The 43,894-nt window shown below is 38.7% G+C and carries 33 protein-coding genes and 1 other RNA gene (1 of these 34 cut by a window edge); 17 read left to right on the forward strand and 17 right to left on the reverse strand.

The window, feature by feature from the left end; genetic code table 11:
* The 3 genes in view from ABH942_RS09715 to ABH942_RS09725 are tightly spaced (at most 48 nt apart) and all read left to right on the forward strand, a layout consistent with a single transcriptional unit that may run on beyond the window.
* Nucleotides 1–6,699, forward strand: partial view of a choice-of-anchor L domain-containing protein gene (locus ABH942_RS09715; protein ID WP_370031465.1) — the 3' portion only. Its footprint begins 4,458 nt before the window's first position; 6,699 of the gene's 11,157 nt are visible here — the last part of the coding sequence; the start codon falls outside the window, past its left edge; it ends in the stop codon at nt 6,697–6,699.
* Between the two features lie 48 nt (nt 6,700–6,747).
* Nucleotides 6,748–7,659 carry a type IX secretion system membrane protein PorP/SprF gene (locus tag ABH942_RS09720; protein WP_370031467.1) on the forward strand — a complete coding sequence of 304 codons (912 nt, stop codon included), beginning with the start codon at nt 6,748–6,750 and terminating at the stop codon, nt 7,657–7,659.
* Nucleotides 7,660–7,671: 12 nt separating this feature from the next.
* Entirely contained in the window at nt 7,672–9,615 is a 1,944-nt protein-coding gene (locus ABH942_RS09725) for an OmpA family protein (RefSeq protein ID WP_370031469.1), read from the forward strand.
* 351 nt (nt 9,616–9,966) lie between these two features.
* Here the strand turns inward: ABH942_RS09725 and ABH942_RS09730 are convergent, their stop codons facing one another.
* From ABH942_RS09730 to pyrR, 6 genes are all read right to left on the reverse strand, one after another.
* Nucleotides 9,967–10,473 (reverse strand): CAP domain-containing protein, encoded by a 507-nt coding sequence (locus ABH942_RS09730; RefSeq protein WP_370031471.1) that lies wholly within the window; start codon nt 10,471–10,473, stop codon nt 9,967–9,969.
* Between the two features lie 185 nt (nt 10,474–10,658).
* Entirely contained in the window at nt 10,659–11,300 is a 642-nt protein-coding gene (gene pdxH / locus ABH942_RS09735) for a pyridoxamine 5'-phosphate oxidase (protein WP_370031473.1), read from the reverse strand.
* 478 nt (nt 11,301–11,778) lie between these two features.
* Nucleotides 11,779–12,684 carry a ribonuclease Z gene (locus ABH942_RS09740; RefSeq protein WP_370031475.1) on the reverse strand — a complete coding sequence of 302 codons (906 nt, stop codon included), beginning with the start codon at nt 12,682–12,684 and terminating at the stop codon, nt 11,779–11,781.
* Between the two features lie 99 nt (nt 12,685–12,783).
* Nucleotides 12,784–13,116, reverse strand: a complete 333-nt coding sequence (locus tag ABH942_RS09745) for a ribonuclease Z (RefSeq protein ID WP_370031477.1) — start codon at nt 13,114–13,116, stop codon at nt 12,784–12,786.
* 67 nt (nt 13,117–13,183) lie between these two features.
* Nucleotides 13,184–14,113: an aspartate carbamoyltransferase catalytic subunit gene (locus ABH942_RS09750; RefSeq protein ID WP_370031479.1), complete on the reverse strand. Its 930-nt coding sequence runs from the start codon at nt 14,111–14,113 to the stop codon at nt 13,184–13,186.
* A 37-nt stretch (nt 14,114–14,150) separates the two neighbouring features.
* Nucleotides 14,151–14,690 carry a bifunctional pyr operon transcriptional regulator/uracil phosphoribosyltransferase PyrR gene (gene pyrR, locus ABH942_RS09755; protein ID WP_056066660.1) on the reverse strand — a complete coding sequence of 180 codons (540 nt, stop codon included), beginning with the start codon at nt 14,688–14,690 and terminating at the stop codon, nt 14,151–14,153.
* Nucleotides 14,691–15,010: 320 nt separating this feature from the next.
* On the opposite strand from pyrR, the gene ABH942_RS09760 reads away from it, so the two are divergent.
* Nucleotides 15,011–15,175, forward strand: a complete 165-nt coding sequence (locus ABH942_RS09760; RefSeq protein ID WP_370031481.1) for a hypothetical protein — start codon at nt 15,011–15,013, stop codon at nt 15,173–15,175.
* Between the two features lie 87 nt (nt 15,176–15,262).
* Here ABH942_RS09760 and ABH942_RS09765 read toward each other — a convergent pair whose 3' ends face one another.
* Entirely contained in the window at nt 15,263–16,879 is a 1,617-nt protein-coding gene (locus ABH942_RS09765) for an ABC-F family ATP-binding cassette domain-containing protein (protein WP_370031483.1), read from the reverse strand.
* A gap of 216 nt (nt 16,880–17,095) precedes the next feature.
* Between ABH942_RS09765 and ABH942_RS09770 the strand changes: the two genes are divergently transcribed.
* A complete protein-coding gene (locus ABH942_RS09770; protein WP_370031485.1) occupies nt 17,096–18,505 on the forward strand; it encodes a TlpA family protein disulfide reductase in 1,410 nt (469 codons plus the stop codon).
* 152 nt (nt 18,506–18,657) lie between these two features.
* Here the strand turns inward: ABH942_RS09770 and fsa are convergent, their stop codons facing one another.
* The 3 genes from fsa to ffs form a co-directional block, all read right to left on the reverse strand.
* Nucleotides 18,658–19,314 carry a fructose-6-phosphate aldolase gene (gene fsa / locus ABH942_RS09775; RefSeq protein WP_370031486.1) on the reverse strand — a complete coding sequence of 219 codons (657 nt, stop codon included), beginning with the start codon at nt 19,312–19,314 and terminating at the stop codon, nt 18,658–18,660.
* A 69-nt stretch (nt 19,315–19,383) separates the two neighbouring features.
* Nucleotides 19,384–20,187 (reverse strand): SDR family oxidoreductase, encoded by an 804-nt coding sequence (locus ABH942_RS09780; protein WP_370031488.1) that lies wholly within the window; start codon nt 20,185–20,187, stop codon nt 19,384–19,386.
* Between the two features lie 121 nt (nt 20,188–20,308).
* An RNA gene (ffs, locus tag ABH942_RS09785) (signal recognition particle sRNA small type) lies at nt 20,309–20,407 on the reverse strand.
* Between the two features lie 89 nt (nt 20,408–20,496).
* Between ffs and ABH942_RS09790 the strand changes: the two genes are divergently transcribed.
* Both ABH942_RS09790 and ABH942_RS09795 read left to right on the forward strand, forming a co-directional pair.
* Complete coding sequence (locus ABH942_RS09790) at nt 20,497–21,558, forward strand: glutaminyl-peptide cyclotransferase (protein WP_370031490.1); 1,062 nt, start codon at nt 20,497–20,499, stop codon at nt 21,556–21,558.
* 7 nt (nt 21,559–21,565) lie between these two features.
* Complete coding sequence (locus ABH942_RS09795) at nt 21,566–22,264, forward strand: carboxypeptidase-like regulatory domain-containing protein (protein WP_370031492.1); 699 nt, start codon at nt 21,566–21,568, stop codon at nt 22,262–22,264.
* Nucleotides 22,265–22,310: 46 nt separating this feature from the next.
* On the opposite strand, the gene ABH942_RS09800 is transcribed toward ABH942_RS09795, so the two are convergent.
* The 5 genes from ABH942_RS09800 to ABH942_RS09820 form a co-directional block, all read right to left on the reverse strand.
* Nucleotides 22,311–22,949 (reverse strand): hypothetical protein, encoded by a 639-nt coding sequence (locus ABH942_RS09800; protein WP_370031494.1) that lies wholly within the window; start codon nt 22,947–22,949, stop codon nt 22,311–22,313.
* A gap of 346 nt (nt 22,950–23,295) precedes the next feature.
* Nucleotides 23,296–24,093 (reverse strand): hypothetical protein, encoded by a 798-nt coding sequence (locus ABH942_RS09805; RefSeq protein ID WP_370031496.1) that lies wholly within the window; start codon nt 24,091–24,093, stop codon nt 23,296–23,298.
* Nucleotides 24,094–24,331: 238 nt separating this feature from the next.
* On the reverse strand, nt 24,332–26,224 hold the full coding sequence (dnaK, locus tag ABH942_RS09810; RefSeq protein WP_370031498.1) for a molecular chaperone DnaK: 1,893 nt from the start codon (nt 26,222–26,224) through the stop codon (nt 24,332–24,334).
* Nucleotides 26,225–26,366: 142 nt separating this feature from the next.
* Nucleotides 26,367–27,341, reverse strand: coding sequence for an endo alpha-1,4 polygalactosaminidase (locus ABH942_RS09815; RefSeq protein WP_370031500.1), 975 nt, complete (start codon nt 27,339–27,341; stop codon nt 26,367–26,369).
* A gap of 40 nt (nt 27,342–27,381) precedes the next feature.
* A complete protein-coding gene (locus ABH942_RS09820) occupies nt 27,382–29,880 on the reverse strand; it encodes a M14 family zinc carboxypeptidase (RefSeq protein WP_370031502.1) in 2,499 nt (832 codons plus the stop codon).
* Nucleotides 29,881–30,119: 239 nt separating this feature from the next.
* Between ABH942_RS09820 and ABH942_RS09825 the strand changes: the two genes are divergently transcribed.
* Complete coding sequence (locus ABH942_RS09825) at nt 30,120–31,544, forward strand: L-serine ammonia-lyase (protein ID WP_370031504.1); 1,425 nt, start codon at nt 30,120–30,122, stop codon at nt 31,542–31,544.
* 10 nt (nt 31,545–31,554) lie between these two features.
* On the opposite strand, the gene ABH942_RS09830 is transcribed toward ABH942_RS09825, so the two are convergent.
* Nucleotides 31,555–33,246 (reverse strand): S41 family peptidase, encoded by a 1,692-nt coding sequence (locus ABH942_RS09830; protein WP_370031506.1) that lies wholly within the window; start codon nt 33,244–33,246, stop codon nt 31,555–31,557.
* Between the two features lie 219 nt (nt 33,247–33,465).
* On the opposite strand from ABH942_RS09830, the gene ABH942_RS09835 reads away from it, so the two are divergent.
* Nucleotides 33,466–34,818 carry a sigma-54-dependent transcriptional regulator gene (locus ABH942_RS09835; protein WP_370031508.1) on the forward strand — a complete coding sequence of 451 codons (1,353 nt, stop codon included), beginning with the start codon at nt 33,466–33,468 and terminating at the stop codon, nt 34,816–34,818.
* A gap of 58 nt (nt 34,819–34,876) precedes the next feature.
* Here ABH942_RS09835 and ABH942_RS09840 read toward each other — a convergent pair whose 3' ends face one another.
* Nucleotides 34,877–35,401, reverse strand: coding sequence for a hypothetical protein (locus tag ABH942_RS09840; protein WP_370031510.1), 525 nt, complete (start codon nt 35,399–35,401; stop codon nt 34,877–34,879).
* Nucleotides 35,402–35,589: 188 nt separating this feature from the next.
* Between ABH942_RS09840 and ABH942_RS09845 the strand changes: the two genes are divergently transcribed.
* The 8 genes from ABH942_RS09845 to ABH942_RS09880 all read left to right on the forward strand — a co-directional run bounded on the left by ABH942_RS09845 (nt 35,590) and on the right by ABH942_RS09880 (nt 43,667).
* A complete protein-coding gene (locus ABH942_RS09845) occupies nt 35,590–36,486 on the forward strand; it encodes a winged helix-turn-helix domain-containing protein (protein ID WP_370031512.1) in 897 nt (298 codons plus the stop codon).
* Between the two features lie 171 nt (nt 36,487–36,657).
* Complete coding sequence (locus ABH942_RS09850; RefSeq protein ID WP_370031513.1) at nt 36,658–36,939, forward strand: hypothetical protein; 282 nt, start codon at nt 36,658–36,660, stop codon at nt 36,937–36,939.
* A gap of 84 nt (nt 36,940–37,023) precedes the next feature.
* On the forward strand, nt 37,024–37,101 hold the full coding sequence (kdpF, locus tag ABH942_RS09855) for a K(+)-transporting ATPase subunit F (protein WP_101472456.1): 78 nt from the start codon (nt 37,024–37,026) through the stop codon (nt 37,099–37,101).
* A 3-nt stretch (nt 37,102–37,104) separates the two neighbouring features.
* Nucleotides 37,105–38,793 (forward strand): potassium-transporting ATPase subunit KdpA, encoded by a 1,689-nt coding sequence (gene kdpA, locus ABH942_RS09860; RefSeq protein ID WP_370031515.1) that lies wholly within the window; start codon nt 37,105–37,107, stop codon nt 38,791–38,793.
* Nucleotides 38,794–38,810: 17 nt separating this feature from the next.
* A complete protein-coding gene (gene kdpB / locus ABH942_RS09865) occupies nt 38,811–40,856 on the forward strand; it encodes a potassium-transporting ATPase subunit KdpB (protein ID WP_370031517.1) in 2,046 nt (681 codons plus the stop codon).
* Between the two features lie 12 nt (nt 40,857–40,868).
* Complete coding sequence (locus ABH942_RS09870) at nt 40,869–41,429, forward strand: K(+)-transporting ATPase subunit C (RefSeq protein ID WP_370031519.1); 561 nt, start codon at nt 40,869–40,871, stop codon at nt 41,427–41,429.
* Between the two features lie 2 nt (nt 41,430–41,431).
* Nucleotides 41,432–42,517, forward strand: coding sequence for a porin (locus ABH942_RS09875; RefSeq protein ID WP_370031521.1), 1,086 nt, complete (start codon nt 41,432–41,434; stop codon nt 42,515–42,517).
* Nucleotides 42,518–42,536: 19 nt separating this feature from the next.
* Nucleotides 42,537–43,667, forward strand: a complete 1,131-nt coding sequence (locus ABH942_RS09880) for a sensor protein KdpD (RefSeq protein WP_370031523.1) — start codon at nt 42,537–42,539, stop codon at nt 43,665–43,667.
* Nucleotides 43,668–43,894: the final 227 nt, after the last annotated feature.

The following is a 43,894-nucleotide window of genomic DNA, read 5'->3' on the forward strand; positions in this document are numbered from 1 at the left end:
AGCGCAACGGTAACATTCGCCGAGACAAGGACTAATGGTTCTTGTGCCGGAAACTATACCCTGACAAGAAAATGGACGGCTACCGACCTATGCGGTAATACTGCTGAGTACACTCAGACTGTAACCGTTACTGATACGCAGGCTCCTGTATTTGCAGGAACATTGCCTGCTGCCAGCATAACTGCTTCATGTGGAAACATTCCAGCTGCGGCTACGCTTACTGCAACCGATGCCTGTGGAAGCGCAACGGTAACTTTTGCCGAGACAAGGACTAATGGTGCATGTGCCGGAAGCTACACGCTTACAAGAAAATGGACGGCTACCGACCTATGCGGTAATACTGCTGAACACACTCAGATTGTAACCGTTACTGATACCCAGGCTCCTGTATTCGCAGGAACATTGCCTGCTGCCAGCATAACTGCTTCATGTGGAAACATTCCAGCTGCGGCTACGCTTACTGCAACCGATGCCTGTGGAAGCGCAACTGTAACTTTCGCCGAAACAAGGACTAATGGTGCTTGCGCCGGAAGCTACACACTCACAAGAAAATGGACGGCTACTGACCTTTGCGGTAACACTGCCGTACACACGCAAGTAGTAACTGTAACCGATACACAGGCTCCTACTTTTGTAGGAACATTGCCTGCTGCCGAAGTGGCTGCGGCTTGCGACAACATACCTGCTGCGGCTACGCTTACTGCAACCGATGCCTGTGGAACTGCAACGGTAACTTTCGCCGAAACTAGAACCGATGGTGCTTGTGCCGGAAGCTACACGCTTACAAGAAAATGGACGGCTACCGACCTTTGCGGTAATACTGCCGAACACACACAGGTAGTAACCGTAACCGATACCCAGGCTCCTGCATTCGATGGAACATTGCCTGCTGCCGAAGTGGCTGCGGCTTGCGACAACATACCTGCTGCGGCTACACTTACTGCAACCGATGCCTGTGGAACTGCAACGGTAACTTTTGCTGAAACTAGAACCGATGGTGCTTGTGCCGGAAGCTACACGCTTACAAGAAAATGGACGGCTACTGATCTATGCGGTAACACTGCCGAACACACTCAGGTAGTGAACGTAACCGATACACAGGCTCCTGCATTCGATGGAACATTGCCTGCTGCCGAAGTGGCTGCGTCTTGTGACAACATACCGGCTGCGGCTACGCTTACTGCAACCGATGCCTGTGGAACTGCAACGGTAACTTTCGCCGAAACTAGAACCGATGGTGCTTGCGCCGGAAGCTATACGCTTACTAGAAAATGGACGGCTACCGACCTATGCGGTAATACTGCCGAACACACTCAGGTAGTGACCGTAACCGATACACAGGCTCCTGCATTCGATGGAACATTGCCTGCTGCCGAAGTGGCTGCGGCTTGCGACAACATACCTGCTGCGGCTACACTTACTGCAACCGATGCCTGTGGAACTGCAACGGTAACTTTTGCTGAAACTAGAACCGATGGTGCTTGTGCCGGAAGCTACACGCTTACAAGAAAATGGACGGCTACTGATCTATGCGGTAACACTGCCGAACACACTCAGGTAGTGAACGTAACCGATACCCAGGCTCCAACATTTACTGGAACATTGCCTGCTGCCGAAGTGGCTGCGGCTTGCGACAATATCCCGGCTGCGGCTACGCTTACTGCAACCGATGCCTGTGGAACTGCAACGGTAACTTTTGCTGAAACTAGAACCGATGGTGCTTGCGCCGGAAGCTACACGCTTACAAGAAAATGGACGGCTACCGACCTTTGCGGTAACACTGCCGAACACACACAGGTAGTGACCGTAACCGATACCCAGGCTCCTGTATTTGCAGGAACATTGCCTGCTGCCGAAGTGGCTGCGGCTTGCGACAACATACCTGCTGCGGCTACGCTTACTGCAACCGATGCCTGTGGAACTGCAACGGTAACTTTCGCCGAAACTAGAACCGATGGTGCTTGTGCCGGAAGCTACACGCTTACAAGAAAATGGACGGCTACCGACCTTTGCGGTAATACTGCCGAACACACACAGGTAGTAACCGTAACCGATACCCAGGCTCCTGCATTCGATGGAACATTGCCTGCTGCCGAAGTGGCTGCGGCTTGCGACAACATACCTGCTGCGGCTACACTTACTGCAACCGATGCCTGTGGAACTGCAACGGTAACTTTTGCTGAAACTAGAACCGATGGTGCTTGTGCCGGAAGCTATACGCTTACAAGAAAATGGACGGCTACCGACCTTTGCGGTAACACTGCCGAACACACACAGGTAGTGAACGTAACCGATACCCAGGCTCCTGTATTTGTAGGAACTTTGCCTGCGGCTAGTATCAATGCGTCTTGCGACAACATACCTGCTGCGGCTACGCTTACTGCAACTGATGCTTGCGGAACTGCAACGGTAACTTTTGCTGAAACAAGAACCGATGGTGCTTGCGCCGGAAGCTACACGCTTACAAGAAAATGGACGGCTACCGACCTTTGCGGTAATACTGCCGAACACACACAGGTAGTGACCGTAACCGATATCCAGGCTCCTGCATTCGATGGAACATTGCCTGCTGCTGAACTGGCTGCGTCTTGTGACAACATACCGGCTGCGGCTACGCTTACTGCAACCGATGCCTGTGGAACTGCAACGGTAACTTTCGCCGAAACTAGAACCGATGGTGCTTGCGCCGGAAGCTATACGCTTACTAGAAAATGGACGGCTACCGACCTATGCGGTAATACTGCCGAACACACACAGGTAGTGACCGTAACCGATACCCAGGCTCCTGTATTTGCAGGAACATTGCCTGCTGCCGAAGTGGCTGCGTCTTGCGACAATATCCCGGCTGCGGCTACGCTTACTGCAACCGATGCCTGTGGAAGTGCTACGGTAACTTTTGCTGAAACTAGGACTGACGGTGCTTGCGCCGGAAGCTACACGCTTACAAGAAAATGGACGGCTACCGACCTTTGCGGTAATACTGCCGAACACACACAGGTAGTGAACGTAACCGATACCCAGGCTCCTGTATTTGCAGGAACATTGCCTGCTGCCGAAGTGGCTGCGTCTTGCGACAATATCCCGGCTGCGGCTACGCTTACTGCAACCGATGCTTGCGGAAGTGCAACGGTAACTTTTGCTGAAACTAGGACTGACGGTGCTTGCGCCGGAAGCTATACGCTTACAAGAAAATGGACGGCTACCGACCTTTGCGGTAACACTGCCGAACACACACAGGTAGTGAACGTAACCGATACCCAGGCTCCTGTATTTGTAGGAACTTTGCCTGCGGCTAGTATCAATGCGTCTTGCGACAACATACCTGCTGCGGCTACGCTTACTGCAACTGATGCTTGCGGAACTGCAACGGTAACTTTTGCTGAAACAAGAACCGATGGTGCTTGCGCCGGAAGCTACACGCTTACAAGAAAATGGACGGCTACCGACCTTTGCGGTAATACTGCCGAACACACACAGGTAGTGACCGTAACCGATATCCAGGCTCCTGCATTCGATGGAACATTGCCTGCTGCTGAACTGGCTGCGTCTTGCGACAACATACCTGCTGCGGCTACGCTTACTGCAACTGATGCTTGTGGAAGTGCAACTGTAACATTCGCCGAAACTAGGACTGACGGTGCATGTGCTGGAAGCTATACGCTTACAAGAAAATGGACGGCTACCGACCTATGCGGTAATACTGCCGAACACACTCAGGTAGTGAACGTAACCGATACACAGGCTCCTGTATTTGCAGGAACATTGCCTGCTGCCGAAGTGGCTGCGTCTTGCGACAATATCCCGGCTGCGGCTACGCTTACTGCAACTGATGCCTGTGGAACTGCAACGGTAACTTTTGCTGAAACTAGGACTGACGGTGCTTGCGCCGGAAGCTACACGCTTACAAGAAAATGGACGGCTACTGACCTATGCGGTAACACTGCCGAACACACTCAGGTAGTGACCATAACCGATACCCAGGCTCCTGCATTCGATGGAACATTGCCTGCGGCTGAACTGGCTGCGTCTTGCGACAATATCCCGGCTGCGGCTACGCTTACTGCAACTGATGCTTGCGGAACTGCAACGGTAACTTTTGCTGAAACTAGAACCGATGGTGCTTGCGCCGGAAGCTATACGCTTACTAGAAAATGGACGGCTGCTGACCTTTGCGGTAACACTGCCGAACACACTCAGGTAGTGACCGTAACCGATATCCAGGCTCCTGCATTCGATGGAACATTGCCTGCGGCTGAACTGGCTGCGGCTTGTGATAATATCCCGGCTGCGGCTACGCTTACTGCAACTGATGCTTGCGGAACTGCAACGGTAACATTCGCCGAAACTAGGACTGACGGTGCTTGTGCTGGAAGCTATACGCTTACAAGAAAATGGACGGCTGCCGACCTATGCGGAAATACTGCCGAACACACACAGGTAGTGAACGTAACCGATACCCAGGCTCCTGCATTCGATGGAACATTGCCTGCGGCTGAACTGGCTGCGTCTTGTGATAATATCCCGGCTGCGGCTACGCTTACTGCAACTGATGCTTGCGGAACTGCAACGGTAACATTCGCCGAAACAAGAACCGATGGTGCTTGTGCCGGAAGCTACACGCTTACTAGAAAATGGACGGCTACCGACCTTTGCGGTAATACTGCCGAACACACTCAGGTAGTGAACGTAACCGATACTCAGGCTCCTGCATTCGATGGAACATTGCCTGCGGTTGAACTGGCTGCGTCTTGCGACAATATCCCGGCTGCGGCTACGCTTACTGCAACTGATGCTTGCGGAACTGCAACGGTAACTTTTGCTGAAACAAGAACCGATGGTGCATGTGCTGGAAGCTATACGCTTACAAGAAAATGGACGGCTACTGACCTATGCGGTAACACTGCCGAACACACACAGGTAGTGAACGTAACCGATACCCAGGCTCCTGCATTCGATGGAACATTGCCTGCGCCTGAACTGGCTGCGTCTTGTGATAATATCCCGGCTGCGGCTACGCTTACTGCAACTGATGCTTGCGGAACTGCAACGGTAACATTCGCCGAAACAAGAACCGATGGTGCTTGTGCCGGAAGCTACACGCTTACTAGAAAATGGACGGCTACCGACCTTTGCGGTAATACTGCCGAACACACTCAGGTAGTGAACGTAACCGATACTCAGGCTCCTGCATTCGATGGAACATTGCCTGCGGTTGAACTGGCTGCGTCTTGCGACAATATCCCGGCTGCGGCTACGCTTACTGCAACTGATGCTTGCGGAACTGCAACGGTAACTTTTGCTGAAACAAGAACCGATGGTGCATGTGCTGGAAGCTATACGCTTACAAGAAAATGGACGGCTACTGACCTATGCGGTAACACTGCCGAACACACTCAAGTAGTGAACGTAACCGATACCCAGGCTCCTGCATTCGATGGAACATTGCCTGCTGCCGAAGTGGCTGCGTCTTGCGACAATATCCCGGCTGCGGCTACGCTTACTGCAACTGATGCTTGCGGAACTGCAACGGTAACTTTCGCCGAAACTAGAACCGATGGTGCTTGCGCTGGAAGCTACACGCTTACTAGAAAATGGACGGCTACTGACCTATGTGGTAATACTGCCGAACATACTCAAATAGTGACCGTAACCGATACTCAGGCTCCAACATTCGTAGAAACTGTACCGGCAGACGTTACCGTAGCTTGTGGAGCAATTCCAGCAGCAGTAACATTAACGGCTACTGATAACTGTAGTTTGGCAACCGTTACAATGCTTGAAACTATTGAAAATGGTGCATGTGCTGGAGATAAGATTATCACAAGAACTTGGACAGCTGTTGACTTATGTAATAACATCGCTTCTGTAACTCAAGTAATAACTGTAGAAGATAATACAGCTCCAACTTTAATTACTCCATTACAAACAACTATAAATGTTGTATGTAGTGAGGTACCTGAAGCACCGGCTTTAGAATTTACAGACTCTTGTTCTTCGGTAGAAAATGTTATATTTGATGAACAGATTGAAAATCAGACAGCAACAGGTTATACTATCACCAGATCTTGGTCTGCGACCGACAGCTGTGGAAATTCAAATGTAGTTACGCAAACAATAAATGTTACGATAGCAAACCCTACGCAAACAATTAACAGCGAACTATGTATCCGAGATCTTTCAATCGATTTGTTTACATTACTTAACAATTCTATAGAAAGAACAGGAACATGGATTGATACTAATAACTCTCAAGGATTACTAGGAAGTATATTTAGTCCTACTAATGTTCCTCTTGGAAATTATATATTAAGTTATGTGATCGCAGACGGCGATTGTCCTAGAACAATTCAAGTCAACATGAATGTAAATGACGACTGTATCGTTTTAGCGCCATGTGAAATCATTGTTCACAACGCCATAACACCAAACGGTGATGGTTTGAATGAGTTCTTTAAAATTGAAGGTCTTGATTGTTATCCAAACAATACTGTAGAGATTTATAATCGTTGGGGAGTTTTAGTATTTGACGCTCAAGGCTACGACAACAATACTAAAGTATTTAGAGGTGTATCTGAAGGTCGTGCCACAGTAAAAAAATCAGAAGAATTACCTGATGGAACTTACTACTACGTACTGAAATATGTCGATGCTGAAGGAAAAACTAGAGAAAAAGCAAGTTATCTATATATTAATAGATAGAGTCAAACTTCCAGGGATTTGCATCCCTGGAACTAAACAAACAAATAAATGAAAACAAAATTTTTATTTTTCGCTTTACTGTTGACAAGTTTTGCAGGTTTTGCGCAACAAGACGCTCAATACACGCAATATATGTACAACACTATTAATATAAACCCGGCCTATGCTGGTTCCAGAGGCGTTATGAGTATTTTCGGCCTTCATAGAACCCAATGGGTTGGTTTGGATGGAGCTCCTGTAACCAATGCAGTTTCTTTAAATACGCCTATCAATAATAGTAAAATAGGTATCGGACTTTCTTTTGTCAACGACAGAATTGGCCCTACAGACGAAAATGCTATTTCAGCTGATATATCTTATACTGTTCAGACATCGGAAACCTATAACCTTTCATTTGGTATTAAAGGAACAGCAAATCTTTTTAGCCTGGACGTAAACAAGCTAAATCCTGTTGATGCCGGTGATCCGCATCTACAAAATTTCAATAACAATTTTACACCTAATGTTGGAGCCGGTGTTTATTTCCACTCCGATAAATTATATGTAGGTCTTTCGGTTCCTAACTTCTTTCAGACTACCCGTTACGAAGACAACTCTGTTTCTGTTTATAAAGAAAGGATGAATTTTTATTTCATCGGAGGTTATGTATTTGACTTAAGTCCTACTATCAAATTTAAGCCTGCTTTCCTTATGAAAACTATTGAAGGTGCTCCCCTACAGCTTGATGTGTCTGGTAATTTCCTATTCAACGATAAATTTACCATTGGCGCAGCCTGGAGATGGGATGCTGCGGTAAGTGTTATGGCTGGCTTCCAGGTTACAGATGGATTATTTGTAGGCTATGGATATGACTTAGAAACTACAAAATTATCCAATTACAACTCTGGCTCGCACGAAATATTCCTTCGATTTGAGCTTTTCAACAAATTCAACAAAGTAACTTCACCAAGGTTCTTCTAATACTGTGTAATCATGAAAATCAAATTTATATACCTCGCATTTTTAAGCATTATCTGTATCAACGGATATTCGCAAAAATCGGCTGTAGCATCAGCAGATAAGAAGTATGAGAAATATGCTTACATTGATGCTATAAAAACCTATGAGCGTGTTGCTGAAAAAGGATACAAGTCACAAGACATGCTTGAAAAACTTGGAAATTCCTATTATTTTAATGCTGATTTGGAAAATGCTGCCAAATGGTATGGTGAGCTTTTTGCAATGACGCAGGATGTAGAACCTGAGTATTTTTACCGCTATTCCCAATCTCTAAAAGGAATTGGAGAATATGATAAGGCCAATGACATGCTTCAGAAATTTAACCAGAAGTCAAGTGGTGATTCTCGTGGAAAACTCTATGAGGAGAAAAAGAATTATCTGGAAGAAATCAAGAAAAATTCTGGTCGATATAAAATAGAAAACGCTGGGATAAATTCTGAATATTCTGATTATGGAAGTGCTTTTTTTGGAGATAAAGTCGTTTTTGCATCAGCGCGAGATACCGGAAACTTTTCAAAAAGACAGCATTCCTGGACAAATATGTATTTTACTAATATGTATGTTTCTGACCTGAGTGCAGACGGTGCTCTTTCAGCTCCTAAAAAATTTGCAAAAAGCCTGAATACCAAATTTCATGAAGCTACTCCTGCTTTTTCCAAAGATGGAAAGACTATGTTTTTTACCCGAAACAATTACAACGACGGAAAAAAGGGCAAAAGCAGCAATAAGGTAACTTTATTAAAAATTTACAAAGCTACCTTAGAAGGTGACAAATGGACAAACGTCACTGAGCTTCCTTTTAACAATAACAATTATAGTGTGGCCCACCCTGCTTTGAGTCCGGATGGAAAAACATTATATTTTGCTTCGGATATGCCGGGAACTTTGGGACAATCTGATATCTTTAAAGTAAGTATCAATGCCGATGGAAGTTTCGGTACTCCTGAAAATCTGGGACCTCAAATAAATACGCCTGGAAGAGAATCTTTCCCTTTCGTATCTGACGAAAATGAATTGTATTTTGCTTCTGACGGACAGCTTGGACTTGGTGGTTTTGATATTTTCGTTTCAAAAATGGGAAACGACGGTAGCTTCAAAGAAGTTAAAAATGTTGGAGAACCTGCTAACAGTAAAAAAGATGATTTTGGATATATTATTAACTCCAAAACAAGAATAGGCTTTCTAAGCTCCAACAGAGATGGTGGAAACGGTAATGATGATATCTACAAATTTGTCGAAACCAAAAGGCTTGAATTTGCCTGCGAACAGCTTTTAGCGGGAACTATAACCGACATGGAAACCGGAGTTATCCTTCCAAATACTAAAGTGACTTTATTTGATGAAAAGTTCAACAAATTAAAAGAAACTACATCAGATGCTTCAGGAAAATATTCTTTTGAGGATGTGCAATGTGGCAAATCGTATTATGTAAGAGCTGAAAAACAAGAATACGTAACTAAAGAGTCTCGTATAACTTTACCAAAAGAAAGCGGAGAAACCGATCTTCCTATTGCTTTAGAAAAAGCAGTCAAGAAAGTTAAAGTTGGTGATGACCTGGCAAAAGCATTTGGTATCAAGATAATTTATTTTGACTTGGATAAATGGAATATCCGTCCGGATGCAGCTACAGACTTAGCAAAAATCGTTGACGTAATGAAAGAATATCCGACTATGAAAGTTGATGTAAGATCACATACAGATAGCCGTCAGACGCACAAGTATAATGAAAGACTATCAGATCGCAGAGCAAAATCAACTATTGCATGGATGATTGGCGACGGAATACAAGCATCAAGATTAACCGGAAAAGGTTATGGCGAAACACAATTGGTAAACAAATGTTCTGATGGAGTTCCGTGTTCTGAAGAAGAACATCAATTAAACAGACGAAGCGAATTTATAATAACTGAATTATAAAATATATTAATGCCATAAAAAGCAAAAGCATCCTGGACTAGCAGGATGCTTTTTTTGTTATTCGACCCATTGTAATATATTTTTAAAATATATCCCCATACAATAGTTTTCACGCAGACCTTTATGAAAGAATAATCAGAACAAAAGAACAATCTTAAATGAATATATTTTAAAAAAATAATCCACGAAAATTAAACCCCATCTAATATTAATTATCTAAAAAATAATTCCTGTCATATTATTGCAGTCAGTAAGAATGGAAAGGTGAACGTTAAATAACAATTTTTTGGACAGTCTCAAAAAAAAGACTGCAATACAAACTGCAGTCTTATAATACTGAGTCTTACCTGCTTATTTTTTTATAAACATATTTGTATAATATTTTCGTCCTGATTCCGGGCTGGTACGAACTGAGATTCCAAAATGAGTAAAATCTCCTTCAATATTAGCTTTGTGACTAGGACTTTCAAGCCAGGCTTGTAACGCGGCCTGAGGCGTATTGTAGCTATAAGCCACATTTTCATTGACTTTTACCGCTCCAAGCACCTGCATCAGGTTTTGTGATCTTTCTTCAAAGTAGGCATGATTAACAACATTGTTTTCGATCATGTACTCGTTGTGTTCTTCAGATTTGTAAGAAATGTGATTGATTGGTTGTAAAACCGGTAAATTGATCGATTGTCTGTGTTCGTTGATAATTCGCATCAATTCTAATTCTGTGGGATTGTAGTCGTAATTCTCGACTAAGGCCGAATTTCCACTAGGAAGTTTATCCTCATCAGATGAATCTGAAGAACAGGATAACATTGTGAACAATAATGCCACTGGCATTAATGTTCTTAGCATTATTGCTTTCATAGGTTAAGTGTTTTGGTTCATAATTCAAAAAAGCCTTGGGTAAACTTTTTTAAATTGTTCCGTAAGATTTATGATGGGGCATGTCTCTTACTTAACGATTCAATATTACAAAAACATCGTTGAACTGCAAAATAAAATCGATGAAATGCATCTTTTTATATTTTTCATGCTATTATTCCTATAAATCATGAAGAAAGCCTATCCTTTTTCCATGTGTTTTCGCGGTATTGGAAGCGAATCCTATCATGAAGCCTGTTGGGCCTTCCCTGCCAAAATTCTATCTCATAAGGCTTGACCAAATAGCCTCCCCAATAGTCAGGACGATCAATTACTTTTCCTACAAATTCTTCTTCGAGATTTTTTACTTTGTTTTCCAATATTTCCCTATTTGATATAATTTCACTTTGGTGTGAGGCAAGCGCACCTAATTGGCTACCAAATGGCCTGGATTGGAAATAGGCATCAGAAATGGCATCCGATGTTTTTTCGGCCTTTCCTTTAATAATTACCTGTCTTTCGGCATAAGGCCAAAAGAAAGATAGACAGACATTTGGATTATCAGCAATAGCTTTTCCTTTTTCGGATTCGTAATTGGTAAAGAAAATAAATCCCTCGGAAGTCAGCTGTTTTAAGAGAACGATTCTTGATTTTGGAAAACCATCTTTTCCAATAGTAGCAATAGTCATTGCATTAACTTCTTCGGTTCCGCCTATAGCTTCGGCTTCCTGAAACCACAAACCAAATAATTCAAAAGGATTATCGGGTATGGCTGTTTCAATCAATTCGCTTTTTTCGTATGATTTTCTGTAATCGCTTAAATCTTTCATAGCTTGGTCAATTGGAGATTTTGAAGTACAAAGTTACAAACTTTGTGAAGTGAAGATATGATATTTGTCAGTTGTTTTTTGAGGTGCTAAGTGGCTAAGGCTTTAAGGCACTAAGGTTCTGAGGCACTAAGGCTCTGAGGAAATAAGTTTGAATGGCTATCGGGAAGTTTATACCAAATAGTTAAAGTTTATTATTTCTATTGTTAGGAATTTTGCGGCTCTGCGCCTTTGAGTGAAATAGTTGCTCGCAAAGGCACAAAGCCGCAAAGCAAGAAAGGAATTTGTTTTTGGTATAAAGTTTCAGGTAATCAATTAAGTTTTTTTGAAGTTCAAAATTTAATCCTAACCAATAAACAAACCTTAGCTACTTAGCCGCTTAGAGCCTTAAAATCTTTTTAAAAAGAAAACACATTATCTTAGTTACTTAGCAACTTCAAAAAAAAGCCTTAGCACCTTAGCCGCTTAGAACCTCAGTACCTCAAAAAGAAAAACTCTCCCCATCATCTCCCAAAAAGACATTTGGAAAAATAGTTTCGGCTTCTTCCTTAAATTTCTGAATGGATTCGTATCGTGTAGAATAATGGCCTAATACCAGATTTTTGGCATTGGCTTTAAGCGCAATCCTGGCAGCTTCTTTAGCCGTTGAATGCATGGTTTTTTCAGCTAATGAAACTTCTGATTCTAAAAAAGTAGATTCATGGTAAAGGACATCTACATTTTCAATTAGTGGCAGTATATCTTCATTATACACCGTGTCTGAACAAAACGCATAACTCTTTGGAGTATCTGGATCAAAAGTTAGTTCAGCATTTGAAATAACGCGGCCATCTTCTAAAGTGATATCGCCGCCATATTTAATTTTCTTATAATACACCTGATCGATTTCATATTGCTGTACAGCATCGATATTGAGTTTTCTTTCGTTGAATTTTTCCAGGAATAAATAGCCATTCGTATATATCCTGTGTTTTAGAGGAATGGTCTTTACGATAACCTTTTCATCTTCAAAAACAGTTTCAGATTCGGTTGATTCCAGTTCATGGAAATAAAGATTGTAGTTAGTCCATGAATTAGAGAGCTTCAATTGCAGTGTAATAATCTCTTTTATTCCTTTTGGCCCATAAATATGAAGATCATTCACCCTATTTAAAAGCATATAAGTAGAAACCAGACCAACAAGTCCGTAGACATGGTCACCATGAAGGTGGGAAATAAAAATATGGTTTATTTTAGAAAATTTGATCTTGTTTTTTCGTAACTGAACCTGTGTTCCTTCGCCACAGTCAATCAGAAACATCCGGTCTCTTATTTCCAAAACCTGCGATGTAGGATTTGTAATAGTTCTGGGTGTGGCGGCATAACAGCCAAGAATGGTCAGCTTCATTTTTTACTCTTAAATCAAAAAAACTAAATCTTAAATCAAAAATTCCAAATCTTAAATCAAAAATTCCAAATCTTAAATCTTAAATCTTAAATCTTAAATCTAAAACCCTAAATCCCTTTCAATTTCTTCCATCTCAATAATATCATGAGCTTCAAGAATAGTAGGAACAACGATCATTTCGTCCGGAACTTCGTTAAAGTCAAAATCATTGACAACAATTACGAATGATTTTTTTGCTTTTCGGTGTTTGTTTGACAACGACAGGAAAGAAAGTACCTGGTCTAAGCTCACATCTTTATCTGATGAGATGTCCAAAATAAGATTGTGGTTTTTGAAGCTCCCATATTCATTTGTTACTTTTTCCAGAAAAGAACCTACATTACCTTGAGTATCTTTTATTACTGTTGTATGTCCTTTTTGATCAACTTTCATATTGTCTTGTTTTTTAGAAGTAAAGTTTGTTAAGCCCAAAGTTACAAAGGTTTTTGGCTTTTTATTCCTATTGCTTAATTTTTGATGCCAGAAGATAAATTACCGCCATACGTATTGCTACACCATTTTCAACCTGATTGAGGATAACCGACTGCTGAGAATCGGCTACATCAGAGGAGATTTCAACACCACGATTGATTGGTCCCGGATGCATAATTACGATTTCCTTATTTAGCGAATCTAAAAAAGCCTTATCTACTCCGTATTGTTGTGTATATTCTCTTGTTGAAGGAAAGTAATTCACATCCATTCTTTCATTCTGAACCCTAAGCATGTTTGCCACATCGCACCATTCAAGGGCTTTTCTAAGGTTTGGTTCAACATCAACTCCTAAAGATTCGATATATTTTGGAATTAAGGTCTTAGGTCCGCAAACCTTAACTTCCGCTCCCTGCATTTTAAGTGCATAGATATTGGAAAGTGCCACTCTCGAATGCAGAATATCACCTACAATCACGACTTTCTTTCCGGCAACTTCTCCAAGTTTTTCTCTTATCGTAAAGGAATCCAACAAACCTTGCGTTGGATGTTCGTGTGCTCCATCACCGGCATTTACAATACTCGCATTTACATTTTGTGAAAGAAAATAAGCTGCTCCGGGATTAGAATGCCTCATGACTACCATGTCAACTTTCATTGAAAGGATATTATTAACAGTATCAATCAGTGTTTCTCCTTTTTTTACAGAAGACTGTGCTGCAGAAAAGCTGATAACGTCAGCCGAAAGACGTTTTTGTGCCAATTCAAAGGACAGTTTAGTCCTGGTACTGTTTTCGAAAAATATGTTGGCTATGGTAATGTCTCGAAGCGAAGGAACTTTTTTAATTGGTCGGTTAATGACTTCCTTAAAATGATCGGCTGTTTCAAAAATAAGGTCAATATCTTGTTTGGTGATATATTTTATTCCTAATAAATGATTTACGCTTAATTCGCTCATTTTTATATGTGTTGTTGTGTTGTTATTTATAAGAACTTTAATTAGTTACAAGATATACTACATCTTCTCCCTCCTGCTCTTTCCAGCATACTTTTACCTTTTCATTATTTATAGAATCGACCTGTCTGCCTCTGTAATCTGGCTGGATTGGCAGATGGCGGCTAAAACGCCTGTCAATCAAAACCAACAGCTCAATTTCCGAAGGCCTTCCAAAAGATTGAATTGCTGTCAAAGCAGAACGAATACTTCTTCCGGTATATAATACATCATCAATAAAAATGACCTTCTTATTTTCTACCAAAAAGTTAATCTGCGTTTTATTGGCCTCCAGAGGTTTTTCTGTCCTACGGAAATCATCTCTGAAAAAAGTAATGTCCAGATACCCTAAAGCTACATCCTGTACTTTGTATTCCTTTAAAAGCAATTCCTTCAGGCGTTCTGCCAAAAAGGTTCCGCGAGGCTGGATTCCTACAAGAATCGTATCTGAAAAATCAAGATGCTTTTCAATTAACTGACAGGCCAAACGATGCAGAATGATATTGACTTCTTTTGAAGTAAGCAATATTTTTTGACTCATAATGAAGTGTTGTGTTTGGTTTGTAAAAGTAGGCAAAATTTACTTTCAAGTAAAATAAAAATACAGTTTTGCCCTAACCTGCTTCCATTTTAAAATGAGACGACTATCGAGAAGTTTATACCAAATGAAAACAAACTCAAAAAAAGCTCACTTTCAATAACTCTCCCTTTTATCAAACAAAAACACACAACCTTAGCTCCTCAGAACCTTAGCAACTTAGCACCTCTATTAAAATTATATAACCAAAAAGATTAATCATGTAATATTTTTCTTCGTTAAAAGAAGAACTTTATAATTATATAAACCAAAACAGAAAAACCATGAACAAGTTAGCCAGAATAAACATACTGCTATTGATACTCCTTACCTTTTCGAGTTGCGAAGTGGTTGAAGGAATTTTTAACTTAGGCGTTGGCGTTGGCATTTTTATAGTCGTCGCTATTATTGCCCTAATTATTTTTATCATCAGCAGATTTAAAAAATAAAACACCCAACCTAAACCAACCATTCTTAAACCAAAAAATCCCGTTACTTGTGAGTAACGGGATTTTTTATTTATTCTATTTCTATAATTAAGAGTACATTTTCTTTCTTAGTTCCTGTACCTTTTCATCATCAAGATAATCGTCAAAAGTCATGTATCTGTCAATTGCTCCTTTTGGCGTCAATTCAATAACCCTGTTACCTACAGTCTGTGCAAATTCATGGTCATGTGTGGTAAAAATAACCGATCCTTTGAAATTTTTCAATGAGTTGTTAAAAGCTGTAATCGATTCCAAATCCAAGTGGTTTGTAGGTTCGTCAAGCATCAGGACGTTTGCTCTCTGCATCATCATTCTTGAAAGCATACAACGTACTTTTTCTCCTCCAGAGAGAACACGGCTTATTTTTAATGCTTCTTCACCAGAGAAAATCATTTTCCCTAAGAAACCACGGATATAAACTTCGTCACGCTCTTCTTCTGTTTTCGCCCATTGTCTTAACCAATCAACCAAATTCAGGTCGTTGTCAAAGAACTCATGGTTTTCAACCGGAAGATACGCTTGTGTTGTTGTAATTCCCCAATCAAAAGTTCCGGAATCAGCAGCCTTATTTCCATTCAGGATTTCATAAAAAGCAGTGGTAGCACGTGAATCTTTAGAGAAAAGAACAATCTTATCGCCTTTAGCCATATTCAGGTCTACGCCTGTAAACAGCGTTTCACCATCAACAGAAGCGCTTAGATTTACGATATTTAAAATCTGGTCACCGGCCTCTCTTTCCTGATCAAAAATAATAGCAGGATAACGACGACTAGACGGCTTGATTTCAGCAATATTCAATTTGCTGATCATTTTTTTACGGGAAGTTGCCTGTTTGGATTTTGCTACGTTGGCACTGAAACGACGGATGAATTCTTCCAATTCCTGTTTCTTCTCTTCCGCTTTCTTATTCTGCTGTGCTCTTTGCTTTGCAGCTAATTGGCTGGATTCATACCAAAATGTATAGTTTCCTGAATAATGGTTAATTTTTCCGAAATCAATATCTGAAATATGCGTACAAACCGCATCCAAGAAGTGACGGTCGTGAGACACAACAATCACGGTATTTTCATAATTTGCCAAAAAGTTTTCCAACCATGCAATCGTTTCGAAATCAAGGTCGTTCGTAGGCTCATCCATAATCAACACGTCAGGATTTCCAAAAAGTGCCTGTGCCAAAAGAACACGTACTTTCAGTTTTCCTTCCATATCAGCCATTAATGTATAGTGGCTGTCTTCATTGATACCTAAGTTAGAAAGTAGCGAAGCAGCATCTGAATCAGCATTCCACCCGTTCATTTCTTCAAACTGAACCTGAAGCTCTCCAATTCTTTCTGCATTTTCGTCAGTATAGTCCAGATAAAGCGCATCCATTTCTTTCTTAACAGCATAAAGGATTTTATTCCCCATCATCACTGTTTCCAAGACGGTATGCTCATCAAACATGTTGTGGTTCTGATTCAACACAGACATACGTTTGCCCGGTTCCAAGAAAACATTTCCTGAAGTTGCATCAAAATCTCCTGAAAGTATTTTTAAGAATGTGGATTTTCCAGCACCATTTGCTCCAATGACTCCGTAAATATTACCATCTGTAAAGGTTGTATTTACTTCATCAAACAAAATTCTCTTGCCAAATTGTACTGATAAATTATTTACTGTTAACATGAATATAGTTTTAAAAAAGTTTTGCAAAAGTAGAAAAAATACTGCACTTTTGGCACAAGAACCCGATATAGTTTAAAACATAACCTAAAGTTCCGGTTTAAATAAATCTCTGCTATTTAACGGCATTCTAAATAATTGACAATGTCTATATTTAACTATGCATTAACAGAGAGTTTGGTTGCGTCTGAATATTTTTGTTTATTAGATTCAAATTAAATGCACAATTTAAAAGTTTTCAAAATCGTATCGATTTCTTTCCTTTCATTGCTGTCATTGTGCTCCTGTGAAAAGAAATTCAAAAGCGATAATTTTACTGCTTACTTTGGTGGAGAGGTTTCAAATCCATTAAACCGCTACGTTTTGTTTCTTAAGGACAATAAAGTCATTGACACTATTCCTTTGGACAGAAATAATCGTTTTTTCAAAAAATTTGATTCGTTGGCTCCCGGACTGTATACTTTTAAACATGAACCGGAATACCAATATGTCTATTTTGACAAAAACGACAGTATCATGGTACGCATGAACTCTAATGATTTTGACGAATCTGTCGTATTTTGTGGCCGTGGAGAAGAAAAGAACAATTTCTTAATGGAAATGTATCTTAAGAATGAAGAAGACAGGGACAAGATGTTTACCGTGTTTGATTATGACATCAATAAATTCACCAAATACATCGATTCTTCATACAGCTCAAAAAAAAGCTATTACAATACCAAAAAAGAATTATTGAAGTGGAGCGACGATTTTGATACCTATGCCTTAGCCTCTCTTGATTTTCCTTATTACACTAAAAAAGAAATTTATCCGGTAATACACGAGATACGGACCGGAGAAAATGTCACCAAAAAACTTCCAAAAGGTTTTTATCAATATCGCGATGAGATCGATTACAATAACAAGGGCCTAACGAACTTCTCGCCTTTTGTGAAATATCTCACTTATATGCTCAATAATATGGCAATGGAAAAAGCCGACGAAAATGCTTCCCCCGAAGACAAGGCTTTAGAAATGAATATCTCCAAACTGAACATTGCCGATACACTTTTCAAAAATCCGGAAATCAAAAATACTATTCTCGATAATATTGCCTTTGCCTATCTTTTAGAAGATCAGCATATACTGAACAATAAAAAATTTCTTGATCGGTATAATGAGCTCTCAACGGATAAAGGAAATCAGAACGAAATCACCAAAATAGGCAATGCAATTCAAATGCTGAAAAGCGGAAATCCTTTACCTAATGTCGATTTGATTGATGTTAATGGAGAAACTGTTAATAGTAAAAATATTATTAAAGGAAAAACAGTAGTTTTCTTCTGGACAGAAAATGCAAAAGCCCATTTTGAAACAGTACATAAAAAAGCAATGGAATTAAAGGCCAAACATCCTGGCTATAATTTTATCGCTATCAATGTTGATGATAACCAATCGAAATGGAAGAACAATCTTTCCAAGTACAAATTCGAAAAAATTGAGGAATTCCGGGTAAAAGATTTTGAAGAACTCAAACAGAAATGGGTCATCACCAAAATACACCGTGCCATTATTACAAATGCAGACGGAACTATCAACAACGCTTTTGTAAATCTATTTGATGTTAAATTTGTTGACTATCTGAAATAATAAAATAGCTCGCAAAGGCGCAGATTCGCAAAGACTAAAAAAACTTATCGAAGAATTCCATAATAAAAACTCCGATAATCAAATAAAAACTAAATACTACAAACAAAAAATCCCGCCTAGTAGCGGGATTTTTTATATCAAATACTAATGTATTATTTATTTCCTTTTTCAAAATCAGCTATAAACTGAGCCAATCCGATATCTGTCAATGGGTGTTTCAACAAACCTGTAATAGCAGAAAGCGGCCCTGTCATTACATCAGCACCAATTTTAGCACAGTTAACGATATGCATCGTGTGACGCACAGAAGCAGCTAAAATTTCTGTCTCAAAACCATAATTGTCGTAAATCTCACGGATTTCCTGAATCAGGTTCAAACCATCTGTAGAAACATCATCCAAACGACCAATAAATGGTGATACGTATGTAGCTCCTGCTTTTGCAGCCAATAAAGCCTGTCCGGCAGAGAATACCAATGTAACGTTTGTTTTGATTCCTTTGTCAGAAAAATATTTTGCAGCCATTACACCTTCTTTGGTCATTGGCAGTTTTACTACAATCTGCTCATGCAATTCAGCCAATTCCTCGCCTTCTTTCACCATGCCCTCAAAATCAAGCGCATTTACTTCAGCACTAACGTCACCATCTACAAGATTACAGATATCTACATAGTGTTTTAAGATATTGTTTTTTCCTGTGATGCCTTCTTTTGCCATTAACGAAGGATTAGTAGTTACGCCATCCAATACACCAAGTGCTTGTGCTTCTTTAATTTGAGCCAGATTAGCTGTGTCGATAAAAAATTTCATTTGTTATAATTTAATTTGTGTGTTTCTGCTTTAAGCTATTGAGTAAAAACTCAAAATTCGGTTGCAAAATTACAATTTATAATGGTTCATTAGCATTTTTTCATAAACTTTATCCGGTAGTACCCGCTTTAGGACAATAGAAAATTTTTGCATAAAAGCGCCTACTTTATAATGGATCTTAGGACTAGGAGAAGCTATGATTTTTGCTACGGCAATTGCCATCATATCGGGATTACTTCCTGAATCGACATGTTCGTCCATCATTTTAAGTGTATCTCCATAAGGTTTCTCATAAGCAGAACCTTTTACCAAAGGCGCATGAAATCTTCCTGAAGCAATATTGGTAGCAAAATCTCCGGGAGCTATATTGGTAATTTTTATTCCAAAATCCTTGACTTCCATACGCAGAGCCTCGGTAATCAATTCTAATGCTCCTTTTGAGGCTGAATAAACGCTCCTGTACGGCAATCCCATATAACCTGCAATAGAAGTAACATTAATGATTAAACCAGATTTCTGAGAGCGCATTTGCGGCAATACCGCTTTCATGACTTCAATAGGTCCGAAAAAATTGGTTTCGAAATTGTTTTTGATTTCTGATGTTGGAATTTCTTCTAAAGGTCCTGTAATTCCTACTCCTGCATTATTGATTACTACATCCAATCTTCCTGCTCTTTGTATGACTTCGGAAACAGCGTTTTTAATACTTTCAACATCTCTTACATCAAGTGCTACCAAAGGGAATTTAGAATCCGTAATACGCTCCGGGTTGCGGCTCGTACCAAAAACTGTATAACCTTTTTGGGTCAGATACTCCCCTATTGATTTTCCGATTCCTGAAGAACCGCCTGTAATTAATATAGTTTTAGACATTTTGACTTCTTAGAAGTTTAGAAATTGAAGCCAAATTTAGTGTTTTTTTACAACCCTTTCAGGGTTTCGAACCCTGAAAGGGCTAAAAACAAAAAATCCTCCGCAAAGGGAAGATTTAAAAAAATGGCAAGCGACCTACATCGCACCGCTACAACCGCTTACCCTTGCTGTGTTCCCACCCTGGGGGAGTCTGCAGGAGCTGGTCGTGTAGGACTTGCCGGTGCAAATATACAAACATTTTATATTTTTGCAAGGCCATTGGCGGTTATAAAATAAAGGTTGTATATTGTCATAATCAATTTTAAAACAATGAAAAATCATAAACTATTAGCATTCATTTTATTAGGAACAGTACTCGTATCCTGCGGAGACAGTGAAAATGATAAAAAAAATTTGTTCAGCATTGATCAAGCTGGCTTAAAAGCGTCATATCAGCCCCAAGAATCACTTTCTTTGAGCCTGAAAAACGATAAAAACAAGACCATCGATTCAATAGTCTACTCTATAAATGAAAAAAGAGTTGGTGCTGTCAAAGGAAATAATAAGTTCGATTTTCCTTTAGCCGATTCTAAATTTGGCTATCAACAAGTAAAAGCAACCGTTTATTATGACGGTCAAAATGTAGAAACGGAAGCCCGAATTGAAGTGGTTTCCAATGTAAAACCAAAATTGCTTTCTTATACTATTGTAAATACGTATCCTCATGACGAAACTTCGTATACGCAAGGATTGGAATTTTACAGAGATACTTTATTTGAAGGAACCGGACAACGAGGCACATCCAAATTGCTAAAAACAGATTACAAAACCGGAAAAGCCTACCAATCTGTCAATCTTGAAGGACAATATTTTGGTGAAGGAATTACAATTTTAAATAACAAGGTATATCAGTTAACCTGGCAGGAAAACACAGGTTTTATCTATAATGCAGACAATCTAAAACAAATCAGGACTTTTAAATATTTCAAAAAAATAGAAGGTTGGGGATTGTGTAATGATGGGAAACATATCTACCAATCTGACGGTACTGAAAAAATCTGGGTATTAGATCCGGAAACCATGAAAGAAACAGATTATCTCAATGTATACTCTGAATCCAACAAAATAAAAGCTGTTAATGAACTAGAATGGGTTAACGGAAAAATTTATGGTAACGTATACCAAAAAGACGCTGTAGCTGTCATCAATCCAAAAACCGGTGCTGTAGAGGGTATTATCGACTTTAGGGACCTAAAAACTAAAGTTAATATGATGGGCCACGATTTAGGAAACGACGTATTGAACGGATTAGCATACAATCCTAAAACCAAAACGCTTTTTGTTACCGGAAAAAGATGGAACAAAATGTTTGAAATCAAAGTTTCGGAATAGGCTTTTTATGTCCGGCAAAGTCAATATATCTATTCCTAAACCCTGCCATGAAAATTGGTATGGAATGACTGTTGCCGAAAAAGGCCGGTTCTGTAATTCGTGCCAGAAAACGGTATACGATTTCACGCGATTTTCCGACAGGCAGCTTATCGACAAAATTAATTCAGAATCCAATATATGCGGGCGGTTTTTGACATCACAACTCAATAAAGAGCTGAGTGTACCAAAAGAAAAAAGCAGCATCTGGATTGCTGGAATTTCAGGAATATTGAGTTTTTTGAGTTTGGGAAACCAAGAGATTTATGCTCAGGAAAATGTAAAGACAGAACAAACAGAAGAAAAAAACAATGTTGAAAAAACAATAGACAATTCTTCTGTTCCTGATATAGAAATTACAGGTTTTGTATTCGACGACGAAGATAGTTTGAGTTTTCCATTGCCTGATGTTCTTGTATCAATTAAAGGAAAACCAATTAGCACACAGACCGATTTTGAAGGTAAATTTTCAATTAAAGCTAGTAATGGCGATTTATTGATGTTTCAACTCGTTGGTTATAATGAAACGTCTGTTACCGTTGACTCTAAAAAACCGATTATAATCAAATTAGAACCAAACCTGGAAATGACGGCGTTAATTGGTGCAATAGCCCCTCGAAGAACCTTCTTCGGAAGAATTTTCCACTCCATAGGCAATCTTTTCAGATAAAAACAAATAAAAAACCGAGCTATATGCTCGGTTTTTTTATACTTGGTTATGCCTTCTTTTTCTTTGCAGGCGTTGCAGCGGGAGCTGTACTGGTTGTCTTTCCTTCAACGTACTTCTTATCAGCCGCATTAAACGCAAACGTATTCTGTTGTGTTTTGTTCTTTTGTACAATATCACCATCAGCTGTCAAGGAAAACTCAAAACCTTCTCTCCTTACCTTTTCCTGTGTTTCTGAAGCATTTTTCAATCTGTCCAGGAATACTTTCTCAGTAATATTGGTAGTCGTTTGCTGGTTTGAAAACAATTTTGTCTTTGTAGATACATCAAATATTTCAGAAAACAGTGTACTGCGTACTTCCGTCTTTAAATCGGTTTTAGTAGTCTGCTCTTCTGTCCACGTCAATAGATATAATGGCGTTCCTTTTGCAGAAAAGGCTTTGAGCGCACAATTCTTAGGAAGGCTATTTTCGTCAACCGTTTTAATTCCTATGGTGTCTTTTTTAGCTTTACCATTGTTGATGAACAGATAAAAGTTTCCTTTCACGATTTCGGCTGTAAGGTTATCTGCTTTTGCAAGTGCTGTTGAGGCTGGCTTTGCTGCAGCTTTCTTTTTGCCTCCCTTTTTTTGTCCATAACTGAATGACGCCGTTAACAGAATCAATATTAAAAATAAGGTCTTTTTCATATTTTGTTTTTTAGAAAGCCTAAAATACAAAAAATATAAAACCATAATTGTTAAAAGTGACAAACAAAAAAACGTAAGGTTATGAATTTTGCAACACCAAATTGCACCTCGTATTCGTTTTGATCAATGATTCAAAAAATCAATAAAAAATACTAAATCGTATACGGTTTTGTATTCATCATATGCCTTACTTTTTTAAAACAATTATTTTTTATGTCTTTAATCGATTAATGATATTAGCTCTCTATATGGTTGTTCTAACACATACATAAAAAATATAAAAAGAAATGTGAATAAAGTAACTGTTCTTGAAAAAGTTATAAAAGTATTAAGTAAGGAGTAGTAATTATTTCATAGTTACAGTGTGCCATTCCATAATAGGTTGACCGTCCGTTCGCATGTCTGATATTTCCAAAAACTTAAACTTATTTTTAGCGATTTTCTTGTAAAGTTTATGGAAGTCTTTTATAGCCTCATATTTTCCATTATTATAGAAAAAATCAAATTTTCCAACAGATTTCCATTTGTTTTTCTTCAAAGTCCAAATTTCGATAACTTTAAAATTACTTGCGCAACTTGAATAATATTCTGCTATTTCATTTCCGCCATCTTCGTCAATATCACCAATACTAAATATACTTTCTGTATGACAACAATTAGAATCAGTTTGTATTCTTGGAATTTTATTGTCGGTAAAATAATAGGATTGGCCTTCTTCACACCAGACTAAACCTGGTAAAATGAAAACTGAATCACTTTTTCCATCACCGTTCAGGTCGCCCAAATTTTTAAACTCCTTCTTAGATTTTTTTTCACCCTCCAGATCATATTCATAAAAGTCTTCTTTTTTTACTATTATTGGGAGACATTTCTTTTTTGCATTCTCAAGTTCGTAATTGGAAATATCTAATTTGAATTTTCCTTCGAGAATAGAATCATTTATAAATTGAATGTCATTAGAAAGAACGGAGTTTTTAGGCAAACTTTCTTTCATATTTTTTATTTGTTCCTCATAAGAAAGCTTTTCAAAAGAATTTGATTTGGGAACTACTGTTTTTTCACTTGGTTTTACTTTATTTTTTTCAACTTCTTTTTTACAAGCGAACAAACTAAAAAATGTAACTAAAATAATAAACTTTCTCATTTAACGTGTTTCAATTATTACTCATAACCTGTTTATATGTGAAACAAACAGTCGTAAAGCTATTCAAAAATATTGGATGTGTTATATAAACCGTATTGATAAATTTATTAGGTGTAAGAATGAAAAAAGCCCTTACAAATTGTAAGGGCTTTTTTAAACCTAGTAGCGAGGACGGGAGTTGAACCCGTGACCTCAGGGTTATGAACCCTGCGCTTTTAAAATATAATCTAAAAAGTGATTATTTCACTTCTTCGTAGTCAACATCCTGAACGTTGTCGCCTCCGTTAGCATCACCTTGCGGTTGTGCATCTTGTGGAGCTCCTTGAGCGTCACCTTGCTTGTACATTTCTTCAGAAGCATTTTTCCATGCTTCGTTCAATTTGTCTAAAGCTGGTTGGATAGCTGCTACATCCTGGCTTGCGTGTGCTGCTTTCAACTCAGTCAACGCGCTTTCAATAGCTGCTTTGTTACCTTCAGATAATTTTTCACCAAATTCTTTCAACTGGCTTTCAGTTTGGAAGATCATGCTGTCAGCTTCGTTCAATTTTTCAATTTTCTCTTTAGCTGCTTTGTCAGAATCTGCATTAGCCTCAGCTTCTTTTTTCATTCTTTCGATTTCTTCCTGAGTCAATCCAGAAGAAGCTTCGATTCTGATATCATGTGATTTTCCAGTTCCTTTATCTGTTGCAGAAACTTTGATGATACCGTTAGCATCAATGTCAAAAGTTACTTCAATCTGAGGCACTCCTCTACCTGCTGGCGGGATACCGTCTAAGTGGAAACGTCCGATAGTTTTGTTATCTGTCGCCAAAGCTCTTTCTCCTTGCAAAACGTGAATTTCAACCGATGGTTGGTTATCTGCCGCAGTAGAGAATACTTGCGATTTTTTAGTTGGGATTGTTGTGTTCGACTCAATTAATTTTGTCATAACACCACCCATAGTTTCGATACCTAGAGAAAGCGGCGTAACGTCTAACAACAATACGTCTTTTACATCTCCTGACAAAACTCCACCTTGGATAGCAGCACCAATAGCTACAACCTCATCAGGGTTAACTCCTTTAGATGGTTTTTTGTTGAAGAATTTTTCTACTTCTTCCTGAATTTTAGGAATACGTGTAGAACCTCCTACTAAGATTACCTCATCAATATCTGAAATGCTCAAACCAGCATCTTTCAATGCTTTAGCAACCGGGTCCATAGAACGCTTAACCAAGCTATCTGTCAATTGATCGAATTTAGCTCTGGTTAATGTTTTTACCAAGTGCTTAGGTCCTGTTGCAGTAGCCGTAACGTATGGCAAGTTGATTTCTGTTTGAGGAGAAGACGACAATTCGATTTTTGCTTTTTCAGCAGCTTCTTTCAAACGTTGCAATGACATTGGGTCTTGACGCAAATCCAAACCTTCTTCAGCTTTGAATTCTTCTGCCAACCAGTCAATAACAGCCTGGTCAAAATCATCACCTCCTAAGTGCGTATCTCCGTTAGTAGACAATACTTCGAAAACTCCGTCACCTAATTCAAGGATAGAAATATCAAAAGTACCACCACCTAAATCGTAAACAGCAATTTTTTGGTCTTGTCCTTTTTTATCCAAACCATAAGCCAATGCAGCTGCAGTAGGTTCGTTGATAATACGCATTACTTTCAAGCCAGCAATTTCACCTGCTTCTTTTGTTGCCTGACGTTGCGCATCGTTGAAGTATGCAGGAACAGTAATAACAGCTTCTGTTACAGACTGACCTAAATAATCTTCAGCAGTTTTTTTCATTTTTTGAAGTGTCATTGCTGACAATTCTTGTGGAGTGTAAAGACGTCCGTCGATATCCACACGTGGCGTATCGTTATCGCCTTTTACTACATTGTAGGCAACGTTTTTAGCCTCTTTTGAGCTTTCAGAGAATTTATTCCCCATGAAACGCTTGATAGAAGCGATAGTTTTTGTTGGATTGGTCACTGCTTGTCTTTTGGCAGGGTCACCCACTTTGATTTCTCCACCATCAACAAATGCAATTACTGACGGCGTTGTTCTTTTTCCTTCAGCATTAGGAATTACAACTGGTTCGCTACCTTCCATAACGGCAACGCAAGAGTTCGTCGTTCCTAAGTCAATTCCGATTATTTTACCCATGTTTTTATATGTATTTTGTTTTATACTAGTTTTTAAACTCGTGAACTAGTAGACAATCTTTATGCCAAGCCTAAAAATATTTAAAAATGTCAGTTTTTGTTAAAATTGACATTTTTAAATCTGACAAGATGACATTTAGCATTTATCTTTCAAAGTATTCAAATCCGTCAATTATGTCCAGGTATACACCGTCAAAATTAGCTGCCAAGATTTTATTAAGGTAGGAATCATCATTCTTATAGATAATCTTCTGCCAATCCTCGTTCCAATACTTTACCTTGAAATTGCCAGGCCAATCCGGGTTTTCCGTAGCAATCCAATCCGGTTTGGTTGTATTCCAGGATGGCTGCCAATAGTAGCGGTAATTTTCAGATTCTCCTATTGACATATAGCATATTACCAAACGCTTTCCACCATTAGCTTTATCTTTTAACTGGTTGATTTCTGAGGTTGTAAATTGCTCTTCGTTTAAAAACAAGTCCATAATAACAACATCATAATTCGTAGCCTTTACTGCATTTATAAAAGCAGTCTTTGTGGCAAAGTTTTCAGAATTTATCAGGTATAGAAAATTCTTTGCCTGTGACAGGTTTGTAATTACTGCCGTATTAGAGTTGTTAGGAGCTGTTGCCGGGATTACAGTCAGGTCTCGTTTTGGAGCAGCATAGGAAACATAACCGTTTGTGGCATTGACCTGATAGGAATTATTCATTTTTGAAGCCGTAGAACAATAATCTGTCACCAATATAGTTTTCGCATTATTCTTTGAAACGTTTAAAAAGCCTTTCAGATAATTCGAAACACTGCCAGGTGTTGCCTGATCGTCATTGTCATATCCATAAAACAAATCTTCCTGGCCGTTTCCGTCAATTGCATTCAGGTAGGCTTGCGACGGGCTTCCATCGGCTTCCCCATTTACAGTAATGAGCTCAATTCCATTTTGAGGAATTATAGCAAAACCAGGCTTAGTGTTTTTTGCTTTTTGACTGATTCCGATAACAAAATTTCGCATTTCTTGCCTGAAATCGCGATTCTCAATTGGAGTTGAATCATTATTGTTATCCTTGTCACAGCCTAAAAAGGCAAGTACTACTGCTAACAGGACTATCTTTTTCATATCTTTTTATTGTGATAACGGCAGGATGTGCTTTTTAGTCTCAATCCACTAAAAACAATGCATTACTAAATAGTAAATTTCCATTTTCCCAAAAACCTCTAAAGAGTGGATTGTCTATCATGTAGACTACTTTCCCTCTGCCAAACGGTTCAACAGCAAACGAAACCGTATTTTCCAGTTTCTTTTTCAGGTTGGTACCGATAAATCCATAGCTCTTATAATTTGCCGGAACATAAGCCACATTCCATACATTTTTAAGAACTTTAAAATACTTGTCGGAGGTCTTTAGGCTATAATAGGTATCTCCTAATCCATAAGAAAGTGGATGGGTTTTGTCTAATACATTTTCTATTATAGCACCCTGAACGCCATTTGAAATATAACGTCTTTCAGAGTTCTGGTATTTTTGAAAACGCATTGCCAGCGCATCGTCGTCGCTTTGTTTCTTTGCTGCATCTTTTTCTTCATTAGTAGCAAACTGTGTTAGATTATAGCCTTCCCTATTCTCAAACAGGCTTAAAGCATTTTGTATTGCGATTGCTTTACCTCCTTTTGAAATAAAATCATCTATGTTTTTCTTCTGCCCATCTGATAACTCATACCATCCGTCTGCTAAAATCAAAGTGTTATAATCAGCCAGATTAACTATTCCTAAATTGTCTGTATCTACAATACTAACCGGATAATCTATAATCTGATCCATATAAAACCAAACCTGTCCGAAATCTGTCGGGCTGACATATTTCCCACTTATCAGTAGTACTTTAGGTGCTTTCATCAACGGGAAATTTTCACCACCTAAATCGGCACCGCCAGTAGAAAAGCCGCTTTTGATTACACTATAATCATTTTTTTCCATCAAAAGAGGCGCTATAGTTTTTTCAAATTCCTGAAGCTGGAAATTATCTGATTTTAAAACAACCAAATCCCCCAGATTTATCTTTGTATCTCCAAAAGCAGAAGCTCTTTTTGCATAACGCACCTTGATATTCTTTTTTAATAAAGAAGCTGCAATTTTTGCAGAAGTTCTATTGTTCCAAGGAATATGAAAGGCATAGGCACTTTCAGGAACTGTTTTGACTGCAGTGATTTTGTCTTTGGTTTTTATTGTCAGGCTATTTTTAAGCGCATAACTTTCTATCCCAAAAGCATGAGGCAGTGCCCAGGCTGTAATATCATAGGTAAGGCTATCAGACAACCTCTGGTAAGGCTCAAACAATACTTGTGTCAGCACTGACTTTGGCTGGCTTGCCTGTATAATCATATCTCCAGATTCAACAGAAAATGATTTTTCTTTGTCTGACTGGTAATGATAACCTGATAGTTTTCTGGTTTCATCAGCATAAGCAAACTGTATATTGTTCTGCTTCAACATCAGAGCAAGCTGTTCTGCTTTTCCATCATTTTTTACAACATAGGTTTTATATTTTCCTTTTGGATTTTGCCTGCTGTCTTTAAAATACGCCTTAAAATCAGATACTAGCTTTTCTTTTCTGTTTGAAGCTGTTTCAACAGCGGTCAACACTGCAACCGAATGGTGGTTTATCCTATCCTGTAAAGTAAGAATGTTGCCATTCTGCATTACAATAGCTCTTCCGGCTCCAATTCCTCCTTGTTCATACGTCATTCCTATTGCACCGTTAAAACTCGGATAGGTATCGCCATAGCTTGGGTAGAATAAATCAAAACGTTCTCTGGTATAGTAATTCCAACCTTCAGCATCAAACTTTTTAGAAGTATTTTCTCCTATCGCATTATGAAAATCACGTTGTGGCTTGGTTATAAAATCATGGAAAGGTTCTGCTGCCGGAGGAAAAAAATACGGCTCATTATATCCCATTTCATGGACATCAACATGCACTTCTGGCATCCACTGATTATATAAAACTATTCGCTGTTGGGTTTCAACCTGTGTCTGCCACGCCCAATCTCTGTTTAGGTCATAGGCATAATGATTTTGTCTGCCGCCCGGCCACGGTTCCATATGCTCACGATCAGTTAGTCCCGGATGCAGGTTTTTTCCGGTAACATCGCGAAGCCAGTTTCCATATCTTGAAAAACCATCCGGATTTAAACATGGGTCTAGTATGATAATCGTATTCTCAAGCCATTGTTTTGTAGTCGTATTTTTTGGATTCAATAATTCATAAGCCACTTTCATAGAGCTTTCCGCCGCTCCTATCTCATTGCCATGTACGTTAAAACTGAGCCAGACTATAGCTTTTTCAATTGCTGTAGCAGGCTTTTTGTCTGTCATACCAATAGAGTACAAATGATTTTCACGGATAGCCTCCAGATTTTTAAGATTTTCAGGCGTAGAAATATAATATACATTCAAACTTCGTCCCTGCGAAGTAAAACCATAAGGGTCGTGTTTGATATAATCAGAATTTTCTTTTAGGTATTTAAAATAAGCCTCTAGTTCATGATAAAAACTTACCTGTTTTCCATATTCTGGTAAAAATTCGGCAGGGCTTTTAAGTTGGGCATAACCTGAAAGGCTGAAAGCTAGCAAGAATGCAAAAAGTAGCTTTTTCATAAGACTGTTTAAGTGTTTGTGCTTCAAATGTAGGAAATTAACCTTTAGAACCTAAAAGTTACTAACATGGATGCTAAATTTTGTTAGAAAAACGAAGAATTCATAAAATCGGCATTCTTTATTTTACTATTTCTATTGGGTAAGCAATTATGCCCCACCGCTATTATATATTTAATAAATTTACAACGTTTTCGCAATCGTAAAAAATATATATTTGCATAAAATTGCCTCTCATAACTATGGAAGAATGTATCTCGGTATTTGATATGCTTAAAATTGGCGTTGGACCCTCAAGTTCCCACACTCTTGGGCCTTGGCGTGGTGCAGAACGTTTTTTGAATGAACTTCGTGAAGAAAATATCTTAAGCAAAGTAATCCGGATTAAAGTGGATTTGTTTGGTTCCCTTTCTCTGACAGGAAAAGGTCATGCAACTGATTTTGCCGTTATGTTAGGACTTACCGGTGCTGATCCGGAATATATTCCTATTGATAGTATTGATAGAACCATATCTGAAATAAAGAAAAACAAGCAGCTTCATCTGGCTGGCGAAAGGATGATTCCATTTGATATGGAAACAGATATTGTATTTAATAAAAACTTCCTGCCTTTCCATTCTAACGGATTTACATTTACAGCCTATACGCCGGATAGCGAATACGAATCGACATTCTATTCAATAGGTGGCGGTTTTGTGGTTAAGGAAGAAAGAGCAAACGCTATTAAAAAAGAAGCGATCAAATGTGCTTTTCCTTTTCCTATACAAAATGCGGTAGAATTACTTGACTATACAGTCAAAGAAAATAAAAGTATTTCCGAAATCGTTTATGAAAACGAAAAGTCAATGCGTACTGAGGAGAACATCCACAGCGAACTGATGCGTATTTGGAATACAATGCTGGAATGCATGTATATTGGCTGTCATTCTGAAGGTATTCTTCCCGGAGGATTAAACGTTCGCAGAAGGGCGTTTGACATGCACCAGAACCTCATCGGACTGGCAAACTACAGCAATCCACAAGAATGGTTGGAAACCATCCGCAAAACGGAAGTAAAATTCCGCCAAATCCTGAAATGGGTAAGCTGTTTTGCATTAGCTGTTAATGAAGTCAATGCCTCATTAGGAAGAGTCGTAACCGCTCCTACTAACGGAAGTGCAGGAGTTATTCCTGCCGTATTGATGTATTATATGGTTATTGAAAACCATCAGGCTGGCGAAAAAGAAATCAAGCAATTCCTTATGGTTGCAGGAGAAATTGGCAGTATCTTCAAAAAAGGAGCTACCATTTCAGCCGCTATGGGAGGTTGCCAGGCAGAAATAGGCGTTTCTTCTGCTATGGCTGCGGGTGCGTTATGTGAATTGATGGGCGGTAGTCCGGCTCAGGTGCTTATGGCAGCTGAAATCGCAATGGAGCACCATCTTGGAATGACTTGTGACCCTATAGGCGGATTGGTTCAGATTCCGTGCATAGAAAGAAATACAATGGGTGCCATCAAAGCAATCAACGCAGCGGAACTCGCCCTTGAAACCGACCCTAAAAATGCCAAAGTTCCTTTAGACAAGGTAATCAACACCATGTGGGAAACTGCCAAAGACATGAACACTAAATACAAAGAAACATCAGAAGGCGGACTGGCTATCAGTGTAAATATGGCAGACTGCTAAACGATGCTTTTTATTTGTCCGTTTTTGCAAACTCAATTGCTCTTTCCAAAATTGGGTCTTTATCGTTTATAAAGTCTTGAATTGTGTATCTAACAGGAATATCGATAGGAATGCCCACACGTTGAGCTTCTTTTCCATCTGCCTGATAGATGCCAAGTCCTGAAAAAGATATTTTATAATTTCCCGGAAAAATCATCCTCGTCTGATTACCATCCGCTCCAGCGGTTTGATTGCCAACGATAATCGTATTTTTATAAGCCTTCAAAATCAAACAATTAAATTCAGGCAGGCTCTGGGTACGATAGTCAACTAATAAAATCAGTTTTCCCTGATAAGGATTTGGGTTTTCCTTTCCTACTGTTGCAGCGACTGTTCCTTCATTTGTATTTTCATAAATCAATAATCCCGGATAATTGAAATTATTTCTGGTCATCATACTGTAAGTAGTTGGTTTGTCAAGAAAGTAATTTGCTATGTGGTAAGAAGGCATTGTACTCGGGTAATTCCTCAAATCCAAAATGATTGCTTTGGTATTCATCAGAGGTTTCATTATGCTGTCCATATTTTTATAAGTAATATTAGAAGCATACAGATATGTGATATCGTTTGTTATCATTTTTGAAGTAATTGGGCTTGTCATCTCATGAAAGTCCAGAAAATCGTTCAGATAATTTCGTTCGCTTAATGCTACTGATGAAGAGAACTTTACTCCGTCAGGATTATAACCAGAATAAACAGCTGATTTTTCTTTACCTTTTAAAATCAATTTGTGCAAATCCCTATATTTAGCGGCTATATTTCCTGCGGAAACATAATCCCACAGTTCTTCTGCCCTTTTTTTAAGTGTGATACCGTTGATTTTTTCAATTACACTACCTTTTCTGATGTTTGCCTTTTCACACTCGTTTTTGTCAAGTATTTTGGTTACTACAGCCTTATTGTCAATTAACTTAAAATAAAATGGGGGACTAAATTTTCCCGAAACCTCTATATCAAGAAAAGGAAAAACACCGCCATGACCATCATCAATTAAAGCAGCCATCTTTAAAACAGCTTTTTGATAGGAAAGTGTATCGTTTGCCTTAACAAATTCAGGAATCAATTCTTTTAAAACTGTATCCCAAGGCTTGTCGGTTGCATATTTATAAGGATAATAATAGTTTATCACATTCCAAAATCTAAAAAGTCCCAGAAGTCTGTATGCAGTTTCAGGCATCTTCATTTCAGGATAAGGATTTTCATTTGGAGTACCAATATTTCCATCGTCATTAGGATTGTTTTGAGCATAATAATTTTGTCCCTGATAAGGATGGCCATAATTATATTTCAATTTTTGCTTTTGGTTTTTAGTCAGGTTTTTGCTTTTATCAATCCAAGAATGATTTATATTCCTGTAAGTATAAGTATGTGCTGAATAATCAATCTTAAATTCGGGCGAATTATTTTCTCCTGCTATTTGGAATATTTTTTCCACTTCCTCCTGAAAAACTTTCTTATCTCCCGATTTCAGTATTTGATTAATGGAGGACACTACTATTGAATCCCAATTATGTTTTCCCGTTGCAATTTCAGGATGAAAATATTTCAGATTTCCCCAAACATTACAAAGTTCATTTAATTGAGAAACTTGTTGTTTGGTTTGGGCACTAGTTACATTAACTATCAGTAAGAGGAGGAGGATAATTACAATTTTGTTTTTCATTTTACGAAGCTTTATGGCAAAGAGAAGATGTTACAATTACTTAAAATTGTAAAAATGGAAACTTTTATTAAATTTCTATGTCTGTATCAGCGTCTTTAATCTTTACTCTATATTTACTAAAATTTTCATTTAAGATTTCCCGTTATAAAATAGTAGCAAAAACTACAAACCAATACTGCAAAACACTAATTTTGCTTAAACTCTTATTCCCTTTTTCGCTTGAAAAAAATTCTCATCATTGACGACGAAGAAAAACTAAGAAGCCTCATGGCCCGAATTATTGGTCTGGAAGGTTTTGAAGTCATTGAAGCCGGAGACTGCAAATCCGGACTAAAAAAGATCGAACAGCATACTTTTGATGTTGTGCTTTGCGATGTCAAACTTCCCGATGGAAATGGTGTTGACCTGACCATTGCTATAAAAGAAAAATCGCCACAAACTGAAGTGATTCTGCTCACTGCTTACGGAAACATTCCGGATGGAGTGCAAGCCATAAAAAATGGTGCTTTTGATTATATCGTAAAAGGTGACGACAATAATAAAATCATCCCGTTGATTCATCGGGCTATCGAAAAGGGAAACCTGACAAAACGGATTGCGCAATTAGAAGCCAAACTCGAAGATAAGCTGTCGTTTGATGGTATTATAGGAGATTCCAAATCGCTGTTGCAATCTATCAATCTGGCCAAAAAAGTAGCACCTACAGATACTACTGTCCTACTAACCGGAGAAACCGGTACCGGTAAAGAAGTATTTGCGGCTGCTATTCACCAATCAAGCCCAAGAAAACATCAGAATTTTGTTGCGATAAACTGTTCTGCTTTCAGTCATGATTTGCTGGAAAGCGAAATGTTTGGGCATATTGCCGGTTCATTTACCGGAGCTACAAAAGACAAAAAAGGACTGTTTGAAGAAGCCAACGGTGGAACAATATTTTTAGATGAAGTTGGTGAAATGGCATTGGACCTTCAGGCGAAACTATTACGTGTCATTGAAAATGGCGAATTCCTAAAAGTAGGCGAAAATAAACCCACAAAAGTTGACGTACGCATTATAGCTGCCACCAATAGAGATCTGCCTAAAGAAATAGAATCAGGACATTTTAGACAAGACCTGTTCTACCGTCTTTCCGTATTCCAAATCCAATTGCCCGCTTTACGCGAACGCGTTACCGATATTGAGCCTCTTGCCAAACATTTTCTGAATTTCTTTGCCTTGAAAACCAATAAAAAAATCAAGACATTGTCTGATGAATTTGTACAATTATTAAAATTGCATACCTGGCCGGGAAATATCCGTGAACTAAAAAACGTACTCGAACGCAGCGTTATCCTGGAAACTGAAGCCATCTTGACAACGGATTGCCTTCCTATGGAAATACAGCAGTTAAAAACATCAGATGCTTCCGGAGAATCTCCTGTATTATCAGCTTTTTCTTTGGCTTCTGCTGAAAAAATCCATATCCAGAAAGTATTGAATTATACCAATCACAACAAAACAGAAACTGCAAAATTGTTGAATATTGCTTTAACAACCCTATACAGAAAACTGGAAGAATACAAAATCAGCTAGATATATTTGATTACACCTACGCTACCGGTAACGTAGGTGTATCTCACAATTTAGTTACTTAACAACCACCTTTGCGTGGAGCACGTTTATAAAGTACTTTACCATCTCGTTCTACATAGTCGACCGATACGATTGGATAGTCATACTTGGGCGCATACGACACAGAATTGCTTCTTATAATTATTTTGTCGTTACCTTTCAGGCTATGTAATTGCTCAAATTCATTAGACTTTTCGAGTCCAAAACTGAGAATGTAATAATCATCATTAATCCTGGCCATCACTCCAAAACCTAATCGTGAGCCTGGCGGAAGGGAAAGAGAAGTTATAACAGCCTCCATATTCGTAGAATAATTTATATGACTTCTTATTTTAGCGGCACTGGCAAGTACTTTTTTACCTTCGGGAGACATTTCCCATTCTTTCAGTTTTATTCCATCAGGGCTAGCCTCCCATTTTTTCTTTTCAGCTTTCACTTCAGTAGCAGAAAGTAGCTTTGGGTCTGATTTTTTAGAAGTTTCATTTTTGATTTCGCAATTAGCAAATACCAGTCCGCATACCACAACCAGCGATAAGATCAGCACATAAATAATTTTTTTCATCTTTTTTGTAATTTTAATTAACATTGATAAATCAGAATTCGTTTAAGGCATTTCTTTTATTTTTGATACCCTAACAAAATTGTTTCAGCGAATCTACTTTGTTATTTTTTGGCTTGAGGGAGTTAGATTGTAAATTAAAATGTAAACTTTGTAAATAAATCGTAAATAGCATGTCTAATAGTCGAAATCTCTTCTCCGGGAAACGCAAGTATCTGTTTGGATTGGCATTACTCTTGTTTATCTCAGTAATCTTCGCAACTTTTAGTATAACGAGCAACGACGATTTTAATATCTCCAAAAGGGAAATTTTGCTCCGCAGGATTGGACATGAACTACTTTTACAATCAGGTGACAGTGTGTCGAGAGTTCTTCCTGTAAAAAAGATAACCGAAAATGAGTACCAGATCAGATTTGAAAATGAGTTTAGTTTTCAACCGGACTCTCTGGTGAATATAACCCAGCGTTTGCTGACTAAAGACCCGTTGGTATCTGATTATGTTGTTACTATTTTGAACTGTGGCAACTCTAGTATGGCTTATGGATATACTATATCCAAAAACAGAAAAGAAGACAATATACCCTGTATAGGGAGAATACAACCCAAAGCATGTTACGTGATCAACATTAAATTCAAACCGACAGGCATACATACAGTAAAGAGTGGGTATCTTTTAGCCGGCCTGCCGTTTCTAGCATTGGTTGGTTTTCTTTTTTTTAGATCTGCTACTCCCCGAAAGCGAAAAACTTTACCTGACAGTCAGGATACAAACACGTTTACTTTGGGCTCAGTTTTGTTCGATGCGAAGAATAGAAAACTGATAATCAATGAAAACACAATAGACTTAACGGCAACAGAAACCCGTGTATTGCTTATTTTCGCATTGTCTCCCAACGAGACGATTGAGAGAAGCCGATTACAAAAAGAGATATGGGAAGATGAAGGCGTTATTGTTGGGCGCAGTTTGGATATGTTTATTTCAAAACTTAGAAAAAAACTGGAACTTGATTCCAATATCAATATCGTTGTTATACGCGGCAAAGGATATAAACTTGAGATTAGCTCTTAAAAAAATAAAATGCCTATCGTTTTGAAAGTACCAACCCTATCGTTTCGATAGGGTTTTTCTTTTTGGTTACAGGCCAAAAAAATATAAATCCTAGATCCTAAAGGGTTTACACAATTAGCTAAAAAATTGGTTCTGAATTTGGCATTAGGCATTAAAAATATCTTAATCATTATGAGAAATTTCAATGATAGCCTAATCAAAAAAATGGAGCGCCTTGCTGAGATAACCATCAGCAGCCTTCAGCTCGGTAAAATGGCACGCACTAAAAGATGCCTAGCACTTGCCGAAGAATTGCTTCTAAAGGGCAATAACGAAATGAAAAATGCAATCACAAATGTCTATCTGTTTTCCGTATCCCATTATATGGAAATAAACAAGTTGGAAACATCAAGGCTGCTACCCATTACACTTCACAAAGAATATGTCAAACAAATTAATGCCTCAGGAGTATGATAATTACCATCCTCACCACCGTAGGGCTGCTCTGCTTCGCCCTTTTTTATGTTTCCATTTACTATTTCGATAAAATCTAAAATTATGATAGCCTTATTAATTATTGCTCTAGCTGTTTTTGCCTATATCGTTTATGTCTTACTTAAACCTGAAAAATTTTAAACCATGAATACCGAAATTATAGGAATTATAGCCATGTTTGTCCTGACGCTGATTCTAGCGATACCGTTAGGAAAATATATTTCAAAAGTATATTCAGGTCAAAAAACTTTTTTGGATCCTGTTTTTCTCCCAATCGAAAAACTATTTTATAAAATAAGCGGTATCGATTCCAAAAAAGAAATGAACTGGAAACAACATATGGTTGCTTTGATTGCCATTAATGTTGTCTGGTTTGTCTTAGGAATGATAATCCTACTCTGCCAGGGTTCACTACCGTTGAATCCAGATAATAATCCTGGCATGACGCCAGACCTGGCTTTCAACACCATTATTTCCTTTTTAGTAAACTGCAACTTGCAGCATTATTCCGGAGAAACGGGAGTCAGCTACCTGAGCCAGTTATTCCTGATGTTCCTCCAATTTGTTTCTGCGGGCATCGGATTAGCCGCTGCTGCTGTCCTTTTCAATGCATTAAAGGAAAGAACTACTGAAACACTGGGCAATTTTTACAATTACTTTATTAAGTCTTGCACACGTATCCTTTTACCAATTTCCGTAATCGTAGCAACCCTATTGCTTTTTAACGGAACTCCAATGACTTTTGAAGGAAAACAAACAATGACAACGCTTCAAGGTGATTCAGTTGAAGTATCAACCGGACCAGCTGCAGCATTCACGGCAATAAAACACGTGGGTACAAATGGCGGTGGATTTTTTGGTACCAATTCAGCCCATCCTCTTGAAAACCCTAATTACCTGATCAACATTGTGGAAATGATTGCTCAAATGATTATTCCATTTGCCATGGTCTTTGCCTTAGGGTTTTACTTAAACAGAAGAAAACTCTCCTGGATGATTTTTGGCGTAATGACTGTCGGGTTTCTTGCGCTGACTATTCCAACTGTTGTTACAGAAATGAATGGAAACCCTGCCCTGACACAAATGGGAATTGATACAACATCTGGCGCTACCGAAGGTAAGGAAGTACGATTTGGAGCTGCTGCCTCAGGATATTGGAGCATCGCTACGACCGTTATCTCAACAGGTTCTGTCAACTCCATGCATGACAGCGCCATGCCATTATCCGGAATGAACCAGCTGCTTGCCATGATGATCAATTGCTTTTATGGCGGATGTGGCGTAGGAATATTAAACTTTTACATTTTTATCATCCTTGCTGTTTTTATCAGCGGACTGATGGTGGGAAGAACGCCTGAATTTTTGGGTAAAAAAATCGAAGCCCGCGAAATGAAAATCGCCATGATTATTGCCTTACTGCATCCTTTCCTGATATTAGTAGGTGTTGCGCTTTCAACAGCGTTTCCGGAACAAGGCGCCAGCACATTGAACAATCCGGGATTCCACGGATTCAGTGAAATCTTATACGAATTCACATCTTCTGCAGCCAATAACGGAAGTGGTTTTGAAGGTCTTGGCGACAATAATCCATGGTGGAATATTACAACAGGAATCGTGTTGCTACTTTCCAGGTTCCTTCCAATCATAGGCCCTGTTGCTATTGCCGGAATCCTTGCTTCTAAAAAACACATTCCAGAAAGTGCCGGAACCTTAAAAACCGATACTTCGACTTTCGGATTGATGGTATTTGCTGTTATTTTCATCATCGCAGCGCTTTCCTTCTTCCCTTCTCTGACTTTAGGACCTATAGCAGAATATTTCACGCTTTATTAATCAAATGATTTTCAAAAATGAAAACTCAAAATAAATCACTGTTTCAGAAAGAATTGCTCAAAGAAGCATTCGTACAGTCTTTCCTGAAGCTCAATCCTGCAACCTTGTTCCGTAATCCGATTATGTTTACGGTTGAAATTGGAACAATTGTCATGCTCTGCGTTTGTTTGTGGATATTGACAGGTGAGCAATCCCAAGGCAGTTTTGTATACAACTTTACCGTCTTTATCATCTTATTATTCACGTTATTGTTTGCCAATTTTGCCGAAGCAATTGCCGAAGCAAGAGGAAAAGCCCAAGCCGATAGCCTTAGAAAAACAAGAGAAGAAACACCTGCCAAAAAAATCTTCCCTGTTGGAGAAATGTATATCGATGAACTTCAGATTGTTCCTTCTTCCAGCCTGGCTAAAGGAGATATCTTTATCTGTGAAGCCGGTGATACTATTCCAACCGACGGAGAAATCATTGAAGGTCTGGCAACTATTGACGAAAGTGCCATAACCGGTGAAAGTGCTCCTGTAATTCGGGAGGCCGGCGGCGATAAAAGTTCAGTAACAGGCGGTACAAAAGTTTTGTCTGACAAAATTAAAGTACAAGTAACAACTGAACCTGGCGAGAGCTTCCTTGACAAAATGATTGCATTGGTTGAAGGTGCGTCAAGACAAAAAACACCTAACGAAATTGCACTGACTATCTTATTAGCAGGCTTTACATTAGTCTTCATCATTGTCTGCACCACTTTAAAACCATTTGCTGATTATGCCAATATCACAATAACCATTGCTTCTTTTATTTCTTTATTTGTTTGTCTTATCCCAACAACCATCGGTGGATTGCTATCTGCCATAGGTATTGCCGGAATGGACCGTGCCTTGCGTGCCAACGTAATTACAAAATCAGGTAAAGCAGTAGAAACTGCAGGTGATATTGATGTATTGCTGTTAGACAAAACAGGAACCATTACGATTGGAAACCGAAAAGCAACGAATTTTTATCCTACAGCTGGCGTATCAGAACAGGAATTCACAAAAGCAAGCATACTTTCTTCCCTAGCTGACGAAACGCCGGAAGGAAAGTCAATCATTGAATTGGCCGGAAAAGATGCTGCAAAAAATCTTTCTGTAGAAGGTTCAATACTGATAAAATTTACAGCCGAAACACGAAGCAGCGGTGTCAATCTTCCTGACGGTACCAGAATCCGAAAAGGCGCTTACGATTCTATCCGAAAACTAAGCGAACAAGCAGGAATCTCTTTTCCAGATGACACATCTGATAGAGTTACTGAAATTTCCAGTAATGGCGGTACGCCTTTGGTAGTTTCCCAAAACGATAAAGTTTTAGGAGTAATCGAATTACAGGATATTATCAAGCCTGGAATACAGGAGCGTTTTGAAAGATTGCGAAGAATGGGTGTCAAAACCGTAATGGTAACAGGCGACAACCCACTAACAGCCAAATTTATTGCAAAAAAAGCAGGTGTTGATGATTTTATTGCAGAAGCCAAGCCCGAAGACAAGATGAATTATATCAAAAATGAGCAAATCAAAGGTAAGTTGGTTGCCATGATGGGTGATGGTACAAATGATGCTCCCGCTCTTGCGCAAGCTGATGTGGGTGTAGCAATGAATAGCGGAACACAAGCTGCTAAAGAAGCCGGAAATATGGTGGATTTAGATAATGATCCTACAAAATTGATAGAGATTGTAGAAATTGGAAAACAATTATTAATGACACGAGGAACATTAACCACTTTTAGTATCGCGAATGACGTTGCCAAATATTTTGCTATCATTCCTGCTTTGTTCATCACGGCTATTCCCGCCTTGCAAGGCTTAAATATTATGCATTTGCATAGTCCGGAAAGTGCCATCCTATCGGCGGTAATCTTTAATGCTGTAATTATTCCGTTTTTGATTCCGCTGGCTTTAAAAGGAGTCACTTATAAACCAATCGGTGCTTCTGCTCTATTAAGACGAAACCTATTGTTTTATGGACTAGGCGGTATCATCGTTCCATTTATCGGAATAAAAATCATCGACATGATTGTCACATTATTCATCTAAACTGATATCAAAATGAAAAATTATTTATGGATTGGAGTAAGGTTAACGCTAGTCACTCTCGTCTTTTTCGCCGGAATATATACGCTGTTTATCCTTGGAGTTGCACAAATGGCTCCTAACCAGGGAAAAGGAATCATGACAGAGAGCAATGGAAAAAAATTTTATCGCAATATAGGTCAGTCGTTTACCGATGCTAAATATTTTAACTCCAGGCCTTCTGCCGTAAACTATAATGCGGCAGGTTCCGGAGGAAGTAACAAAGGACCAAGTAATCCTGAATACCTGGCTGAAGTCCAAAAAAGAATTGACACTTTCTTAATCCAAAATCCGGAAATCAAAGCCGATGAAATTCCTGCCGATATGGTAACGGCCAGCGGTAGCGGATTGGATCCTAACATCTCCGTACAAGGTGCAAAAGTACAGGTCAAACGAATTGCAAAAGCAAGGAATATAGATGAAAAGAAACTCCATGACCTTATTGCCCAAAATACTGAAAAGCCGCTTTTAAGGCTATTCGGACCGGAAAAAATAAACGTATTACAACTAAACATCGCTCTCGATAAACTCAAATAACAATGAAAAAATTAGCTACTGTAGCTTTTATCGCAATGGTCTCGTTTGCACAAGCACAGACTGACACTGCAACAACTCCTGAATCTCCATTAAAAATAACAGGCTATGCTGAAATCTATTATCTGTATGATTTTGGCGCACCTGAAAACAATATCAGACCCGGTTTCATATATTCACATAACAGGCATAATGAAGTTTCTTTGAATCTTGGATTTGTCAAAGCCAACTATGAAAAAGGAAACGTCAGAGCTAATCTGGCAATCATGGCCGGAACCTATGGCAACGCCAATCTTGCTACTGAAGAAGGTATCATGAAAAACATTTATGAAGCCAATGCCGGTGTAAAACTCTCAAAAACAAAAAATCTTTGGATTGATGCCGGGATTTTTGCATCGCATATTGGTTTTGAAAGCGCCATCAGTAAAGATTGTTGGGCATTGACACGCAGTATTCAGGCAGACAATTCACCTTATTATGAAAGTGGTGCGAAACTATCGTATACTACAGACAACGGAAAATGGTTTGTGAGCGGGCTCGTTTTAAACGGCTGGCAAAGAATCAAGCGTGTTGACGGCAATAAGACACTGGCTTTTGGACATCAACTAACCTATAAACCAAACGCCTCTATCCTATTGAACAGCAGTTCTTTCATCGGGAACGACAAACCGGATATTGACAAAAGAATGCGCTATTTCCACAATTTATACGGCGTTTTTCAGTTGAATGAAAAATGGGGACTTACAGCTGGTTTCGATATCGGTGCCGAACAAAAAGAAAAAGGAAGCGACAGTTATAACTCGTGGTACTCTCCTATCCTGATTGCCAGATATAAAGTTTCTGATAAAATTCATGTTGCGGCACGAGGAGAATACTATGCAGACAAAAACGGTGTAATAATTGCGACAGATACTCCAAACGGGTTTAAAACTTTTGGCTATTCTGTCAACTTCGATTACAATATCTATGACAATGTTGTATGGAGAGTTGAAGCCAGAAATCTGAGCAGCAAGGATGAAATTTTCACAGAAAATGGTAATCCTACCAAACAGAATTTTGCAGCGGCAACTTCGCTTGCCATATCATTTTAATCTCTAAGCCTAATTTATTTTGGAAAGTAAAAGAGAAGATAGCGTACAGCATTTTTTAAACCTGATCCAAAAATCAAGGAGAGGAAAGTTTAAGATCTACATCGGCATGAGTGCCGGTGTAGGCAAAACTTTTCGTATGCTTCAGGAAGCCCATTCCCTGCTAAAAAATGGAATCGATGTCAAAATAGGTTTTATAGAAACTCACAACCGTAAAGAAACACACGAGCTGTTAGCCGGACTTCCCATTATTCCGAGACGTTACTTATTCTACAAAGGAAAAGAGCTTGAAGAAATGGACGTTCAGGCAATCATCAGCCTTCGCCCAGAAGTAGTAATTGTAGACGAGCTTGCCCATACCAACATTGAAGGAAGCAAAAACGAAAAACGTTGGCAAGATGTTTTTGAAATCCTGGAAGCCGGAATCAATGTAATCAGCGCCGTGAATATCCAACATATCGAAAGCCTTAATGAAGAAATAAAGCACATTACAGGAATCGAAGTCAAAGAACGCATTCCAGACAGCGTTTTAGCTCAGGCTGACGAAGTCGTAAATATCGACCTCACTGCAGACGAGTTGATTTCAAGACTAAAAGAAGGGAAAATTTATAAGGCTGAAAAAATAGAAATGGCGCTCAAGAATTTTTTCAAGAACGAGCACATCCTGCAATTAAGAGAACTCGCTTTAAAAGAAGTTGCCAGCCAGGTCGAAAGAAAAGTCGAAATTGAAGTTCCTAGAAACAAAAATCCACGACATGAAAAGTTTATGGCCTGTATTAGCAGCAATGAAGTTACCGCCAAAAAAGTAATCCGAAAAACGGCGCGTCTGGCTAATTATTACAATAGCAGCAAATGGTATGTATTATACGTACAGCTGCCGCATGAAAGCGCAGACCGCATTGCTTTAGACAAACAAAGACATCTTATCAATAATTTTAAGCTGGCTACAGAGCTGGGAGCCGAAGTCATCAAAATTGAGCATACGAGAATAGCCAAAGCCATTATTGAACAAGCCGAAAGCAAAGGCATCACTACTCTTTGTATTGGAAAACCAAAAATGAACCTGATGAAAATTATTCTTTCTACCAGCGCTTTCAAAGAATTATTAAATAAGCTATCTTCGAGTGAAATTGACCTAATCATTCTTAGTTGATAATTGATAGTGGATAGTGTATAGTTAGTTTAAGCCATAAAAAAAATGATTATGAAAAATAGTATTGTTAAAGACAAATCATTTGTATTTGCCGTAAGGATTGTGAAGTTATATCAACACATTTCTTGAATTGATAATGGATAGTGTATAGTTAGTTTAAGCCATAAAAAAATGATTATGAAAAATAGTATTGTTAAAGACAAATCATTTGTATTTGCCGTAAGGAT

Source organism: Flavobacterium sp. 28YEA47A (assembly GCF_041262125.1).
Taxonomy (GTDB): Bacteria; Bacteroidota; Bacteroidia; order Flavobacteriales; family Flavobacteriaceae; genus Flavobacterium.

Bases quoted from the DNA above. Each gene is read 5' to 3' on its own strand.
- ABH942_RS09720 (WP_370031467.1), top strand. From the start codon at position 6,748: ATGAAAACAAAATTTTTATTTTTCGCTTTACTGTTGACAAGTTTTGCA.
- ABH942_RS09725 (WP_370031469.1), top strand. From the start codon at position 7,672: ATGAAAATCAAATTTATATACCTCGCATTTTTAAGCATTATCTGTATC.
- ABH942_RS09730 (WP_370031471.1), bottom strand. From the start codon at position 10,473: ATGAAAGCAATAATGCTAAGAACATTAATGCCAGTGGCATTATTGTTC.
- pdxH (WP_370031473.1), bottom strand. From the start codon at position 11,300: ATGAAAGATTTAAGCGATTACAGAAAATCATACGAAAAAAGCGAATTG.
- ABH942_RS09740 (WP_370031475.1), bottom strand. From the start codon at position 12,684: ATGAAGCTGACCATTCTTGGCTGTTATGCCGCCACACCCAGAACTATT.
- ABH942_RS09745 (WP_370031477.1), bottom strand. From the start codon at position 13,116: ATGAAAGTTGATCAAAAAGGACATACAACAGTAATAAAAGATACTCAA.
- ABH942_RS09750 (WP_370031479.1), bottom strand. From the start codon at position 14,113: ATGAGCGAATTAAGCGTAAATCATTTATTAGGAATAAAATATATCACC.
- pyrR (WP_056066660.1), bottom strand. From the start codon at position 14,690: ATGAGTCAAAAAATATTGCTTACTTCAAAAGAAGTCAATATCATTCTG.
- ABH942_RS09760 (WP_370031481.1), top strand. From the start codon at position 15,011: ATGAACAAGTTAGCCAGAATAAACATACTGCTATTGATACTCCTTACC.
- ABH942_RS09765 (WP_370031483.1), bottom strand. From the start codon at position 16,879: ATGTTAACAGTAAATAATTTATCAGTACAATTTGGCAAGAGAATTTTG.
- ABH942_RS09770 (WP_370031485.1), top strand. From the start codon at position 17,096: ATGCACAATTTAAAAGTTTTCAAAATCGTATCGATTTCTTTCCTTTCA.
- fsa (WP_370031486.1), bottom strand. From the start codon at position 19,314: ATGAAATTTTTTATCGACACAGCTAATCTGGCTCAAATTAAAGAAGCA.
- ABH942_RS09780 (WP_370031488.1), bottom strand. From the start codon at position 20,187: ATGTCTAAAACTATATTAATTACAGGCGGTTCTTCAGGAATCGGAAAA.
- ABH942_RS09790 (WP_370031490.1), top strand. From the start codon at position 20,497: ATGAAAAATCATAAACTATTAGCATTCATTTTATTAGGAACAGTACTC.
- ABH942_RS09795 (WP_370031492.1), top strand. From the start codon at position 21,566: ATGTCCGGCAAAGTCAATATATCTATTCCTAAACCCTGCCATGAAAAT.
- ABH942_RS09800 (WP_370031494.1), bottom strand. From the start codon at position 22,949: ATGAAAAAGACCTTATTTTTAATATTGATTCTGTTAACGGCGTCATTC.
- ABH942_RS09805 (WP_370031496.1), bottom strand. From the start codon at position 24,093: ATGAGAAAGTTTATTATTTTAGTTACATTTTTTAGTTTGTTCGCTTGT.
- dnaK (WP_370031498.1), bottom strand. From the start codon at position 26,224: ATGGGTAAAATAATCGGAATTGACTTAGGAACGACGAACTCTTGCGTT.
- ABH942_RS09815 (WP_370031500.1), bottom strand. From the start codon at position 27,341: ATGAAAAAGATAGTCCTGTTAGCAGTAGTACTTGCCTTTTTAGGCTGT.
- ABH942_RS09820 (WP_370031502.1), bottom strand. From the start codon at position 29,880: ATGAAAAAGCTACTTTTTGCATTCTTGCTAGCTTTCAGCCTTTCAGGT.
- ABH942_RS09825 (WP_370031504.1), top strand. From the start codon at position 30,120: ATGGAAGAATGTATCTCGGTATTTGATATGCTTAAAATTGGCGTTGGA.
- ABH942_RS09830 (WP_370031506.1), bottom strand. From the start codon at position 33,246: ATGAAAAACAAAATTGTAATTATCCTCCTCCTCTTACTGATAGTTAAT.
- ABH942_RS09845 (WP_370031512.1), top strand. From the start codon at position 35,590: ATGTCTAATAGTCGAAATCTCTTCTCCGGGAAACGCAAGTATCTGTTT.
- ABH942_RS09850 (WP_370031513.1), top strand. From the start codon at position 36,658: ATGAGAAATTTCAATGATAGCCTAATCAAAAAAATGGAGCGCCTTGCT.
- kdpF (WP_101472456.1), top strand. From the start codon at position 37,024: ATGATAGCCTTATTAATTATTGCTCTAGCTGTTTTTGCCTATATCGTT.
- kdpA (WP_370031515.1), top strand. From the start codon at position 37,105: ATGAATACCGAAATTATAGGAATTATAGCCATGTTTGTCCTGACGCTG.
- kdpB (WP_370031517.1), top strand. From the start codon at position 38,811: ATGAAAACTCAAAATAAATCACTGTTTCAGAAAGAATTGCTCAAAGAA.
- ABH942_RS09870 (WP_370031519.1), top strand. From the start codon at position 40,869: ATGAAAAATTATTTATGGATTGGAGTAAGGTTAACGCTAGTCACTCTC.
- ABH942_RS09875 (WP_370031521.1), top strand. From the start codon at position 41,432: ATGAAAAAATTAGCTACTGTAGCTTTTATCGCAATGGTCTCGTTTGCA.